48 protein-coding genes and 1 riboswitch (1 of these 49 running past the window's edge) are annotated in these 57,671 nt (G+C 66.4%); of the genes, 15 read left to right on the top strand and 33 right to left on the bottom strand.

The window, feature by feature from the left end; genetic code table 11:
* Nucleotides 1-332, bottom strand: the 5' end (the start) of a protein-coding gene (rsmI, locus tag AB0M74_RS15865; RefSeq protein WP_366526966.1) for a 16S rRNA (cytidine(1402)-2'-O)-methyltransferase. The gene continues 541 nt to the left of window position 1, outside the view; 332 of the gene's 873 nt are visible here — the first part of the coding sequence; it begins with the start codon at nt 330-332; the stop codon falls past the left edge of the window.
* Between the two features lie 234 nt (nt 333-566).
* On the opposite strand from rsmI, the gene AB0M74_RS15860 reads away from it, so the two are divergent.
* Nucleotides 567-2,168 (top strand): phospholipid carrier-dependent glycosyltransferase, encoded by a 1,602-nt coding sequence (locus tag AB0M74_RS15860; RefSeq protein WP_366526965.1) that lies wholly within the window; start codon nt 567-569, stop codon nt 2,166-2,168.
* Nucleotides 2,169-2,192: 24 nt separating this feature from the next.
* On the opposite strand, the gene AB0M74_RS15855 is transcribed toward AB0M74_RS15860, so the two are convergent.
* Both AB0M74_RS15855 and arcA read right to left on the bottom strand, forming a co-directional pair.
* On the bottom strand, nt 2,193-2,552 hold the full coding sequence (locus AB0M74_RS15855; protein WP_366527095.1) for a GntR family transcriptional regulator: 360 nt from the start codon (nt 2,550-2,552) through the stop codon (nt 2,193-2,195).
* Nucleotides 2,553-2,559: 7 nt separating this feature from the next.
* Nucleotides 2,560-3,858: an arginine deiminase gene (gene arcA, locus AB0M74_RS15850; RefSeq protein ID WP_366526964.1), complete on the bottom strand. Its 1,299-nt coding sequence runs from the start codon at nt 3,856-3,858 to the stop codon at nt 2,560-2,562.
* A 111-nt stretch (nt 3,859-3,969) separates the two neighbouring features.
* On the opposite strand from arcA, the gene soxR reads away from it, so the two are divergent.
* A complete protein-coding gene (gene soxR / locus AB0M74_RS15845) occupies nt 3,970-4,455 on the top strand; it encodes a redox-sensitive transcriptional activator SoxR (protein WP_328406160.1) in 486 nt (161 codons plus the stop codon).
* Here soxR and AB0M74_RS15840 read toward each other — a convergent pair.
* The 7 genes from AB0M74_RS15840 to AB0M74_RS15810 form a co-directional block, all read right to left on the bottom strand.
* Nucleotides 4,424-5,296 (bottom strand): SDR family oxidoreductase, encoded by an 873-nt coding sequence (locus tag AB0M74_RS15840; RefSeq protein ID WP_366527094.1) that lies wholly within the window; start codon nt 5,294-5,296, stop codon nt 4,424-4,426. The two genes, soxR and AB0M74_RS15840, sit on opposite strands and share 32 nt — an antisense overlap.
* Nucleotides 5,297-5,408: 112 nt before the next feature.
* Complete coding sequence (locus AB0M74_RS15835) at nt 5,409-6,536, bottom strand: glycosyltransferase (protein ID WP_366527093.1); 1,128 nt, start codon at nt 6,534-6,536, stop codon at nt 5,409-5,411.
* Between the two features lie 181 nt (nt 6,537-6,717).
* Nucleotides 6,718-8,535 (bottom strand): GGDEF domain-containing protein, encoded by a 1,818-nt coding sequence (locus AB0M74_RS15830; protein WP_366527092.1) that lies wholly within the window; start codon nt 8,533-8,535, stop codon nt 6,718-6,720.
* 67 nt (nt 8,536-8,602) lie between these two features.
* The gene (locus AB0M74_RS15825) at nt 8,603-10,753 is read right to left on the bottom strand and encodes an Rv1355c family protein (protein ID WP_366526963.1); all 2,151 of its coding nucleotides are present in this window, start codon (nt 10,751-10,753) and stop codon (nt 8,603-8,605) included.
* Nucleotides 10,750-11,517, bottom strand: a complete 768-nt coding sequence (locus tag AB0M74_RS15820; RefSeq protein WP_366526962.1) for a hypothetical protein — start codon at nt 11,515-11,517, stop codon at nt 10,750-10,752. The genes AB0M74_RS15825 and AB0M74_RS15820 overlap by 4 nt, the downstream gene beginning before the upstream one ends.
* A 255-nt stretch (nt 11,518-11,772) precedes the next feature.
* Nucleotides 11,773-12,219, bottom strand: a complete 447-nt coding sequence (locus AB0M74_RS15815; RefSeq protein WP_366526961.1) for a GyrI-like domain-containing protein — start codon at nt 12,217-12,219, stop codon at nt 11,773-11,775.
* Complete coding sequence (locus AB0M74_RS15810) at nt 12,216-12,659, bottom strand: GyrI-like domain-containing protein (RefSeq protein ID WP_366526960.1); 444 nt, start codon at nt 12,657-12,659, stop codon at nt 12,216-12,218. Before AB0M74_RS15810 ends, AB0M74_RS15815 begins: the two co-directional genes overlap by 4 nt.
* Nucleotides 12,660-12,866: 207 nt before the next feature.
* On the opposite strand from AB0M74_RS15810, the gene AB0M74_RS15805 reads away from it, so the two are divergent.
* Complete coding sequence (locus tag AB0M74_RS15805; protein ID WP_366526959.1) at nt 12,867-13,592, top strand: uracil-DNA glycosylase; 726 nt, start codon at nt 12,867-12,869, stop codon at nt 13,590-13,592.
* Between the two features lie 91 nt (nt 13,593-13,683).
* Here the strand turns inward: AB0M74_RS15805 and AB0M74_RS15800 are convergent, their stop codons facing one another.
* From AB0M74_RS15800 to AB0M74_RS15790, 3 genes are all read right to left on the bottom strand, one after another.
* Entirely contained in the window at nt 13,684-15,063 is a 1,380-nt protein-coding gene (locus tag AB0M74_RS15800; protein WP_366526958.1) for a lipase family protein, read from the bottom strand.
* A 198-nt stretch (nt 15,064-15,261) separates the two neighbouring features.
* Nucleotides 15,262-16,398 carry an alpha/beta fold hydrolase gene (locus AB0M74_RS15795; protein ID WP_366526957.1) on the bottom strand — a complete coding sequence of 379 codons (1,137 nt, stop codon included), beginning with the start codon at nt 16,396-16,398 and terminating at the stop codon, nt 15,262-15,264.
* 14 nt (nt 16,399-16,412) lie between these two features.
* Nucleotides 16,413-16,544: a hypothetical protein gene (locus AB0M74_RS15790; RefSeq protein ID WP_366526956.1), complete on the bottom strand. Its 132-nt coding sequence runs from the start codon at nt 16,542-16,544 to the stop codon at nt 16,413-16,415.
* 202 nt (nt 16,545-16,746) lie between these two features.
* On the opposite strand from AB0M74_RS15790, the gene AB0M74_RS15785 reads away from it, so the two are divergent.
* The gene (locus AB0M74_RS15785) at nt 16,747-18,009 is read left to right on the top strand and encodes a helix-turn-helix domain-containing protein (protein WP_366526955.1); all 1,263 of its coding nucleotides are present in this window, start codon (nt 16,747-16,749) and stop codon (nt 18,007-18,009) included.
* 37 nt (nt 18,010-18,046) lie between these two features.
* Here AB0M74_RS15785 and AB0M74_RS15780 read toward each other — a convergent pair whose 3' ends face one another.
* The 10 genes from AB0M74_RS15780 to AB0M74_RS15735 all read right to left on the bottom strand — a co-directional run bounded on the left by AB0M74_RS15780 (nt 18,047) and on the right by AB0M74_RS15735 (nt 33,261).
* The gene (locus AB0M74_RS15780) at nt 18,047-19,414 is read right to left on the bottom strand and encodes an L-serine ammonia-lyase (RefSeq protein WP_366526954.1); all 1,368 of its coding nucleotides are present in this window, start codon (nt 19,412-19,414) and stop codon (nt 18,047-18,049) included.
* Nucleotides 19,411-20,706: a serine hydroxymethyltransferase gene (gene glyA, locus AB0M74_RS15775; protein ID WP_366526953.1), complete on the bottom strand. Its 1,296-nt coding sequence runs from the start codon at nt 20,704-20,706 to the stop codon at nt 19,411-19,413. Before glyA ends, AB0M74_RS15780 begins: the two co-directional genes overlap by 4 nt.
* Before the next feature lie 35 nt (nt 20,707-20,741).
* Nucleotides 20,742-20,847: riboswitch (glycine riboswitch) on the bottom strand.
* Between the two features lie 275 nt (nt 20,848-21,122).
* Nucleotides 21,123-21,908 carry an IclR family transcriptional regulator gene (locus tag AB0M74_RS15770; RefSeq protein WP_366526952.1) on the bottom strand — a complete coding sequence of 262 codons (786 nt, stop codon included), beginning with the start codon at nt 21,906-21,908 and terminating at the stop codon, nt 21,123-21,125.
* Nucleotides 21,909-21,921: 13 nt separating this feature from the next.
* The gene (locus AB0M74_RS15765; protein WP_366526951.1) at nt 21,922-23,697 is read right to left on the bottom strand and encodes a putative nucleotidyltransferase substrate binding domain-containing protein; all 1,776 of its coding nucleotides are present in this window, start codon (nt 23,695-23,697) and stop codon (nt 21,922-21,924) included.
* Nucleotides 23,698-23,761: 64 nt separating this feature from the next.
* Nucleotides 23,762-25,318: a GMC oxidoreductase gene (locus AB0M74_RS15760; protein ID WP_366526950.1), complete on the bottom strand. Its 1,557-nt coding sequence runs from the start codon at nt 25,316-25,318 to the stop codon at nt 23,762-23,764.
* Nucleotides 25,311-26,849, bottom strand: coding sequence for an amino acid permease (locus AB0M74_RS15755; RefSeq protein ID WP_366526949.1), 1,539 nt, complete (start codon nt 26,847-26,849; stop codon nt 25,311-25,313). Before AB0M74_RS15755 ends, AB0M74_RS15760 begins: the two co-directional genes overlap by 8 nt.
* A gap of 62 nt (nt 26,850-26,911) precedes the next feature.
* A complete protein-coding gene (locus AB0M74_RS15750; RefSeq protein ID WP_366526948.1) occupies nt 26,912-28,393 on the bottom strand; it encodes an aldehyde dehydrogenase family protein in 1,482 nt (493 codons plus the stop codon).
* A 6-nt stretch (nt 28,394-28,399) separates the two neighbouring features.
* Nucleotides 28,400-29,536, bottom strand: coding sequence for an aromatic ring-hydroxylating dioxygenase subunit alpha (locus AB0M74_RS15745; RefSeq protein ID WP_366527091.1), 1,137 nt, complete (start codon nt 29,534-29,536; stop codon nt 28,400-28,402).
* Between the two features lie 65 nt (nt 29,537-29,601).
* The gene (gene solA, locus AB0M74_RS15740) at nt 29,602-30,777 is read right to left on the bottom strand and encodes an N-methyl-L-tryptophan oxidase (RefSeq protein WP_366527090.1); all 1,176 of its coding nucleotides are present in this window, start codon (nt 30,775-30,777) and stop codon (nt 29,602-29,604) included.
* A 30-nt stretch (nt 30,778-30,807) separates the two neighbouring features.
* Entirely contained in the window at nt 30,808-33,261 is a 2,454-nt protein-coding gene (locus tag AB0M74_RS15735; RefSeq protein WP_366526947.1) for an FAD-dependent oxidoreductase, read from the bottom strand.
* A 193-nt stretch (nt 33,262-33,454) separates the two neighbouring features.
* On the opposite strand from AB0M74_RS15735, the gene AB0M74_RS15730 reads away from it, so the two are divergent.
* From AB0M74_RS15730 to AB0M74_RS15695, 8 genes are all read left to right on the top strand, one after another.
* Nucleotides 33,455-33,805: a bifunctional 3-phenylpropionate/cinnamic acid dioxygenase ferredoxin subunit gene (locus AB0M74_RS15730; protein WP_364907225.1), complete on the top strand. Its 351-nt coding sequence runs from the start codon at nt 33,455-33,457 to the stop codon at nt 33,803-33,805.
* A 247-nt stretch (nt 33,806-34,052) separates the two neighbouring features.
* Complete coding sequence (locus AB0M74_RS15725; RefSeq protein WP_364907221.1) at nt 34,053-35,222, top strand: FAD-dependent oxidoreductase; 1,170 nt, start codon at nt 34,053-34,055, stop codon at nt 35,220-35,222.
* Between the two features lie 9 nt (nt 35,223-35,231).
* Nucleotides 35,232-36,317 carry an S-(hydroxymethyl)mycothiol dehydrogenase gene (locus AB0M74_RS15720; protein WP_364907218.1) on the top strand — a complete coding sequence of 362 codons (1,086 nt, stop codon included), beginning with the start codon at nt 35,232-35,234 and terminating at the stop codon, nt 36,315-36,317.
* A 55-nt stretch (nt 36,318-36,372) separates the two neighbouring features.
* Nucleotides 36,373-36,999, top strand: coding sequence for an MBL fold metallo-hydrolase (locus AB0M74_RS15715; RefSeq protein ID WP_364907215.1), 627 nt, complete (start codon nt 36,373-36,375; stop codon nt 36,997-36,999).
* A gap of 1,469 nt (nt 37,000-38,468) precedes the next feature.
* Nucleotides 38,469-39,182 (top strand): M24 family metallopeptidase, encoded by a 714-nt coding sequence (locus AB0M74_RS15710; protein WP_364907212.1) that lies wholly within the window; start codon nt 38,469-38,471, stop codon nt 39,180-39,182.
* A gap of 681 nt (nt 39,183-39,863) precedes the next feature.
* Nucleotides 39,864-40,160, top strand: a complete 297-nt coding sequence (locus tag AB0M74_RS15705; protein WP_364907209.1) for a hypothetical protein — start codon at nt 39,864-39,866, stop codon at nt 40,158-40,160.
* Nucleotides 40,161-40,405: 245 nt separating this feature from the next.
* Nucleotides 40,406-40,615: a TOBE domain-containing protein gene (locus AB0M74_RS15700; RefSeq protein WP_364907207.1), complete on the top strand. Its 210-nt coding sequence runs from the start codon at nt 40,406-40,408 to the stop codon at nt 40,613-40,615.
* 608 nt (nt 40,616-41,223) lie between these two features.
* On the top strand, nt 41,224-42,177 hold the full coding sequence (locus AB0M74_RS15695) for a hypothetical protein (protein WP_364907204.1): 954 nt from the start codon (nt 41,224-41,226) through the stop codon (nt 42,175-42,177).
* Nucleotides 42,178-42,814: 637 nt separating this feature from the next.
* Here AB0M74_RS15695 and hutG read toward each other — a convergent pair.
* Genes hutG through AB0M74_RS15675 form a run of 4 tightly spaced genes read right to left on the bottom strand, consistent with a single transcriptional unit; the run spans nt 42,815 to nt 48,127 of the window.
* The gene (gene hutG / locus AB0M74_RS15690; RefSeq protein ID WP_364907201.1) at nt 42,815-43,810 is read right to left on the bottom strand and encodes a formimidoylglutamase; all 996 of its coding nucleotides are present in this window, start codon (nt 43,808-43,810) and stop codon (nt 42,815-42,817) included.
* A complete protein-coding gene (gene hutI / locus AB0M74_RS15685) occupies nt 43,807-44,988 on the bottom strand; it encodes an imidazolonepropionase (protein ID WP_364907198.1) in 1,182 nt (393 codons plus the stop codon). The genes hutG and hutI overlap by 4 nt, the downstream gene beginning before the upstream one ends.
* Before the next feature lie 5 nt (nt 44,989-44,993).
* Nucleotides 44,994-46,694: a urocanate hydratase gene (hutU, locus tag AB0M74_RS15680; protein ID WP_364907195.1), complete on the bottom strand. Its 1,701-nt coding sequence runs from the start codon at nt 46,692-46,694 to the stop codon at nt 44,994-44,996.
* Entirely contained in the window at nt 46,691-48,127 is a 1,437-nt protein-coding gene (locus AB0M74_RS15675; protein WP_364907192.1) for a cytosine permease, read from the bottom strand. Before AB0M74_RS15675 ends, hutU begins: the two co-directional genes overlap by 4 nt.
* Before the next feature lie 188 nt (nt 48,128-48,315).
* Here AB0M74_RS15675 and hutC point away from each other — a divergent pair, with 188 nt between their 5' ends.
* The gene (gene hutC, locus AB0M74_RS15670; RefSeq protein ID WP_366527089.1) at nt 48,316-49,083 is read left to right on the top strand and encodes a histidine utilization repressor; all 768 of its coding nucleotides are present in this window, start codon (nt 48,316-48,318) and stop codon (nt 49,081-49,083) included.
* A gap of 171 nt (nt 49,084-49,254) precedes the next feature.
* On the opposite strand, the gene AB0M74_RS15665 is transcribed toward hutC, so the two are convergent.
* Nucleotides 49,255-49,950: an NAD(P)H-binding protein gene (locus AB0M74_RS15665; protein WP_364907189.1), complete on the bottom strand. Its 696-nt coding sequence runs from the start codon at nt 49,948-49,950 to the stop codon at nt 49,255-49,257.
* A gap of 228 nt (nt 49,951-50,178) precedes the next feature.
* Here AB0M74_RS15665 and AB0M74_RS15660 point away from each other — a divergent pair, with 228 nt between their 5' ends.
* The gene (locus AB0M74_RS15660) at nt 50,179-51,108 is read left to right on the top strand and encodes an RNA polymerase sigma-70 factor (RefSeq protein WP_364907187.1); all 930 of its coding nucleotides are present in this window, start codon (nt 50,179-50,181) and stop codon (nt 51,106-51,108) included.
* A 285-nt stretch (nt 51,109-51,393) separates the two neighbouring features.
* Here the strand turns inward: AB0M74_RS15660 and AB0M74_RS15655 are convergent, their stop codons facing one another.
* Nucleotides 51,394-52,452, bottom strand: a complete 1,059-nt coding sequence (locus tag AB0M74_RS15655; RefSeq protein WP_364907186.1) for a serine hydrolase domain-containing protein — start codon at nt 52,450-52,452, stop codon at nt 51,394-51,396.
* A 214-nt stretch (nt 52,453-52,666) separates the two neighbouring features.
* Between AB0M74_RS15655 and AB0M74_RS15650 the strand changes: the two genes are divergently transcribed.
* On the top strand, nt 52,667-53,599 hold the full coding sequence (locus AB0M74_RS15650; protein WP_364907183.1) for a helix-turn-helix domain-containing protein: 933 nt from the start codon (nt 52,667-52,669) through the stop codon (nt 53,597-53,599).
* A gap of 72 nt (nt 53,600-53,671) precedes the next feature.
* Here AB0M74_RS15650 and AB0M74_RS15645 read toward each other — a convergent pair whose 3' ends face one another.
* From AB0M74_RS15645 to AB0M74_RS15630, 4 genes are all read right to left on the bottom strand, one after another.
* Complete coding sequence (locus tag AB0M74_RS15645) at nt 53,672-56,446, bottom strand: Helicase associated domain protein (protein WP_364907180.1); 2,775 nt, start codon at nt 56,444-56,446, stop codon at nt 53,672-53,674.
* Nucleotides 56,447-56,538: 92 nt separating this feature from the next.
* Nucleotides 56,539-56,724, bottom strand: coding sequence for a hypothetical protein (locus tag AB0M74_RS15640; protein WP_364907177.1), 186 nt, complete (start codon nt 56,722-56,724; stop codon nt 56,539-56,541).
* Nucleotides 56,725-56,749: 25 nt separating this feature from the next.
* A complete protein-coding gene (locus tag AB0M74_RS15635; protein WP_364907174.1) occupies nt 56,750-57,088 on the bottom strand; it encodes a hypothetical protein in 339 nt (112 codons plus the stop codon).
* Entirely contained in the window at nt 57,085-57,423 is a 339-nt protein-coding gene (locus tag AB0M74_RS15630; RefSeq protein WP_364907171.1) for a hypothetical protein, read from the bottom strand. The genes AB0M74_RS15635 and AB0M74_RS15630 overlap by 4 nt, the downstream gene beginning before the upstream one ends.
* Nucleotides 57,424-57,671: the final 248 nt, after the last annotated feature.

Here is a 57,671-nt window from a genome sequence, read left to right as displayed (position 1 = left end):
GCCGCGACCAGGCGATAACCGGGGTCGCTGACCGACGGCATCCCCGCGTCGGTCACCAGCAGCACCGTCAGCCCGTCCTCGATATCGCCGAGCAATGCCGGAATCTTCGCGGACTCGACATGGTCGTCGAACCTGACCACCCGTCCGGTGATCTCCACTCCGAGCGCCTTCGCCAGCGCTCGTGTCCGCCGAGTGTCCTCGGCGGCGATGATATCGGCGGACCCCAGCGCATCGCGCAGTCGCTGCGACGCGTCACCGATGTCACCCATCGGCGTCGCACCGAGCACCAGCCTGCCCGTCGCGCTCGCACCGGTTGCCGCCTCGTCCGTCACCGCACTCCTACCTCGACCACACATCGGCCTCGTCCAGAAAATTGCCCCGGTAGCAGCGTATCGACCGGGCAGCGTCGATCCCGACCACGCCCGCCCAAGGCCCGCCATCCGCTGCCGATCCGGACCATCGGCCCCACCGAGGCGCCCCCGTCCGAAGTCGCACGCACTGTGATTCGCGCGGCGGCACGCTCACCGATGCGCATCCTCTCGGGGCGCACAGCATACGATCGGGGCGTGACCCAGGTGACCGACCAGCGCGCGACCGCACCAGGGGCCGTGCCCTCCTGGTCGAGCCCCGCGCCTCTACGGCCGTCGCCCGATTTCGGGCCACTCGACACCGTTCGCGGCTGGGCGGTCACCGTGTTCCTGACCGCGATCGCCGCGGTAACCCGGTTCACCAACCTGGATTACCCGACCGATGCGCACACTCCGGTCTTCGACGAGAAGCACTACGCCCCGCAGGGTTGGCAGATGCTCACCGGCGGCTGGGTCGAGGACAATCCCGGCTACGGGCTGGTGGTGCACCCGCCGGTCGGTAAACAGCTGATCGCGATCGGCGAGTGGATGTTCGGCTACAACGGCTGGGGCTGGCGCTTCACCGCCGCGCTGGCGGGCACCCTGTTGGTCCTGCTGGTCATCCGCATCACGCGGCGGATGACACGCTCCACGCTGGTCGGGGCGATCGCGGGCATCCTGCTGATCGCGGACGGGGTCATCTTCGTCTCCTCGCGCATCGGCATGCTCGACATCTTCATGGCGTTATTCATCACCGCCGCCTTCGGGTGTCTCATCGTCGATCGCGACGAAGTGAGAGCGCGGATCGCGCGCGTCGATGTCGAGGGCCGCATCGACGCGAGTCCATGGGGTCCGCGTCTCGGCGTGCGCTGGTGGCGATTCGGCGCGGGGGTGATGCTCGGGCTCGCCTGCGGGACCAAGTGGTCCGGCATCTATTTCGTGGTTGCCTTCGGCCTGCTCAGTGTCTGCTTCGACCTGACAGCGCGACGCGCATACGGAGTGCGCAGCCCCTGGTTCGGCACCGCACTGCGGGATGTCGGGCCCGCGTTGTACGCGCTGGTCGTCGTCCCACTCGGCCTCTATCTCGCCTCCTACTGGGCCTGGTTCGCCAGCGAGGACGGCGTGTACCGGTATGCGGTCGGCAATCAGGTCGGACGCGGCGGGGCCTTTTCGTGGCTGCCCGACGCCCTGCGCTCACTGTGGTTCTACAGCGGGGAGACCCTCCGTTTCCACGACGGCCTCACCAACTCGGCCGGTAACCATCACCCCTGGGAGTCCAAGCCGTGGACCTGGCCGATGGGGTTGCGGCCGATGCTCTACTACTACGCCGACAACGGCGTCACCGGCTGCGGCCAAACCCAGTGCGTGAAGGCCGTGATGCTGATCGGTACGCCCGCCATCTGGTGGATCGCGTTCCCGATGCTCGCCTGGGCGCTGTGGCGCACCGTTGTCCGCCGCGACTGGCGCTACGCCGCGGTGCTGGTCGGCTACGGCGCCGCCCTACTGCCCTGGTTCTTCACCCTCGATCGGCAGATGTACTACTTCTACGCCGTCGCCCTCGCACCGTTCCTGGTGATGGGCCTGGCGCTGGTGCTCGGCGACATCCTCGGTCCCGCACGCAGCAGTCCGATCCGCCGCAGTCCCGCGGGCACCTTCCTGCCTGCCGCACCCAACGAACGGCACAGTCTCGGCCTGTTGGCGGTCTGCATCTACCTCGGCTTGGTCATCGCCAACTTCGTCTGGCTGTGGCCGATCCTCACCGGCATGGCGATCACGCCCGGCAACTGGCACGCTCATCTGTGGCTGCCCAGCTGGCGTTAGGACTGCACTCGGCCTACCGCGGACCTAACTTTCCAGCGCAGAACTCACGTAGCGCAGGGCGGTTTCGTTGTCCAGACCGAGTCGGCGAATCGCGTTGACATAGTCGGTGGCGGCCCGGCCCGCCGCATCCTTGGTCGGATCACCGGAGGAGGCGATAAAAGAGCCTTGCCTGCCCCGGGTTTCGACGACACCATCGGCCTCGAGTTCGCGATAGGCGCGAGCGACGGTGTTCGGCGCGAGACCGAGATCCGCCGCCAGCGCACGGACCGTCGGGATCTTCGTACCCGCGGTCAGCTCGCCCGACTGCACTTGCGCGATGATGCCCATCCGGAGCTGCTCGTAGGGTGGCACGGGCGAATCGTGGGTGATGGTGATGCTGAACATGGCTCGCTTACACGTCATCTCGGGACAATGGACAGGACAGACAACGTGGGCCGCCGCGCCCGGAGCCCAGTTCGGAGCCGGGGATTCGGAGCACCTCGATGCCCGCGTCGGTCAGCCGGGAGTTGGTCATCTCGTTGCGTTCGTAGGCGACGACCACACCTGGCGCGAGTGCCAGGGTGTTGTTGCCGTCGTCCCACTGCTCACGCTCGGCGGTGACACCGTCGAGCCCGGTGTCGATGACCCGCATCTTGCCGATGCCCATCGCCTCGGCGGCCGCGGGCAGGAACGGGTCGGGACCGCGCATGCTCACCCCACCGCCGTCCCGGCCACCGTAGCCGTCTTCGCGGTGAATCGTGAATGCGCACAGCGAGTCCCGCACGGCGGGGTACATCACGATGGCGTCGGTGTCGACCATCGTGCACACCGTGTCCAGGTGCATGGTCGCGCGATTCTGGGCGATCGGCACCACCAGAACGGTGTGCGCGAGACCGTCATCGAACAGACTGCGCGCCAACGCCTCCGCCCCGGCGGGCGAGGTCCGCTCGCCGACGCCGACCGCGACGACACCGGGTCCGAGCAGCAGCACGTCGCCGCCCTCGATGGGCGCGGTATGCGATTCGTAGGCGCGGCGCACCCCGAGGAAACGGGGATGGAAGGCGTAGATGAGGTCGGTGAGCGAGGTCTCCCGCATCCGGGCGGGCAGGGCGAGCGCGGTGATGGCGACACGCGGCCCGACCCAGAACGAGGAGTCCCTGGTGAAGAGCAGATTCGGTAGCGGATCGATGACGAAATCGCCGCCGTGATGCATCCGGCGCACCAGCGAGGGCGTGTCGGGGCCGAACGGCAGTTCGTCGAAGGTCATGCCTGCCATCAGAATGTCGGCCAGTTCACGCGCCGGCACGCCGCGCAGGTAGGCGGCCAGCTCGTCGGCGAGCCCGTGCCCGAGCCTGCGCGCGTCCACAGCCCCCGAAATGCCCTGGATTCGAGCGGCGCCGCTGACGTCGAGGGTGTCCGCGAGCAGGTCGGCAAGCAGCAGCACCTCGACGCCGCGTTCGCGCAGCACGCCGGAGAACGTGTCGTGTTCCTGCTGGGCCCGTTCTACCCACGGGATGCCGTCGAAGAGCAGTTGGTCGTTGTTGCGCGGGGTCAGCCTGCGCAATTCGTCACCGGGCCGGTGCAGCAGCACCGAGCGCAGTGTCCCGACTTCGGACGTGACGGCGAGGCGTCTGCCGGGGTCGTAGGCGCCCCCGCGCCCGTTCCCGTCCGGCTCGTCCGTGTGCCCACCCTGCACAGCCTCTGCTCCCATGATCCGACCGTAGTTCGCCGAGAGCGCAAGAGCACGCAATTGGAGTGTGTCGGATTCCTGCCCCAGCACACCCTAACCTGAAGTATTGTTCAGGTGAATGGAGGAGTGTTGATGTCGACAACCGACTGGCGAGCAAAGGAACTGACCCCCGGGCAGCTGTCCGAGCGTAGCGGAGTAGCGGTGTCCGCGTTGCACTTCTATGAACGCGAGGGTCTCATCTCGAGCCGTCGTACCAGCGGAAATCAGCGCAGGTACGCGCGCGAGACGCTGCGTCGCGTCGCCTTCATCCGTATTTCGCAGCGTGTGGGCATCCCACTCAGCGACATCCGTGCGGCACTGGACAAACTGCCGGAAGGCCGTACCCCCACCCGACGCGACTGGGAGACCCTGTCCACCACCTGGCGGACCGACCTCGACGACCGCATCACCCAGCTGACCCGGCTGCGCGACAACCTCACCGGCTGCATCGGCTGCGGATGCCTGTCGCTCGGCAGCTGCAGGCTGGTCAACGAGCACGATCGGCTCGGCGAGCAGGGGCCCGGCGCCAGGGTGCTCGATGTGCAGCTCAACTGCCCGTCGAAGCCAGCAGCCTGCTGAAGCGAGCACTGACTCTGCGGATGACGAATTCGTAGGGGTAGGCGAATTTCCGCGACCACCAATACCCGAACCGGATATCGAACGAGGTGTAGACGAGGAACCTGTTACGTTCGATGCCGCGAAGGATCTGCGACGCAACATGTTCCGGCTCCACCGCATGCTTGGTGAACGCACCCGCCAGTCGGCGCACCCGCGGGTCGTCCTTGTCGATGCCGACCAGATCGAAGGACTGCACCAGCGGCGTGTTCACCGCGCCGGGCACCACCAGATGCACCGAAATGCCATGGTGCTCCAGATCGAATCGCAGTACCTCGGAGACGCCGCGGATGCCGAACTTGCCCGCGCTGTAGGCGGCGTGCCACGGCAGCGCGAGCAGACCCGCCGCCGAGGACACGTTCACCAGCGCCCCGCCCCGGCCCGCCCACACCATCGGCGGCACGAAGTTCTCGATCACGTGGATCGGGCCCATCAGGTTGACCTCCACCATTTTTCGCCAATGCCGGTGTTCGAGGTTCTCGACGGTGCCCCAGGTCGAGGTGCCCGCAATGTTCATCACGACGTCGAGGGTCCCGAACTCCGCGTGCACATCCTTCGCGAACGCGGTGACCGCGTCGTAGTCGGTGATGTCCAACGCCCGTGCGAGGAGCACGACGCCGCCTGCCGCCCCGATGGCCGACACCGTCTCGTCGAGTCCCTCGGCATTGATATCCGTCAGCACCACCTCGGCGCCGTCCGCCGCGGCAGCGAGCGCACTCGCCCTGCCTATCCCGCTCGCGGCGCCCGTCACCAACACCTTGGCGCCCCGCATCGTCGTGCGGCCTGCCCGTCCGCGACCAACCATTCGCACCGGTGAACCCCATCTCCCATAGCCCCGAATCAGTCCTCGCAGGGTACTGTGCGCCGCCGATCGGCTCCGCAGGATCATCGGTAATTCGCGTGGCAGGTAAAGGCAATCATCGGTCGAGGACCGCGAGCATGCCCGCGACGGCCCGCGGCCAGGTGAACTGTTCGGCCCGACTGCGCGCGGCTTTCCTGCGCCCCGCGGTCGGGAGTGCGAGCACATCGGTGACCGCGCGGGCGAAATCCGAGGGATGATCGGCGGCCACCGCACCACACTCCGCGGTGACGATATCGGCCAGCGCGGACGATCGGCTGGCGACGACCGGCGTCCCGGCCGCGAGCGCCTCCAGCGCGGCGAGGCCGAAGGTCTCGTGTGGACCGGGCGCCAGCGAAACGTCCGCGGTGGCCAGCAGTTTCGCCACCATCGACCGATCCGAGATGAACCCGGTGAAATGTACTGCGGGTAACCCGCCCGGCAGCGCAGGCAGCGCCTTGGCGCGGCGCTCCAACGCCTCGCGCCGCGGGCCCTCGCCCGCGACGACCAGCCGCGCCTCCAGACCCGCCTTACGCAGCGCGCCCACCGCCTCGATGCTGCGGTCGACCCGCTTCTCCACCGAGAGCCTGCCGCAGTGCACCAGCAGCGGATACCCCGGTACACCGAGATCGGCCCGCAGCGCGTGATCGCACCGACGCGGACTGAACAGCTCCAGATCGACACCGAGCGGTACCAGTTCGACATTCGACGCACCGACGCGCAGAAACTCCGCGCGCGCGAACTCCGTTGTGCACACGACGATGTCGTAGTCCGCGGCGGTCCGCCGGTTGGCCACGTCGGCACAGCGGCGGGCGGCGGGACCGGGCATGACCTGGCCGAGCAGCCGATCCAGCCGTTCGTGCGAGATCATCACGCTGGCCACCTCGCGCCGCCGCGCCCATCGACCGAATCCGCGCAGCGTCAGCCGATCGGACACCTCCAGCACGTCAGGACCCAAGCCCGCCAGCACGTCGGCCACCCGCCGCGGATCCGCTGCCCGGTAGCCGCCGGTCCATGGAATACCCAAGGCGGGCAGCGTGATTCGCACCGCACCCGTCGGCAGTAGTTCCTCCGCGCGGCGCGGCCCCGGCACGATCAGCACCACCTCGTGTCCCGCGGCCACATAGCCCTCACCGAGGTGATGCAGTGCGGTGCGCAGCCCACCGGACCGCGGGCCGTAGAAGTTCGCCAGCTGCACGATGCGCACTCCGCCGATCATGCAGCGGATCGGGACCGGTGCGCCCAACGGTGCGTGAACAGCCGTGGAAGAACCGCAGAACGACACAGCCGGACGGTTCTGTCGATGGCCGAGCAGGGCCGGGCAGCCGTATTGCGCCGCGCCGAACGAAGACGACGCAGCCGCCTGAACAGCGGATTCGCGCAGTAGATCAGTACCTGGCCGTGCCACGGCCCGCGCGCGGCAGATCGAGGTCCAAGGGGATGCGGCCCATCGCGAGATGTGGCTCGACCTCGTCTGCGGGCATCGGCCGGGCGATCAGAAAGCCTTGCGCCCGATAGCAACCCAAACCGACCAGGGTGCGCGCCGCCACCGGCGTCTCCACGCCCTCCCCGACGACGCCGAGGCCGAAGGATCCGGCCAGGCCGATGATGGACTTCACGATCGCGAGGTCGTCGGTGCTCGCGCCGAGGCGTTGCACGAAGCCGCGGTCGATCTTCACCGCGTCGACCGGCAGCGCCTTGAGGTGCGACAGCGAGCTGTAGCCGGTGCCGAAGTCGTCGATGGCGATCTGCACGCCCATTCGTTTGAGTCCACGCAGTGTGACCTGCGTGCGGGCCAGATCCTGCACCACAACATGTTCGGTGATCTCCAAGCACACCGAACTACCGTCGATGCCGAACAACCGCAGGATGTCCTCGATGCGCTCCACGAAATCGAGACTGACCAGCTGAACCGGCGATACATTGATCCGCATCACCACATTCGCGGCCAGGCCACGCCGCCGCCATTCCGCGAACTGGGCGCACGCCGACCTGATCACCCAGCGGCCGAGTTCACCCGCCAGATTGGTTGCCTCCGCGACACTGACGAACGCACCGGGCGGCAACAGGCCCCGCGTCGGGTGCAGCCACCGAACCAAAGCCTCCAACGCGACGATCCGCCCGGTGCGCAGGTCGACCTCGGGCTGATAGTGCAGCAGCAGCGACCCGTCGGACACCGCGCCGCGTAGGTTGAGTTCGACATCGTCCTGCAGTTCGAATTGAGCGCGCATGGCATCGGTGAACACCGCGACGCCATTGCCGCCACCCGATTTGGCCGACAGCAGCGCATGATCGGCCCGGCGCAGGACATCGGCGACCGTTGTCTCCCCCGGGATGCCCACCGCGACACCGACACTCGCACCACGGCTGACCGACTCGCCGCCGACGGTGACCCGCCGCCCGATGAGCTGTTGGATTCTGGTCGCCTCCAACTCGGCCGCCACCGCGTCCATCGGTTTGGCGGGCACGATCACGAACTCGTCGCCGCCGAGCCGCGCGATCATGTCGTTCGAGTCGAGGTTCTCACGCAGTCGCGAGGACAGCGTGCGGATGAAATTGTCGCCGGCCGTGTGGCCGAGGAAATCGTTGAGCGCCTTGAGTCGATCGAGGTCGAGGAAGAACGCGGCCACCGGGCCTGGACTGCCCGCGTGTAATCGCTCCTCCATGTGCTCGAGCAACGCACGACGATTGGCCAGTCCGGTGAGATCGTCGTGCAATGCGATGTAGCGCAGCCGCTCCTCGGCGACCACTCGCGCCTGCAACTGCGCGAACAGCGCGGCAATCGCCTTGAGCACGTTGAGTTCCCTGGTACTCCAGGTCCGATCACCCTGTTTGATGAAGCCGATCGCGCCGGTCGATTCACCGCGCGAAAGCAGCGGGACGGCGGCCATGGCGACCTCCGGGATCCCCGAGGAACGGCGGATCGTCTCCTGATAGTCGGCCGATTCCACGGTCGGCCGCACCACGATCGGCTCGGTCGCGTGCTCGAGCTCGCGGAACACCGAATCCGCGCTCTCGAAGAACACGACCTTCAGCGGATCGGGATCCGGGATATCACCGCGATGCGGCCACTCCGCGATGAGCACGGTGGCTCTGCGCTCTCGATCGGTGTGTCGCAAATAGCTGAAATCGACGTCGAAGTGCTCGACCAATCTGGCCAGCACCCGCTCACTCGCCGCCACCATCGTCGTGGCGTCGACGCCCATCAACTCGGAGGCGACCTGGGTCACCAATGAGTCGAGCGTTCGCCGAGGCACCTTGTCTCCGATCGTGCTAGCTGCGGTTGCCCGCGCCCGGCACTGGAAGGCGCCTGCTGCGGACCGAGGCTGGCGCCGCATAGCTCAGGCGAAGCACCAATGCCATGATCTCATGCCCAGGCACTCCCAGCAGGTCCAGGAAACGGCCCTGAAGTGACGCTAGTGTATCCGCGAAATCCGTGGAAATCGCGATCAGCTCGTCGGGGTGCCGTGCGTACAGGAACACCGGAGAGACCGGTTGCACCGCGAGTCCACGCCGTTGGGCCTCGAGCCAGACGCGCTGCATTCCCGCACCCGCGCGGGCATAGTCGGTCAGTCCGGGCCCCGAGGCCTCCTTCTGGGGGGTGAACGTCACCGCGACGACTGCCGAGCTCGACAGCACCCGATCGGCGGTGTGCTCGCCGAGCGCCGTGCCACCGGACCATTCGCGCAATCGGTCCATCACGTCCGCGCGGCGCCCGATCTCGAGCTTCGCGTACTCGTCGGCGGCCAACTCCATACCGCAGACGTCGATTCCGGTGCGCGAATCGTCGCCGGGCCACCGCAGCTCGGCGAACATCTCCTGATGCAGCCGCGGCGTCAGGTAGCGGATGCGATCGGATTCGCCGAGCAATTCGGCCGCCGTCGCGAGGTCTCCTCGATCGGTGATGCTGTGCAGCGTCGCGCCCTCGGTGGCGGCGGCCGTGGCGAGGCCGGAAAGCACACCGTCGGTCAACGGCGCACCTGTGCCGAGACGTCGGTTGGTCTCGCGGGCCAGCGCGGCCTGATAGTCGCGAGCCAGCAACGGATCGGTGTCCGTACCGAGACGCAGCACCGCGGTCAACGCCGTGGTTTCGCTCTCGAGAAGTTCGTGTTCGCCGAGCATGCCGTACACGGCAGCCGCGGCGCGCGCGTTGTGCAGCGCGGCCCCGATCGCCACCGCGCTGCCCCGATAGCCGATATCGAGGGCCGAGGAGCGCGTGCGGGCGAGATCTATCCGCAGGTCGGGCCCATCGATCCGCAGCGACCACGGCTGGGTGTTGCCACCGGATGGTGCGCGCTGGGCACATTCGAGCACGCTCAGCAGCGCGGTCCCCGCCGGTGCCGGTGTGCCCGCGACAGCTTCCGGCTCGCACACCAGTTCACCCACCGGCTCCGGTTCGGCCAGCTCGTCGAGACCACGCTCCAGATCGATGCGGGTACGCCCGGACGAAAGTTTCTGCCCGAGCCCGAGTCTGCGCACCGCCGCGGCCACGATGGCCGCGCCGAGCTGCACATCGCTGCCGAGCTGCGGCCACGTGGTGACCGATTCGTCGATTTCCACCAGACTCGCGGCCATCCGCGCCGAGAGCTCCTTCGGATCGAGGATCCGCATGACATGGGGCGCTTTGTCCCTGGTGGACAGTCCGCGTAGGTCGGCACCCTCGGTAGTGCCGAGCAGTCCGTGGAACGGCGGACGGCCCGGTTCCAGGTCGTAGCGTTCGACATCGAGCAGGCCACGATCGCTGGTATCCATCAGCAGCGGGATGCGATGTCTGCGCGCGCCCTCACGAACGGCGAATTTGATGTCGAGCGAATCGCATTCCTCGATCACGATCGACAGTCCGGTCAGGAATTCGTCGACGGAGTCTTCGTCGATGCCCGCGGTGCGCACCTCGACCGGCAGATAGGGGTCGAGCTCGGCGATCCGGCGTGCGGTCACGATCGACTTGTTCACCCCGATGTCGAAGATGCCGCCCGGCACCCGGTTCAGGTTGGACAGTTCGATGTCGTCGAAATCGGCAAGGCGCAGCAGACCACAGGCGCCCTCCATGGCCAGGGTGTAGGCGACCGCATGGCCGACGCTCTGCCCGACGACGCCGATTGTCAAGCCCGCCAGACGTTCCTGCTCGGCCCTGGTGAGCTTGTTGCGATTGCGGTCGAGCCGGATCGCCCGGTAGGTGCGCTCGCCGGGCAGTCCGACCAGGGTGCGCCGCCACGGGTAGTAGATCCACCGGTCCGGATCGGGCTCGTCGAGGGCGGGTCGTGACCGCACCTTGTCGAGCTCGCTATGCAGCACATCCCGCAGGTCGACGATGCGGACCTGTGGCGACTTTCGCAGCTGTAGGAGGATCGGGGCGTCGTGCGGGGCGTCTTCATCGAGAATCAACGGCCGGTAGTCCGCGACCGGGCCGGGGTCACCGTTCATACCTGCGCCCGTCCTCCGATCCATGGTTCGACCGCCCGGTGCCCACCGTGCGGCTGTGCGTGCCAGGCTTCGAGCGCGGCCCGCTCGAGCGCAATCAATGACGTCTGCAACTTTGTGGCAAATGACCGATATGTCTGGTTGTCCCACCACATCGGGACCGTGTGATAACGGTCGTCCGGATAGGGCACAGACGGTATCCGATCGGCAACTCGCCCACCACTGGAGCGATAAAGCTCCAGGCTGTGCGAAGCGGTGGTGACGAAACCGAAACGCGCATCCAGCAGCCAGGTCGCGTGCACAACACAACGGGAGAGCGCGGCGGTGAGCGCGGAACGGCGCGTCGCGTTCCGCGCCACCCATAGGGCTTTGACCTCGACGACACCCTCCGGTATCCGCTCGGCAATCATCGTGCGCAACGCCTCCGCGCCGGGCCGCCCGGCCCAGGCGCCGAGCGCGTGCACGTCCTCGACCGCCGCGTAGGGCCCTTGCGCCCGCAGGCCCGCGACAACCGCGCCGGAAGGATCCACGGCAGCGCAGAACAATGTTGTCGTACAGCCGTTTTCGACTTTGTCGTATTCCAGCGCGTGATCCACGTCGTAATGCCGGTAAACCCGCAGCGCACCGCGCAAGTATCGACGCCAGAGCTCGGGATGCGCCTCCGGAGTGGTGACATGGAAGACATATCCGGAATGCATATCCCGAAAGCGCAACACCTCGGCATCGCGTGTGCCCCCTGGGCCGACTGCGACCACCTCGACAGTCATGGTGTTCCCCACTCCGTAGCCACCGCGCCCACGCGCGGTCAATCGAGCCGGTCCAGCCCTCACACCCGACAGCCCGCCGATCGGGTGCGATTGCCTAGGGAAGTATCCGTCATCCGAAAGGAATTGACCAGACGACCGGTTAATCTTCCGAAAACTAATTTCAGCCTCGGAAATCACCGCAGGTCAGGCCACCCCTTTCAGAGGAGGAACGGAACGTGGAGACCAGTTGGTACCGATGTAGCTACTATTCAGCAACTAAACCAGGATCGAGATGAACAACTCCACAGACTCCGGTCCGTGCCAGATCTCGACCTCTTCGCGGTAGGCGCGAGTGATCTCCGCGGAGGCGGTCGCATCGTCGACCTGCGCCCACACGTCCTCGACCGGATCGTGATAGTCACCATTCGGCACGAAGCGCGCGTAGACGCCCTTGGGCACCTTGACCAGCACATCACCGACCGGAGCCGCGCCGGGTGCCGGATATTCGAAGCAGACGACAGCGTTGAAGTTCCCGGCCGGATCCGGCACGTACACGGTGTACATCGGGTGGTCGGACCGCCGCTGCTCGCCCGCGCGGTCACGCAGCCGGTCCTTGAGGAACTCGATCAGGTCGCTGTTGCTCACCTTGAAACTCGGCCGCACGCGCGGCACCACCAGGCCTGCGTAGATCGCCTCGCCTCGCACGACAATCGCATAGGTCATCGCGCGTCTACCGCCAGGTAGAGGTCGATCTTGTAAGCGTGCGGGTAACACTCGAAGTCCCCGGTATAGGTGCGTTTGATGTGGTTGTGCTCCTCGGCATAGGCGATCTGCGTCCACAGGTCGGTCATCACCTGCGGGAAGTTACCGACCGAGGAGAACCTGGCATAGGTGCCGCGCGGCAGCCGCGCGACCAAGTGGCCGCGGGTGACGTCGTCGAACGACGCGCATTCATAGCCGACGATCTGGGTGTTGTAGGTGCCGAGCTCACCGGTGTAATCGGTGTACGCACTGGCCAGCGGGCCACCGAGCTCCTGGTGTAGCACCGCGGCCCAGGCCGCCTCCAGGTCGTGATCACGCAGTTCCCCGAGCGCACGTTTCGGGCTGCGCACCGGCAACCCGGCAACCCACGTTTCGTCTCGCTCGACGATTTCAAACTGCATGGAAAGACTCTTTCGAGGTGAATCCGGGGGCGATGCCCGCATCCGGTCGGCCAGGAAGGCCATGCTATCAACCCGCCCCTCGTGGTCACGATCACATGTCCGGGTCGTTATCCGCAGCTCATGGTCGCACTGATCTGGACGCACGTCCTGGACGCAAACCCCTGGTTACCAGTGCTGACCTACCACACACTGTGATTGGGTTTCCCTGTGTGTCACACCATCGCCGAGTTGGACACCACTGTCGCGGACTGCCGCGCCTGCCCACGCCTTGTCGCCTGGCGCGAACGGGTGGCGAGGGAGAAACGCGCCGCCTTTCGCGAGGAAACCTATTGGGGCCGCCCCGTCCCCGGCTTCGGCCCGCCCGACGCACGGCTGCTGATCGTGGGCCTTGCCCCCGCGGCCCACGGCGGCAACCGGACCGGGCGCATGTTCACCGGCGACCGCAGCGGCGACGTCCTGTTCGCCGCCCTGCATGCGATCGGCCTGGCCAACCAGCCCACTTCCGTCCGGCGCGATGACGGCCTGCGGCTGACCGGAGTCCGCCTCACCGCGCCCGTGCACTGCGCACCGCCGGACAACAAGCCGACGCCGGACGAACGCGACCGGTGCAGTCACTGGTTGCGCACCGAATTGGCACTGCTCACGCCGACGGTCCGGGCGATCGTCGTACTCGGCGCGTTCGGCTGGCAGGCGCTGCTGCCCGTGCTCGCCGCGGCCGGGTGGATCGTTCCGCGGCCACGCCCCCACTTCGGCCACGGCGTCCAGATCACACTCACACCGTCCGACGACACTCGCGAACCGTTGCGGCTCTTCGGCTGTTACCACGTCAGCCAGCAGAACACCTTCACCGGACGACTCACTCCCGCCATGCTCGAAGCAGTCCTCGCCGATGCCGCAACCGCGGCGGGCCTGCCCATATCTGCCCGGCGTTGATCGCGCTTCCCCTACCGAGACGATGGCAGTGGTCCGAGCCTCGGCAGACCCCGACGGCCGACCGACACCACAGCACACAGCGGGAAGTCGCTCAGGACAACGGATCGCGCGATGTCAACCGACGCGGCGACCGGTGCACGCCGGCCCGATTCACTTGCCTGCGTTGCCGAATGGGCAAACCGAACAGCATGCGCGCCGACAGCAGCGCCAACCGCAGATGCCCGAACACGGCCCGTTTAGAGAACGCCACCGACCAGACCGTCTCGACAGCGTTCGGGGCGAGCTCGCGATCGTCGAACCGATCCGACAGCCAATCGATGATCACCGGCGCACCGATGAACTGCAACGGGAGGTGGGTACTGAGCCGGTCGCGGAGATATCGAACATGCGCGCCCGCGGCAACATATCGGTCGACGTGCGCATCGACGTCGGCGACCGCGATGACCTCGTCGTACACCCCTTGCAGTATCAGCAATGGCATTGCGGGCGCGCGATCACCGGGCCGAATGTCGGCCAGGATGCGTTGCAGCTCCGGTGCGTCGAGCAGACCGGCCAGACCACCGGTGCAGTGATCGTCGAGATTGCGGCGCGCGAAGCGGTACAGCAGCGGGAACGTTGTCGTCGACTCGGCGACCGCCATGAGTCGCAGATAGTCGGCATCCAGCCGGGAGCGCAGCAGCCGGTCCAACTCCGGGTAGGCCCGGCACAGTCCGGCAGTGAAGACCGCGGCGAAACCGGCGAAAAGTCCGCCGTTCATACGCACGAACGCCGCCGCGGGATCGCCGACCGGCGAACCGGCCACCGCGCCGACGACATCGAGCTCCGGTGCGTACTCGCCCGCCAGTTCCGCCGCCCACGCCGTGGCCAGGCCGCCACCCGAATAGCCCCACAGCGCAACCGGAGTCGCGGCGGCGAGGCCGAGCGGTTCGAAGGCGAGCGCGGCCCGAATCCCGTCCAGCGCCCGATACCCGGGCTCGCGGGCCGCACCGAACTGGCCACCGGTCCCCTCATGGTCGGGCACCGACACCGCCCAACCTCTGGCCAATGCGCCCGCGATGAGCGGAAGCTCGAGCTGTGGAATGGCACCGGCGGCGCGCGCACCGCGCCGGAGTGCGTACGACGGCAGACATTTCGAGGCGACCGCATCGATCGCGCACTGGAAGGAGACCAGCGGGCGCGCTTCGGCAGGATCCGCACCCCACGGCAGCAGTACCGTCGTCACCGCTACCTCGGGTGTGCCATCGAGGTCGCAGGTCCGATACAGCAGCTGCCACGCCGAAATCTTCTGCGCCACTTGGCCGAACAGCGCCAGTTCGACTTCGCGTACTCGGACGACGGCACCCGGCCGCAACTGCCCGATCACTGCCGGCGGCAGGTAGAACGGATCCTCCTCCGGCAACAGCGGAGACGTGGTGGACGGCGCGTACTCCGCACGGGTCGCGAACACGGTCGGATCGGCGGCGGCACTCATCAGGGTTGATCCTTTCGAACGGCACGGCACAACATGTGCCGCGACTGCCGGCGCAGGTCGCCGATGAACGAGAGCGCCGCGCCGTCGAAGCCGCCGGCTGCCCGCACTCGAGCCTACGAATGCCCGGGGAGGAAAAGAATTGTCAGCGGGCACAATTCGCGCACAGGGGTTTCTCCTGTCGGTGCAGTGACAGCCTCGTCAGAGACCGCCACCGCCGCCGAGCATCCAGGGGTTGAACGCGCACTCCAGATCGGGATGCGCGGCGGGATCGAGTGCGCGCAGCGCGATGGACACCGAGCGGGGCGAGTACATCATGGTGAGGTGGTCGGACAGATCCTGTTCACACCCGGCCTGCAGCGTGAGGTTGTCCACCGTCGCGTCGGGCCCGGCCCGCAGAAACGTCCAGTCGTAGGGATTGGTCACCTCGTCATAGCGAGAACCGACCACGGTGTAGTCGATGCCGGGAACGGTGTCGCCGTGGGCATTCAAGCGGGCGTAGAACGGTGAACCGAAAGCCTGCTGAATATTGGAATGCCCGACGATCGGTTCGTAGAAGCCGAGAATATTGACGCCGAGATTGTTGATCAGCCTGCCGAGCGTGGCGATGCCCATGAGCGAGGTGCCGTGGTGTGTGGCGCCGAAGGTGACGAGTTTGCCCACTTTGCCCTGACCGCCATCGAATTTCACATACTGATTCGCCACGGTCCCCCCTTGCGAATGCCCGATGATGTCGACCTGCGCCGCGCCGGTCGCCGCCAATACGCGATCGACGAAATCGCTCAGCTGTCGTGCCGAATCCTCCATCGGCCCAACCCCATAGCGGCCGGGCAGGATCGGGCCGAGCCCCCCGCCCTCCCAGAGAGTGGAACGCCCGAAATTGAAGGCGAACACACAGAATCCGGCACGGGCCAGGCGCGCAGACATATAGGAGAAGGTGTCGTAGGCGTTGAGCCACGTGCCGTGCAACAGCACCACCGGCCGGGGATGCTCGGCCGACGGGGCGCAGTTCCAGCGATTCGCCCCCGGCGGCGCGGAATCGGGATGCAGTAATCCATACCCGAATGCCGCCAGATACGCCGACATCTCCGGTCCCTCCCCGATGACATCGGTGGCCCGGCTCGTCGCCGATCCCGAACCGCTGCCGGTATCGACGATCGCCTGCGGCTGCCTGCCGTCCGCGGCCGGCATGAGCCCGGCGCTGATGACCTCCGCGAGGGTCTGTTCCGTCGGCGCGGTCTGCGGGTCCGCGGTGGCCCCGCCGCCGAGCGCCGTCGTCACGGCCACCGCGACGATCACTGCGGCGCCGAAGACGGCCCACCGCGCGTTTTGCTTCATTGCAAACATTCCGTTCACTTCCCATCCAGCATCTCCGCGTTCGGGCCGGAGCCCGCCACTGCATGGCGACGGACCGCGAGGCAACCATCGACGAGCGCGAAGACCTCACCGAACGGCGGTTCGAGCAACGGATCCCCCATGGCCACTTGCTGTTTCCTTCGCCACATTCCCGCTTCGATGTGACTGAGGCCATATTTCGTTCCGCTGTCCAAATCTATGGCCGGCACACCCTCAGCGTCACTGCGCTGCCGAGAGAAGAAACCCCACGAAACTTGTTGTGTGTGACAAAATTCCCGTCGATAGGACCGAAGACTTGCTGCGGTTACTGTCGTTGGAAACAATCGGCTCATGTCCGTCGCTCTCTCACCGGCACACAGCGAAACCTCATTGGTCCTCCGGTTGCTGACCAGGTGGCCCCAGATCTCCGAGCGCATGCTCGCCGCCGGGCTGGGTGCGACCCCGCCTGCCGCCGATCTGCCCCCTGGGCATTTCACCGCCGAGGTGCTGCCCGCCATCTATGCCTGCGGCCGCGCGGTCCTACAGGCCATCGGCGAACAGCGCACCTTCAGCAGGGCCGAGGTCGCGACCTTCGTCGCACCGGTGGCCGAGCGGCATGCGGAGGACCGGTTCCCGCTCGCGGTGCTGATCGAGGCCATCCACGGGTCGGCACAATCTGTGCTCGCGGAGGCCGCGGCACTGGCGACACCCGAGGAGACCGAGGATCTGGTGGTGGTCGGCAGCCGCCTGCTCGAGTTGCTGATGCACATCAACATCACCGTGGTCGAGACCTACTCCGAGGTCGAGCAGTCGATCTACAACGCCGAGCGCGAGGCTCGTCGCGAATTGTGTTCGGCGCTGCTGCGTGGGTTGCCCGCCGAAGAGCTTGCGGCACGCGCAGATACCGCGCTCACCGACCGCTACACCGTGCTGGCGATTCATATCCACCAGGACCATCGGCTACCGCAGGACAGTCGCTCGAGCACCGTCGCGAATCTGCTCACCCGACGCCGGATCCGCGTCCTGCAACGCGCTTTGGACGGCCTCACCGGCACCACCGCGCTCGCCACCTTCGACGGCTCCAACGGCATCGCGCTGCTACCGAACGTCACCGAGTCCGCCGAGCTCGATCACGAGCAATACCACCAGCTCGCCGTCGGATTGGCGGCACAGTTCGGCACCGAAGTCACCGTGGCCGAATGCCCTTCGGTCGCACGCAAATCCGTCCCACAGTCCGCGCACGAGGCCACCGAGATCGCGGAACTCGCCCGCCTGCTCGGCAGGCCGACAGGCGTCTATCGGCTCGACGATCTACTGCTCGAATTCCAGCTCACCAGACCGGGACCGGCCCGCGCCAGGCTGGCCGAGCGCATTGCCCCGATCCTGCGGAGCCCGCATCTGCTGGAGGCGCTGGACGCGCATCTGCGCCACGGCTCCGAACGCAAGGTCGCCGCGGCCGAAATCCACGTGCACCCCAACACTTTCACCTACCGACTGCGACGGATCGCCGAGCTCACCGGTCTGGACCCCACCGATCCGAACGACTCCCGCGTGCTCGCGGCGGCGCAGACGATTCACCGTCTGTTCCCGGCCACCGATGCGGGCAGCCACTGAGACGGTGTCCGCGCTCAGCCGACGAGCAACCGGTGGCTCAACAGTCGACGACCGCGACCGCGAGGCCGCCGAGCGAAGTCTCCTTGTATTTGTCCAGCATGTCCGCGCCCGTCGCGCGCATCGTCTGGATGACCTTGTCGAGCGACACGTGGTGCACGCCGTCGCCGCGAATCGCCATGCGGGCCGCGGTGATCGCTTTGACCGCCGCGACACCGTTGCGTTCGATGCACGGAATCTGCACGAGACCCCCGATCGGATCGCAGGTGAGACCGAGGTTGTGTTCGATGCCGATCTCGGCGGCATTCTCGATCTGTTCGGGTGTACCGCCGAGCACGGCCGTGAGTCCGGCCGCCGCCATCGCGCAGGCCGCGCCGACCTCGCCCTGACACCCGACTTCCGCACCGGAGATCGAGGCGTTCTCCTTGATGAGCTGCCCGATCGCACCCGCGGTCAAGAGGAAATCGATGACGCTGTCGTCATTCGGGCCCGTGACGAACTGCTGAACATAGTGCAGCACAGCGGGAATGATGCCCGCGGCGCCGTTCGTCGGCGCGGTGACGACCCGGCCGCCCGCAGCGTTCTCCTCGTTGACGGCCATGGCGAACAGGGTGACCCACTCCATCGCTCGCAGCGGGTCGGTGTCGTCGGCTTCGACGGTCAATCGTTCGCGCAGCGCTGCCGCACGCCGTCGAACGGCGAGTGCGCCCGGCAGCACACCCGCCGTCGACGCCCCCCGCTGGACGCAGTCCTGCATGACCTTCCAGATCTCGAGCAGGTCGGTCCGGATCCGATCCGGACTGCGCCAGGTCATTTCGTTGGCCAGCATCAGCTCACTGATGGACAGCCCGGTAGCGGTGGTGTGGGCAAGCAGCTCCGCGGCCGAGGCGAACGGGTGCCCGACGGTGGTTCCCGTCTCGGCAGGCCGGTCGATCTCGGTTTCGTCCAGCACGAACCCGCCACCGACGGAGTAGAAGCGACGCTCGACGAGCACCCGCCCTTCGGCATCGGCGGCGCGGAACATCATGCCGTTGCTGTGGAAGGCCGGCCTGATTCGCCAGAGCAGCTCGATGTCCTCCTCCACGGCGAACCCGATCGGATGCACCCCACCGAGCCGCAGCGTGCCCGCGTCCCGCACCTCGGAGGTGGTGGCGGCCACCACCTCCGGATCGACGGTCTCCGGCCGTTCCCCGGACAGTCCGGCGACAACCGCCTCGATGCTGCCGTGCCCGCGCCCGGTCGCGCCGAGCGATCCGTAGAGCTCCACCCGCACAGCGGTCGTATCGTGCAGTCGGCCCTCGGTTTTGAGCTGTTCGATGAAACGGGCGGCCGCGCGCATCGGTCCCACGGTGTGCGAGCTCGACGGCCCGATGCCGACCCGGAACAGGTCGAAAATGCTGACCGTCATGCCTGCCCACGCAGACCGGGATACAGCGGGAACCGGCCGACCAGCGCATCGACTCGCGCGCGCAACTCCTCGACCGGCTGCGCCGAGCACAGCGCCGCGGCGATGATATCGGCGACCTCGGCGAATGCCGCGGTGTCGAAACCGCGGGCCGCCAACGCCGGTGTGCCGATCCGCAGACCGGAGCTCACCATCGGCGGGCGCGGGTCGAACGGAACCGCGTTGCGGTTCACCGTGATTCCGATCTCGGCGAGCCGATCCTCGGCCTGCTGGCCGTCGAGCTCGGAGTCGCGCAGGTCCACGAGCACCAGATGCACATCGGTACCGCCGCTGACCACGCTGATCCCCGCCGCGTGGCAATCCGCGGCGAGTAGCCGCTCGGCCAGCAACCGGGCACCCGCGAGCGTGCGTTCCTGGCGATCACCGAACGCCGGTTCACCCGCCATCTTGAAGGCGACGGCCTTGGCCGCGATCACATGCTCGAGCGGCCCGCCCTGCTGTCCGGGGAAGACCGCCGAGGCCAGCTTCTTTCCCAATTCCTCGACAGCGAGAATGAATCCGCCGCGTGGTCCGCCGAGGGTTTTGTGGGTGGTGGAGGTGACGACGTGCGCATGCGGCACGGGCGAGGGATGCAGCCCCGCCGCGACCAGACCGGCGAAGTGCGCCATGTCGACCATCAGGTATGCGCCGACTTCGTCGGCGATGCGCCGGAATTCGGCGAAGTCCAGATGCCGCGGGTAGGCGGACCAGCCCGCCACGATCAGTTTCGGCCGATGCTCGTGGGCGAGCCGTCGTACCTCGTCCATATCGACGAGATGGTCCTCGGCCCGAACATGATAGGCCGCAACGTCATAGAGCCGTCCGGAGAAATTGATCTTCATCCCATGGGTGAGGTGTCCACCGTGGTCCAGCGCGAGCCCGAGGATGCCGTCGCCGGGTCGCAGCAGCGCATGCATCACCGCGGCGTTGGCCTGTGCCCCCGAATGCGGCTGGACGTTGACGTATTCGGCGCCGAACAAGGCGCGCAACCGGTCGATCGCGAGTGATTCGATCTCATCGATGTGCTCGCATCCGCCGTAATAGCGGCGGCCGGGATAACCCTCGGCGTATTTGTTGGTGAGCACCGAACCCTGCGCCTGCATCACTGCCAGCGGCGCGTGGTTTTCGGAGGCGATCATTTCCAGACCGCGTTGCTGCCGGTCCATTTCCCGGTCGATCAAATTCGCGACGAGAGGATCGAATTCGCGCAGCGATGCGTCGAGTTCGGATCGGACGGCGGAGACAGGTTCGGCCATGAGGAGCCTTTCGTCGGCGCATGCGCGTAGGTGGCTCCTCCCGCTCTGTCCAATGGCCTGAGAGTTTCACGCACGGTGTGGGGACACTGCGCGTTTGCCCCGTCGGCGAGTGCGTGCGCACTGCTTTCCAGAGTTGCCTGTGCGCAGCGGTACTGGGCCTGAGAGATTCCCGGGAGGATTTGCTCCTTCGGCTCCCCACGACAGGCGTGGAGATCTCCCGCTACGCGTCGAACGGCGGTATTCGGTTGCAGATAGAGCAACAAGTTGCGTAACACGCAACTGGTGCTCTATACGCAACTAAGTATTGAGCCGCCCCAAGCCCTTGTCAACAGCAAGAGGCCGATACTTGCCGCGCCTTTCTCGGGTCCACAGGCGTTGCGACGCAGGTGCGAACCGGTGAGGGGCCGCGGCGGTGGTCAGACGAGGTGGCCGAGGCGGCGGCTGATGTCCGCGGCACTCGCGATGGTCAGTTCCGCGGCGTGCGCGAAGCGGTCCGGAGCGAGGCGGTAGGCGGGGCCCGAAACGCTCAGTGCCGCAACGATGGCACCGTTGCTGTCGTAGACGGGCGCGGCGACGGCATTCAGCCCGATCTCCAGTTCCTCGCGCACGCTCGCCCAGCCGTTCTTCCTGACCTCGACGAGCTCAGCGGCGAGGTCGGCGAACTTGGTGAGGGTGTTGCCGGTGAACGCCTCGAGCTTGGCGCCGACCCGTGTGCGCATCTCGCTCGGCTCGAGACCGGCCAGCAGCACCTTGCCGCTCGAGGTGGCATGCGCCGGACAGCTCTGCCCCACCCAGGACCGCAGCGCGATCGAACCCGGCCCCATCGCCTCGACGATATTGATGATCCGATTACCGTCCAGGACAGCGAGATTGGTCGTCTCGCCCGAGGCGATCGCCAGCTCGTTGCACGCGCCCTGGCTCTGCCCGACCAGGTCGACCTGTGCGCTGGTGGATCCGGCGAGCCGGACGATGGAGAAGCCGAGCCGATACTTGCCACGCTCCGAGAGCTGCTCGACGTATCCGCGCGATTCCAGCACGGCGACCAGCCGCGACACAGTAGATTTGTGCACGCCGAGCTCGGCGGCGATCTCCGTGACACCGGCCTGCCCCAGCTTGGCGATGATCTCCATGACAAGCAGCGCTCGGTCGACGGACTGCACCGCAGCCGTCCGCCCGTTGTCCTCGCCGTCTCGAGTTGCCATCTCGAACGCCATTCTAAGTGGTCGCCGCTCCCAAGCTGCCGACACGTCGCTGCACCACCGCGATTTCCCGCAAGGCATCGTTGAGCAGGCTGCGGTTGAGTGGCGAAAGTTCCGACATCGTGATGATGTCGCCGGGACTGCGCCCGGCGGAAAGCTGCTCGATCTGATGCACCATCCGCATGCGCTGCAGCATGACGAAAACCTCCGCGAGGACGGTGGCATCGCGCTCACGCAGCGCCCCGGCGCTCGCGGCGGCCGCGAGCCGCACCGGAGTCGAGGCCGTGGTCATACCCGCGACCAGGCCGCCCCATCGGGCGAGGTTGACGATCGGAGCCAGCGCGTGGCTCTTCAAATCGAATGTCCCGCCGCGCCGCGAGAGCACATCACGCAGCGAGCGCGTCCGCACGCGCCCCGACAAAGCGTCCAGCAGCTGCAAACGCAGGGCATTCGGGTGCTCGGCGCGCATGCTCCCGAACGCCGCGGGCACGGTGTGCAAGGCTTGGTCGCCCCATACCACGCGCCCGTCGATCAGCAGCGAGGACAGGATCAGGCCCCGATCCTGCAGCGGATCATCGAGCCAGCCCGCGGCCGCCGTCGCCCACTGCGAGCGGGAACGGGAGAACTTCGGCTTTCCGGCGATCGCGCCATTGCTGTCCGCGGGCAAGCCACAGGCATCGAGGATGGTGTGCACTCGCGCGGCGACCGCGCGCAGTTGCTCACTGGCCGGGGATAATTCGTCCGCCCAGGACAACGCGCTGTCCACATCGGACGACGGCATCGCCTCACGCCGGGCGATGCTGCCGAGGGTGAGCCAGGCGAATCCGTCGCTGGGCGCGTTGTCGATCTCGGCGAGCGCCAGTTCGAGCGCCTTGCGGACCACCGAGTCGATGACGACCGACAGGATGCCGCTGGTCGCCGAAGCCTTGGTGCCGTTGCGGAACAGGTCGACGACGGTTCCGGTGATCGCACGGGCCGCGCGCTGCAACTGCGGCGCGTCCGCGGCCGCGGCGATCGAGCGGCGCAGCACGAAGCTCTGTCTGGCCGAGGCCGCGAGCAGGTCGGCGTCCTCGAGCACGCCGAGCACCGCACCGCGCTGCGACAGCACCGGCATGTGCCGCAGACCGCATTCGAGCATCTCCATCAGCACGTTCTCCGCGGACAGGTCAGCGGTCACCCGGCGGGCCGGAGCGCTCATCACCCTGGAGATCGGCACCTCGACCGGTAGCCCGGCCGCGACCACCCTGGTGCGCAGATCACGATCGGTGAAGATGCCGAACTCGCCCTGCGGCAATCGGATCAGCACATAGGAGACCCGCTGTTCGGTCATCCGCACCACGGCGTCGCGCACACTCGTCTCCGGCGTGACGAACACCGCGGCACCGGAAACGAGTTCGCCGACGGGTCGACTGCCGAGCACGGGCGCCATCGGAGTTCGATTGCCGGACATCGTCTTCCACGCCGAGGACGCGAGGAAGGCCAGGCCATCGGGCTGCGCGAACTGATCCCGCACCAGGGCGCCTGGCAGCCGGATCAGCACGCTCGGTTCGGACGCCCGCGCGACGAAGTCGGCGCTGCCGCCGGTGAGCAGCGGGACATAGCCGAAGATGCCGCCGGGTTCGACGGCATCGATCGGTGCGCCATCGCCGCTGCCCTGCAGGGTGACGCGGCCGGTCCATGTCATCCAGATATCGTCGGGCACCTGGGCCGAGTAGTCCATGATCACCGCGCCCGCGGCGAACCGGTGCAGCGAAGAAGCCGCCGCGAGCTGGTCCAGCTCGGGCGGCGTCATCGATTGAAACGGCGCGTGATCGGCGAGAAATGCCGCTAGCTCACCCTCCTTCGGCACCTCGCACTCAGGTTTTCCGTAAGAGGTCCGCGCATTTCTCTGCCATGGTCATGACAGTAATGTTGGGGTTCACCGCGGGCAATTTCGGCATCGCGGAGGCGTCGACGACCCGCAATCGGGACACGCCTTTCACCCGCAGTTCCGGATCGAGCACCGCCATCGGATCGTCGGCCGCCCCCATCCGCGCGGTGGCCGCCGGGTGGTAGACGGTGTTGTGCGTGGCGCGGATGTAGTCGAGCAGCTCGTCGTCGGTCGTGGCGTCCGGACCCGGTGCGAGTTCCCTGGCGATCCAGTTCCGCAGCGGTGTCTGCTCGGCGATCTTGCGGGCCAGCCGGACTCCGGCGAGCATGGTGCGTTCGTCGTGTCCTTCCGGATCGGTGAAGTACCTCGGGTCGACCTTGGGGCGGTCCCGGAAGTCACGGCTGCGCAGCCGGACCGTGCCGCGGGAACGGCCCTGCGTGACATTGGGCGTCAAGCAGAAACCGTTGTCGGTGGTCGGGTACCCGCGGCGCAGCGTGTTCATGTCGAACGGCACGCTGCCGTAATGCATCATCACGTCCGGCAGTCGCAACGTCTCGTCGGTGGTGGCGAACAGTCCGATCTCCCACCACTGCGTCGAGGTGGTGACCATCGGCCGCGCGGCCTCCCAGAACACCAGGCCCTCGACGTGGTCGTCCAGGTTCGAACCGACGCCGGGAGCATCGACCAGCACCGGAACACCGACTTCGCGCAGATGCTCCGCGGGCCCGATCCCGGACAGCATCAACAACTTCGGCGTATCGATGGCTCCGGCGGTGACAATCACCTCGCGCCGAGCCGACACCGTGTCGTACCCGGTGAGATCCGGCCGCTGATAGCGCACGCCGGTCGCGTTGCGGGCATCGTCGAACAGGATCTCGCTGACCCAACACCCCGTGCGCACAAAGAGATTGGGTCGCGAGTCGAGCACCGGGTGCAGGTAGGCGTGCGAAGAAGACATCCTGATGTTGTCCTCGTCGGAATTGATCTGGAACCAGCCCGCGCCGTTGCGCACCGTGGTGCCACGGTTGAATTCGACCGTCGGTAAGCCGACCAGCGCGGCGGCTTCGAGCACCGCCGCACCGCATGGGTCGACGGGCGGGACATCGCGCAACCGGACCGGACCGGACCGGCCGTGCTGCTCGCCCGGCGCGTCGTTGTTCTCCACCCGCGCGACATAGGGCAGCACTTCGGCCGCGCTCCAGCCCTTCGCGCCCATCGCGGCCCATTCGTCCAGACCCTCGGCGGGCGGCCAGAACGCGATACACGAGTTGTGCGAGGAACATCCGCCGAGAACCTTCGCCCTGGCGTGGCGCAGAAAGCTGTTGCCACGCTCCTGCGGTTCAACCGGATAGTCCCAGTCGTACCCGGAATCGAGTAGATACATCCACTCCGAGAGCTCGAGGATATTGCGGTCACCGACGTCGGAGGGTCCTGCCTCCAGCAGGCACACCGACACGTCCGGGTCCTCACTGAGCCGGGCGGCCAGTACACATCCCGCGGTGCCGCCGCCCGCGATCACATAGTCGAATACCTGGTCAGACATCGGAATCCGCCTTCGCGGCCACTGCCGCGTGGGAGGCAAGGGTCCCGATGCTCTTGCGGCCCCGTGCGAGGTACCAGAGCAACCCGGCGCCGAGGATCGCACCGATGTAGACGAACGCGCCCCAGGTGTTGTACCAGGGTGTGCCGTACACCGCCTCGCGCGGCCAAGCCAGGTTCACCGCCATTCCGATGCCCCACACGACGGCGAGGATATTGACGATCAGGCCCCATCGGCCCATCGAAAAGTAGCCGCCGGCCTGCAGATCCTTCGGCGGCCACTGCCCCTGCAGGCGCTTCTTCAGCATCGGCCCCGTCACCATCAGGTAGGCCAGGTAGATCATGATGATGGCGATCGAGGTCAGCACCGTGAAAATTTTCGGCTGGCCGATATTGATCACCAGGATCAGCGCGGCGAGCACACCGATCAGCACGGCGGGCACCACCGGGGTCTGCGTCTTCGGGTGGACGCGGGCGAGCTTCTCACCGAAGGGCAGTGCGTTGTCGCGGGCCATCGCGAAGGTCAACCGGATAGCGGCGGTGTGCACGGCCAACGAACACACGGTCACCGCGACCACGATGCAACACAGGAAGATGGTGCCGAGGGGGCCCCACATCACCTGTTCGACGATGTACTGCAGGCCGCCGCTGGAGCTGCCGATCTGTGGGTCGTCGAGATCGGGGGCCGCCATCACCGCGAACACCAGGATCGCGCCGCCGATCACGAACGAGGCGAGCACCGCGCGCAGGATGGCCTTCGGCGCCGTCCGCCGCGGCTCCACCGTCTCCTCACCGAGCGAGCTCGCGGTATCGAAGCCGTACATCACATAGCCGGAGGCGAGCGAGGCAACCAGGAACGCACCGAGGTACCCGCCCGACTCCCCGGCGCCGTAGCCGTGCGTGGAGAAGAACACCTGCGGGCCACGAGTCCAGTTGGCCGCCAAGATGATAGCGATCAGCACGGCCGCGATGAGTTCGATGAACACGCCCGCGCTGTTGATCATGGACATGAGCCGGACGCCGAGCGCGTTGACGGCGGTGGTGAACACGATCATGATCGTGCCGAGCACCACGGCATTGGTGGCGTAGTCGTACTGACCGCTGCCGTCACCGATCAGCTGGAAGCCGCTCCATAGTCGTGGCAGGTTCAGCTGGAGGGCGAGCACCACCGCGGACAGTGTCACGATCGACGCGGTCAGCATCAGCCAGCCCGAGGACCACCCGACGATTCTGCTGCCGAGCGCCTTGGACCAGTTGTACACCGAGCCCGCGACCGGATACTTCGCGGCCAGCTCCATGAAACACAGGGCGACAGCGAGCTGACCGACGAAAACCAAAGGCCACGACCATAGATAGGCCGGACCCGCAGTGCCGAAGCCGAAATAGAACAGCTGGAATGTACCGGTGAGAATCGAAATATAGCTGACGCCTGCCGCGAAGCTGGCGAATTTTCCGATACTCCGGTCGAGGGATTCCTTGTAGCCGAAATCCTCCATCCCATTGTCATCGGACACACTGTGTTCCTTGACTACCATTGCTACCGTGCCTTTCGCGGTGCTGGCCGGTACGGGCTGTCCGGCCGAGATCGAAACTTGGATCAGACGCCCTTGAACCACTCCGCCGGCTTCGGTGCCGTGTTGTGCCAGATGTGTTTGATTTCCTGATATTCGGCCAATCCGGTCGGGCCGAGTTCACGTCCGTTGCCGGACTTCTTGAACCCGCCCCATTCCGCGGCCGCCGTGTAATAGCCGAAGTCGTTGAGCCAGACCGTGCCGTGTCGCAGCGCGCGCACCATGCGTTCGCCGCGCGCCGGGTCGGCGGTGCGCACGCCCCCGGCGAGGCCGTACTCGGTGTCGTTACCGAGCCGAATCGCCTCGGCCTCGGTGCTGAAACGCTCGACGGTGAGGATCGGGCCGAAGGTCTCCTCCTGGACGATCCGCATCGATCGGTCACAGTTGTCGAAGATCGTCGGCAGAAAGAAACTGCCCGCGGCCAGCGCCGGGTCGCTGGGCCGGACACCGCCGGTCACCAGTTTCGCGCCCTCGGAAATACCCAGCTCGACGTAGGCCTCCACCTTCGCTCGATGCTGTTCGGAGACCAGTGGGCCGGTCTCGCTGGTCGGATCGAGCCCATTGCCGACCCGAATCCGCTCGGCCCTGCCGGCCAACTCGGCGACGAAGTCCTCGGCGATGGACTCCTCGACGATGAGCCGTGTGCCCGCCGAGCAGACCTGGCCGGAATGCAGGAACACCCCGGTCAGCACCTGGTCGACCGAGCTCTCCCAGTCGGCGTCGGCGAACACGATGTGCGGGTTCTTGCCGCCCAGTTCCACCGCGACCTTCGTGACGTGTTGCGCGGCGACCTCGGAGATCATCCGTCCGGTGGCGAGGCCACCGGTGAAGGAGATGAAATCGACGTCGGCATTGTCGGTCAGTGCCGCGCCGAGCACCGCGCCGCTGCCCTGCACCAGGTTCAGCACCCCCGGCGGGACGCCGGCTTCGTCGGCCAGGCGGGCGAAGGCAATGGTGCTGAGCGGTGTCACCTCGCTGGGTTTGGCGACCATTGTGCAGCCTGCTGCCAGCGCGGGCGCGACCTTCCACGACATTTGCAGCAGCGGATAGTTCCACGGCGCGATCAGCACACACACGCCGATCGGCTCGCGAACCACGCGGCTGATCACCGTCGGATCACCGACGTCGATCAGCCGGTCGGCCTGAACCGCGACCAGTCCCGCGTAATAGCGGAACACCGAGATCACATCGTCGATGTCGATTCGGCTTTCCACCAGCGTCTTGCCGGTGTCGACGGTCTCGAGGCGGGCGAGCTGCTCCTTATCGCGTGCGAGCAGATCCGCGATCCGCAGCAGCAGCGCCGCGCGTTCGGTGACCGGAGTGGCAGCCCAGGCCCCGTCATCGAAGGCGGCGCGCGCGGCCGCCACCGCTGCGCGCGCGTCCTCGGGGGTGGCCTCGTCCACCTCGGCCACGACCGAGCCGTCGGCCGGGTTGAGGATCAGCCTCGTGCCGCCATCGGCGGCACGCGTCCACACGCCGTCGATGAGCAGGTCCGGTTCACCGTTCATGTCATGTCACCTCATATCGCCGATGCGGGCGAGCAGCCACTCGTGGAATTCCGCGATGTGGTGCTCGGCGGGAACGAGCACTCCGCCGTCCCGGTAGGCACGTGAGGACATCGTGGGCTGGGTTCGCTCACATGCCGCGAAATCCTGTTCATTGACGCGATGGAAAAGCTCGACCGAGCGCGACACATCGCGACCTGTGGCTACGACGTCACCGGTGTATAGCCAGTCGCATTCGACGACTGTCCGGTCCGCGGCCAGCGGGTACATCCTATGGAAGATGATGTGATCAGGGACCAGGTTGACGAAGACCGTCGGACGAATCGTGATCGCGTAATACCTGCGGTCCTGCTCAGCGGTGACCCCGGGCAAACGGTCGAACCCGGCCGAACCGTCGACGGTGAACCCGGCGATCTCCGGACCGAACTCGGCGCCGTGGCCGACGAAGACTTGGGCGGCCAGGCCGTCGGCGAACTCGGGAAGCACCTCGGTGAGCTCGGGGTGGATGGTCGCGCAGTGGTAGCACTCCATGAAGTTCTCGACGATGAGCTTCCAATTCGCGGCGACGTCGTAGACCACGCGGCGACCGACCTGCAGGGTGTCGATGTCGTAGGCGTCGATCGCGGTCGCGGTGCCGAGCCGTTCGGTGACCGCACCGATCACGTCGGTCTCGAACGAGGGCGGTTCGTCGGCCAAACAGACCCAGGCATAACCGAGCCATTCCCGCAGCGCGACCGGCACCAGGCCGTAGGCGACCCGGTCGATATCTTCGCCTGCGGTGTCCTTGAGCGCGGCCATATTGGGCGCGGCGACCAGCTTGCCGTCCAGCCCGTAGGTCCAGGCGTGGTACGGACAGCGCAGGTTGCGACGCACCTGCCCCTCGTCTTCGGTGCACAGCATCGCGCCGCGGTGGCGGCAGATGTTCAGGAAGGCGCGCAACGCCCCGTCGCGGCCGCGCACGATCAGTACGCTCTCCCTGCCGACCTGGACCTTCTTGAATTGGCCGAGATCGGCGAGATCCGCGGATCGGACCGCGCAGAACCACATCTGTTCGAAGAGGCGTTCCTGCTCGGCCGCGAAGATCGATTCCTCGACGTACCACTTGCCACCGAGGGTCGGGATCAGCGCCGGGGTCTGCACCGGCATATCCGCGGTTGGCCCACCCGTCACCCGACCGCCACCCCCCATGGAATCGCTGCGCGATGCTGTTGTCATGCGGTCACCAACCTTTGCGGGTCGAAGAGTGTGATCGGGTGCGCGGTTTTCGCGTCGATGGCCAGGTCGGCGAGGATCTCCCCGACGACAGGGACGAACTTGAAGCCGTGGCCGGAGAAACCGCAGGCGACGGTGACGCGCGCGGTGTCGGGATGGCGGGCGATCACGAAGTGTTGGTCGGGGGTGTTGGAGTACATGCAGGTCGCGCTGTGCACGCAGGGACCGTCCAGTGCGGGGATCAGTTCGGCGACCCGGTCGCGCATCTCCGCGATCTCGTGCGGGTGCACGACGCGGTCGATGGTCTCAGGGGTGCACTCGATGCCTTTACGGAAGAACGCTGTCTTCACCCCACCCGCGGGTCCGTCGATGGCGGGGAACCCGTAGATCTGCTGACCGGAACTGTTCTCGTTGATATAGATCGGCTGGTCTTCGAAGGCCGCTGTCCCGCCGATCGGGTCGAGCCAATACAGCACTTGCCGTTCGATGGTGATCGGGATGCCGAACTGCGCGAGTAGTTCCGGAGCCCAGGCACCGGGACAGATGACGAGCTGTTCGGCGCGGTAGGTGGCCCGCGCGGTCGTCACGGTGACACCGGAGCCGGTCTCCGCCCAGCCGAGCACCTCTTCACCGAACGAGAGCGTCGCTCCCGCGCGCAGCGCGAGATCGATGTGCGCCTGCACTGTCAGCTCTGGACGCGCGAATCCGGCCTTGTCCTCGTAGACCGCGATATCGCCGGAGTCCGGGGTGAAGTTCGGGTATCTGCGCCGGATCTCGGCGGCGTCGAGCACTTCGTGCGGCAGCGACCATTCGCGGCTCGCGCGCAGGCTGCCCGCGACCGTCAGGCAGTCGGGTGGGCCGAGGAAAAGGCCGCCGGTCAGGCGGAAGACCTCGCGCTCGCTGTCGGCGGCGAGTTGCTCCCACAGTTCGTAGGAACGCAGCAGCAGCGGCACATAGGCGGGGTCCTCGAAGTAGGACTGCCGGATGATCCGGGAACCGCCGTGGCTGGAGCCCTTGTTGTGCGCGGGCGTGAACTTCTCCAGCCCGAGCACCCGCTGCCCGCGGGCGGCGAGGTGATAGGCGGCGGCGCTGCCCATACCGCCTAGTCCGATGACGATGACGTCGTAACCGTCTGCCGTAGGAGACCCACCCGTCAACCGACCGCCACCCCCCATCGAATCGCTACGCGATGTAGTGCTCATTCGCTACCTCCTGATCCGGGACATTTCGGGGTCGACCACCGGCTCCGGGTGTACGACGGCGGTGTAGCGGGTGCCGAGATACTCGACCTCGACCACGGTGCCGTGGCCGAGGGCCGCGGGCAGCCACGCGTAGGCGATGCTGCGGCCGATCGTGGCGGAATAGGCCGCGCTGGTGACGTAGCCCGCGCATGCGCCGCGCACATAGACCGGCTCTTTGCCGAGCACGACCATCGACGGACTGTCGAATACGATGCTGCGCAGGATCTTCGCCGGTGGGTCCGCCTTCTCGAGGGCGGCTTTACCGACGAAATCGGGCTTGTTCATGCGCACCGCGAAATCGACGCCCGCGGCGGCGGGCAGATGTTCGGTGGTCATATCGGTTCCCCAACCGCGGTAACCCTTTTCGATGCGTAGGCTGTTGAACGCGATGCGGCCCGCCGCGATCACGCCGTGCGCCTGCCCGGCCGACCACAGCAGATCCCACAGGGCACTGCCGTATTCGGCGGTCGTGTAGATCTCCCAGCCGAGCTCGCCGACGTAGGAGACGCGCATCATCGTGACGGGTATGGCGCCGAGATAGGTCTGCAGTGCGCGGAAGTATTTGAAGGACTCGTGGGAGAGATCGTCGGAGCACAAGGGCTGCACCAGATCTCGCGCTGCCGGACCCCACAATCCGATACAACAGGTGCCGCCGGTGATGTCACGCAGCGTCACCGACCCATCAGCGGGCAGATTGCGCGTGAACCAGTCGAAATCGAGCGGTCCGTTCGCGCCGACCTGGAATCGCTGCGGTGCGAGCCTGGCCACCGTGAGGTCGCTGCGGATGCCGCCGTTCTCGTCGAGCAGCAACGTGTAGGTGACCGAGCCGACGCTCTTGTCCAGATTGTTCGTCGAGAGCCGTTGCAACAGTTCCAGCGCACCCGGGCCCGCGATCTCGTAGCGGGTCAGCGGCGTCATGTCGTACATCGCCACCGCCTGCCTGGTCCAGTGGGCTTCCGCGATGGAGATCGGCGACCAGAAATTGCTCGACCAGTCGTCACGCTCGGGAAAGGCCACGCCGTCGTCGAGAAGGCGCTGTGCCAGTTCGGCATTGGCCTCGTACCAGGCGGGCCGCTCCCAGCTGCCGCCCTCGAAGAAATAGGCGCCGAGTTCCTGTTGCCGGGCATAAAACGGGCTGGTCCGCAGTCCGCGCAGCGCGGTTCGATGCTGGTGCGGATGGATGATGTCGTACACCTCGACGAACGCCTGTGAGCTCGTCTCCATGATGAAATGGTCGCTGCGGGCCACGTCCTCGAAGCGGTACAGGTCGCACTCGTGCACGTCGGTCTGCGGTGCGCCGTCGATGATCCACTCGGCCGTCGCTTTGGCCACGCCCGCGGAGTGGGTGACCCACACAGCCTCGGCGACCCAGAAGCCGGCCAGCTCCCGATGCTCGCCCATGATCGAGAAGCCGTCGGGGGTGAAGGAGAAGATCCCGTTGAAACCCTCCTCCACCTTCGAATCACCCAGCGCGGGAAGCAGTTCCATGGATTCGTGCCACGCGGGCGCGAAGTCCTCGTCGGTGAACGACAGCATGGAGGGCATCGTCGTGCCCGCCGTCACGGCAGCCAGCGTGGACATGTCCACCGGCATCGGCTTGTGCCCGTAGTAGCCGATGCCGATCCGGTCCAGGTGCTCACGGAAGTAGAGGTCCTGGTCCTGATGCCGCAAGATCGGCAGACTCGCCTCACCACGTTCGGTGTTACGGCCGTCGAGTGCGCCGATCCGACCGGTCTTGGCGTATTGGTGGGCCATCGGAACCAGCGGCACGACGAGGCCGACCTGTTTGGCCACTTCGGCGCCCCAGAATCCGGCCGCGCAGATGACGATGTCGGCTTCGATGACACCTTCGGCAGTTTCCACCCCTGCCACCCGACCCCCGCGTGCCACGATGCCGAGCACTTCCTGGTGCGGACGGAACACCGCGCCGCGGGCTGTCGCCAGGCGCGCCTGCGCCTCCGCGGCACGCAGCGCTTTCGCCAAACCATCCGTCGGAGTGTGGAATCCGCCGACAATTCGGTCGACATCGAGCAGTGGGTGCAGCGCGACGCACTCGGCGGGGTCGAGTAGGCGACCTTCGATTCCCCAGGACTGCGCCCAGCCTGCTTTACGGTGCAGGTCCTGCCAGCGTTGCGGGGTAGTGGCCACTTCGAGTCCGCCGACCGGGTTGAATGCCCAGCCGTCCGGATGTTCGAGTGCCAGAAACTTTTCGGTCGTATAGCGCGCGAACTCCGTCATTGTTTTGGACGAGTTCGTCTGGAACACCAATCCCGGCGCGTGCGAGGTGGAGCCGCCGGTAACGAACAGCGGACCTTTCTCCAGCACCGTGACATCGGTCCAACCGCGTGAGGTTATTTCATCGGCGAGCGATGTCCCGACGATTCCGGCTCCGATGATGACAACTTTCGGGTGAGCCAAGGCATGCCTCCGATGTTGCTTACTACGCAACGCAATCGCATTACGCAACAAATGGTCAACCCGATTCGACCCCGTGTCAACAGCTGGAAAGCAATTCTTCGAACATTCGCCTACCTGTTGACGATGACGGCAAACCGGCCCACACTGTTGCGTACTGCGATCACTGTTGCGCTATCAGCAACTTGGAGGGCTCATGGAATCGACTGTGCAGCGACCGGCGACATCCACGACGGATCTGTTCGTCGCGCATCTGACAGACCTGCCGCTCGGCGAAGTCGCAACGGTGCAACCGGACGGCGGCACCCCGATCGCCGTATTCCACACGGAGGACGGCTTTTTCGCGATCGATGACACCTGCACCCATCAGGACGCCTCACTGGCGGACGGCTGGGTGGAGAACTGCACGGTCGAATGCCCGCTGCACGAATCCTGCTTCGACCTCCGGACCGGCGCGGTATCCGGGCCACCGGCGAAGACCCCCGTCCGCACCTATACGGTGCGCGTGGTCGACGGCGATGTCATGGTCGCGGCGGTGCCGTCATGAGCGAGCGGACCATGTCAGTGGGTGCGACGCACGATTGGGCCGGGCGTCAGCGACGAGGGGTCGTTGACGAGCGGAGCCGGCGAAGCATGGCGTACGCAGTCGAGCGTCAGCGAGGACAGCGGAGGCCACAGCGGGCTATGCGCACAGAGTTGAGCGTCCAACGAGGAGCGGTCGTGCACGACTGGAACCGGCAACCCGAGTTACAGCCGACAGCGCACACCGGGTCGGGCGTCAACGGGGAGGACTCGTGAGCAGCGCGGGCTCGGTGCTCGTCGTCGGCGCGTCGCTGGCGGGGTTCTCCCTGGTGAACGCCCTGCGCGAACACGGCCACGATGGCCGCATCACGGTCGTCGGCGACGAACCACATCTGCCTTACGATCGGCCGCCGCTGTCCAAGGAGTTCCTCCGCGAGGATGTCGACCTCGCGTTGGGTGAGCAATCCTCGACCGGCGCGCGCTGGCTGCTCGGGCGACGCGCGGTCGGGCTCGGCATGACTGCGGCCGGACCCGGCGTCACCCTCGACGATGGCACCCGGCTCGACGCGGACGCACTCGTACTCGCCACCGGCGCACGCGCCCGAACCCTCCCCGGCGTCGGAGCGCTGCGGGGCGTGCACACCTTGCGCACCGTCGACGATGCGCACGCGATCCGCCGTTCGTTGCGCGTGGCGCGCACGTTGACTGTTGTCGGTGCCGGTCTGATCGGCTCCGAAATTGCTTCCACCGCAGCCGCTATGGGCATTGCGGTCACCATTGTCGAGTTGTGCGTGGATCCGCTCACCGCGGTATTCGGTCCACATATCGGGCCGTTGTGCGCGTCCCTGCACGATGCGAACGGTGTCCGATTACTGACCGGTGTCGCTGTCGATCGATTCCTCGGCGACGAGCACGTGAATGCGGTGCAATTGACCGATGGAACCGTACTGTCGGCCGATGCCGTGGTGATCGGAATCGGCGCCGTGCCCAATACCGAATGGGCCGCGGACTCGGAGGTGCACATCGACAATGGTTTCGTCACCGATTCGCACTGCCGAACTTCGATGCCCGGCGTGTACGCCATCGGCGACTGCGCCAGGAGCTACGACGAAACATCCGGCGCTCATCACCGTTCCGAGCACTGGACCAATGCCACGGTTCAGGCGCGTATTGCGGCGGCGGCGATTCTCGGCGCACCGCAGCGCCCTCCCGCCGCGCCGTATTTCTGGTCGCGGCAGTATGGACGAATGCTGCAGTTCGCGGGTGCTTGCCGACCGACCGACGAGGTCCGCTTCGTCGACGGCGACCCCTCGACCCGGTCGCTGACCGCTCTCTACGAGCGCGATGGCGCGCCGGTGGCGGTGTTCGCCGTCGATAACCCTCGCCTGTTCACCAGATACCGCAAGCAGATCGAGCGGTTCACCCCGATCCCAACTCCGTAGGAGGTTTTCGTGTCCGAAACCGTGCGTGGCGTCATCGCCCGTAGCAAGGGTGCGCCCGTCGAAATCGTCGATGTCGTGATCCCCGACCCGGGGCCGCACGATGTCGTCGTGCGCATCCAGTCCTGCGGGGTGTGCCACACCGACCTGCACTACCGCGAAGGCGGCATCAACGACGAATACCCGTTCCTGCTGGGACACGAGGCCGCGGGCATCGTCGAAACCGTCGGCGACGCTGTCACCCACGTCGCCGCGGGCGATTTTGTCATTCTCAACTGGCGTGCGGTCTGCGGCGAGTGTCGCGCGTGCAAGCGCGGTCGTCCCTGGTATTGCTTCGCCAGCCACAATGCGAGCAAGAAGATGACCCTCGCCGACGGCACCGAACTCTCCCCCGCCCTGGGCATCGGCGCTTTCGCCGACAAGACCCTCGTCCACGAGGGCCAGTGCACCAAGGTCGATCCGAACGCCGATCCCGCCGTCGCGGGCCTGCTCGGCTGCGGTGTGATGGCGGGTATCGGCGCCGCCATGAACACCGGCAATGTCTCCCGCGGTGACACCGTCGCGGTCATCGGCTGCGGCGGCGTCGGCGATGCCGCGATCGCCGGTGCTCGGCTGGCGGGCGCGAAGACGATCATCGCGATCGACCGTGATCCACGAAAGCTCGCATGGGCCACCGACTTCGGCGCCACCCACACCATCGACGCCGGCAGCGACGACGTGGTGGCGAAGATTCAGGAACTCACCGACGGGTTCGGCGCGGATGTCGTCATCGACGCGGTCGGCAGGCCCGAAACCTGGAAGCAGGCCTTCTACGGCCGCGACCTGGCGGGCACGGTGGTGCTGGTCGGCGTCCCGACTCCCGACATGACCCTCGACATGCCGCTGATCGATCTGTTCTCCCGAGGCGGTGCGTTGAAGTCCTCCTGGTACGGCGACTGCCTGCCCGAACGCGACTTCCCGGTGCTCATCGACCTCTACCACCAGGGCAGGCTGCCGCTGGAGCGGTTCGTGACCGAACGCATCGCGCTCGACGAGGTGGAGAAAGCCTTCGATGCCATGCACGCCGGTGAGGTACTGCGCTCGGTGGTCGTGCTGTGAGCGAGCTGATCGGGTGCCGGTGCGTGCCGGGTCCGACCGTCAGCGAGGTGCAGGCATGAGCGTCCGCATCGATCGAGTTGTCACCTCGGGCACCTTCGCGTTGGACGGCGGCAGCTGGGACGTCGACAACAATGTCTGGCTGATCGGCAACGATGACGAGGTAGTCGTCATCGACGCCGCGCACAATGCCGACGCCATCATCGACGCGGTAGGCGACCGCAACGTCGTCGCGGTGCTGTGCACACACGGCCACAACGACCACGTCACCGTCGCACCGGAACTCAGCAAGCGGCTCGACGCCCCGGTTCTGCTGCACCCCGGCGACGACCCGCTCTGGCGCATGACCCATCCGGACGTGAACTACCGTTCGCTTGCCGACCTGCCCCGAATCACCGTGGCAGGCACCGATATCGACATCCTGCACACACCAGGCCACTCCCCCGGCTCGGTATCCCTGCACCTCCCCGAGGCAGCCGCCCTCTTCACCGGCGACACCCTGTTCTCCGGCGGCCCCGGCGCGACCGGCCGATCGTTCTCCGACTTCGACACCATCATCCATTCGATCCGCAACCGCCTCCTGACCCTCCCCGAAGAAACCGTCGTCCACACCGGTCACGGCGACACCACCACCATCGGCGCCGAAAAACCCGCCCTCGCCGACTGGATCGCCAGAGGCCACTGACCGGGTCCGACGAGTGGCACATGGCCTCGGCGAAATGCCGAGCACACCTCGCAGCTATGTGCCACTCGGCGAGGACTGCCAGTCCCACTCGGCGACCGGGGGATGGCCCGAGGGAGTCGGGCGGGCCAGTTGTCGCGTCGAGTGATGTATCCGGGTCCGGCTGTTCGAGAAAGATTGCCTACCAAGGGTTCACCGGGCAGTGCTGGGCACGTCGGGTGCCGTACCCGACTTACCTCCCGCAGTCAGATGCGCGATGTCGAGTTCCAGCCCGGTCAACCGGCTGTGGTCCCGTCTCGAGAACCAGCATCGAGAACCACAGAGTGCACCGGGTACAACTAGCCAAAAGCCCTGCCCACCAATGATTCACCGAGCAGCGCTGGGCACGCCCGGTGCCATACCCGTGCCCGCCCACAGTCATAGACACGAAGTCGAATTCCAGCCCGATCAACCAGCTGTCGTCCGACGTCGAACACCAACATCGAGAACCACAGAGTGCACCGGGTACGACTAGCCAAAAGCCCTGCCCACCAATGATTCACCGAGCAGCGCTGGGCGCGCCCGGTGCCATACCCGTGACCGCCCACAGTCATAGACACGAAGTCGAGCTCCAGCCGGTCAACCCAGCGGTCCTCCCGCCTCGAAAACCAGCATCAAAAGAGAAAATTGGACGAGCGTAGTCAAATGGTTGCTCTGCCCTCGTAACCAACCACCTTTTCACTAGCCTCGATGCCCCCCCCCCCCGGGCCCAAAACAACGCAACCCCAGCCAGCCAGCCAGGCTGGAACCTGCCATCGCGCACCTGACAGCAGGGGAAAGTCGGGTACGGCACCCGACGTGCCCCGCACTGCCCCGATAAACAACGTGACCGCCTGCGCGGCACCCAACCCATCCACCATCTCGAGCCGCGGCACAACCCACGGGAATGCGCAGCCCGCAGCCGATCCGCCCCATCCACCATCCCGACCCACGGCACACCCACGAGAATGCGCACCCCGCAGCCGATCCGCCCCATCCACCATCCCGACCCACAGCACACCCACGAGAATGCGCACCCCGCAGCCGATCCGCCCCATCCACCATCCCGACCTATCGCGCTGATACACCTTCCCACGCGCGACTACACCGCCGTCGAAGCCACAGATACCCCACTCACCCCGATATCCCTCCACCCGCACCCGACGACGTCACCAACCGCCGCTTCGCACCACCATCCCGGCACAGCTCCAGGCCGCCGTCAAAAGCCACCGAACCCACCCCTACCCTGCATGATCCGGTCTGTCCTGCCGATGCCCGGGACGGCCAGCCGAGTTCGATCCGGTCGGTTCCAATCCGCCGTGCCCGTCGTTCGCTCCCCTGAAGGTGCGCTACAAGGGACGACTCGCGGATGGCTTACACCCCGTGGCGACCATGCCATCCTTCCCAGGACAGCAGACCCTTTCCCGCTTGCGCGCTGATTTAGGGTCGAATTCATGGAAACATTGGACATCGGGGAGTCGGAACGCATTGCGGCGCTGTTGGACGCCGAAGCCAAAGCGACGGCCCTGTTCGACGAGGTCGTCGCTCGCGGCATCATCACGCCCGGCGCCACCGAGTCCGAAGTCAGCGATGGCGTGCGTGACCTGGCCAACGAGATGTTCGGCACTCGCCGGTTCTGGCACAAGCGCATCGTGCGATCGGGGATCAACACCCTCGAGCCCTATGCTTCGAAACCGCCGAATCTCGTCATCGAGTCCGATGACATCTGCTTCCTGGACTTCGGGCCGATCTTCGCCGAGTGGGAAGCCGACTTCGGCCGCACCTTTGTCCTCGGCGACGATCCAGCCAAGTTGGCGCTTCGTGACGCATTGGAACCGCTGTGGCTGCAAGGACGCGACTACTTCGACGCCACCCCCGACATCACCGGCGAACAGCTCTACGCCTGGGTCGTCGATCGTGCCACTGAACAGGGCTGGGAATTCTCCGCCCCCATCGCGGGCCACCTCGTCGGCGAGTTCCCGCACAAGCAGATCTCCGGCACCGACATCACCACCTACGTCGCCCCTGACTCCACGGCCCCGATGCGACGCCTCGATCCCACCGGCCGCGCGTGCCACTGGATCCTGGAAATCCACCTCATCGACCGGGAACGCAATATCGGCGGATTCTTCGAGCAGCTACTGGACGTGCGCCCGCTCGATCAGTAACTCGTTGGACGTGTGTTCTCCCAACATCTCTCGGGCCCTTCACGAGTACCCCGGATGCCCGCAGTTTCGGGCGGACCGGTGAGGTGCCGATTCGACAGCCGCCGCCAGGATTACAACGGCCGAGCCTCGCGGCACGGCACCGGGGCAACAGTCCGGCCGCATCCCGCGCGAGGCCGGTAGAACACCGAGCGGGGTTGCCGTGTAGGTGATTTCATATCGCATCGACCGATGAGGGTGGCGGCCGTTTCGGCTCGTGCCGCGTCGGTCAAGAGGAATGCCAGGCAAGGCTGGCCGACTCCAGCGGGTCCGGCACGATCTGCCTCAGCGGTGACCGCGACAAACCTGCGCCTCACGCGATTCATCGTTGCGACCGTGACGACTGTAATGACCCGGGCCGGCTTCGACGATCCTGTTATGTGTTCTTGTCCGCTATCGAGATGTGAGGGATCGTCAGTGAGAGTTGCTATTTCAGCAGTTGTTCTGACCGCGGCAGTGTTGGGTGCCAGTGCCTGCCAGGACGATGCGGCGGTGACCGGGTCCGTCTCGACGAGCAGTTCGACAGCCGCGTCCACCACGACCCCTGCTTCGGACCCGTCGACGAGGACCAGTGCTCCGGCCACGTCAGAGGAAACGACCAGCGCTCCGGCCACGGCACTGGAAACGACGACGCGGTCCGCACCGGTGACAAACCCGGCTGCCACGGCGTGCGAGCACGTCACTCGGCAACAGCTGCAGCAGGTGCTGGAAGCCGACCATGGCTCGTCGGCTCCGGTCGTGCTCGGGGAACCACAGTGCAAGGAATCCTGGGCTATGGCGTGGTCGGAACACACCGATGTCGCGCCACAGCCCACCGGATACCTGTTCGCGGTGAGTTCGCAGGGCTTCTGGCACTACATAACGCAGGGCAGCGCGATCGACTGCACCGCGAACGGCGTGCCGGCCGACATCGCCACGATGTTGCGCGGCTGCCGGACGTAACGCCGAATGCGCTCCGGGCCCGCACTGAACATCACTGAACCCCAGAGAAGACCTCCGCGATCCGAAGCCGGAATCCGGTCCGCGTGACACCGTTTGCCGCAAGTGGATGGTTGCGCGGCCCTGTGGTGCAAGCCCTTCATCGGTGGGCAGAGGCTGGCCCGGCTGACTTCGGGAAAGTAGGCCGGCCGATCGACACCGGCCGGACTTCCCACTCGGTCGCCTGCGTGCTGCGTAAGCTCACCTCCATGCGACTGAGCACGCGCAACCAGCTCGATGGCACCGTTCTCTCGGTCACCCGGGGCGAAGCGATGGCCGTCGTGCGGATCCGGCTGACCGGCGGAGACGAGATCACCTCCTCGATCACCAGGGATGCCGCCGACGACCTCGGACTCGCCGATGGCAAACCGGTCAAGGTCCTCATCAAGTCCACCGAAGTCTCGCTGGGCGTCGAGTAGGCCGAGGCGAGTTCTCCCGCCGAAGCTATGCGGCCTCGGCGGTGATTCCCCGTTGGTTCCGGTCGCGAATCTGGGGCAGCATCCGACCTCACAACACCACGCTGTCGGAGACATGGTGCGAAGGGTCGCCGGCCTCGACACTGGTCCGGCACCTGGGACGAACGCCGCCGCAGCTCCGAGCCAGGGGTATGCCCGACGACCGGTGTGTCAACGAGACCGCACGCACGCAGGCCGACTCCGTCACCGGCCACGATCCACGGCAACCCATGCCACGGAACTCGAGTTCTCTTGCGCTGAGGATGTTATCGATGGGGAACACCCCGTACGTGGTCGAGTATGAGTACAACCCACTCCATCGGCTGCCCGGGGTACGTGCGGCCGTGGAGCGTGAGCGGAGTTGATCTGAGCCGACTTTGGTGACAGCGCCCGATCGAGGGACGTCCACCGGTCCGTGGGACACCACCGACGAGTGGCGTCGAGCGGCTGTCTTGATCCACTCGCCCATCCGGATATAACGAGTAGTCGGTTACGAGTGCCGAACGCGCCAATGCTGAGGGATCATGAGCATTCGGAGCGGGGGACGACTCCGCGTGCGCAAGGAGGTAGCCGTGAACGCACTGGTTATCGTCCTGGTATGCCTCGGCTACCTCCTCATCATCATGATCACCAACCGCGGCTTGATAGCCGGGCCGCGCAAACGCTTGCTGCTGACTCAGGTGGATCTGGCGCGGGAGCGCACAACCATGATCGGGGCGCGAACCAGCCGCGATGAGGCGACAGAAATCGCACGCGCGACGATCGAGGCGTCCCTCGACAAGCTGAGTGGCCCGACACCGGCGCAGCGACGATCGCCCGTCGGCTGGATGCGTAGGCGGCTCGCGTGGCTCTTCGACGCACCGCTCACCCAGCTCGCGGCCGACCTACAACATTTGAATGCGCTGAACCGGCGGTTCGTGCAACTCGTTCCGGAACCCGACCTCATGACATACGGCGCACAGATCATCGCCCGGTTGCAGGCACTCGACGACAAAGAGGCCGGGCGGTTAGGGCGGCAGCTACACGACGCGCCGACGCCGAACAGCAAGCGGATCGTCATCGAGCGCGCCCATGAGCTCGTGCACGAACGCGAAGATGCCGGCCTCGTCACCGAATTCGACCATCAACGCGTATCGCTGTGGCTAGCCCTCGTCGGCCTCGACGGTGCCATCTCCATCGGGATAGTTCTCGGACATGAGGTGACCATGCTGATGGGTGCGCTCGGCGGGTTCCTCGCCCCCACGGTCAGCTCGCTCACCAATCGAAATACGTCGTCCTCGTGGGGAGTTCGGGTGCTGAGTCCGGTCGGCGGCGCGCTGACCGCGGTGGGCGGCCTACTGTTGGTCGCCTTGTTGTCCGATGCGCGGGTCAATCTGCTCGGGGCGATTTTCCGTGACGTATGGGATAAGCCGACAACGTCGGTCGCCCTCGCGCTCGCATTACTCTTCGGTTTCTCGGGCAGACTCTTCTCCAGCATGGCGATTCGCGCGTCGTCACAACTGGGCGCCAAGACCGACGACGGTTAGCAAGACTCTCGAGAACCGGCGTCGTCAGCCGGGAACCGACCACCGCGGCCAGTCGCAGGCACGCTGTCGAGACCGGCACCGCCAGATCATTCGCGTCTGCGCGGTCGCACGACCATAGGACATTCTCGACGCCGGCTCGGCCGTTGACGGACAGGTAGGCGCGACCGATCATCACCGCGCGCGCCGAGCGCGGGGCCGCGCAGGGGGTCGCGGCGGCCGGCCGTGTCCTCTGCTGGCAGTGACATCGCGGCTTCGCGGCCCGAACAGGCGTCCCCGGAGACACGATGCGATGCCGGAACGGCGGCAGTACGTCAGACCAACGGGCGAAGGCCACTTGCACGGCCCGTACTCGGCAATCCCACTGTCCTCCAGACCATCCGGTCGCCGACCTTGCCCCACACCGCGGCAAGCCTGATCGAGTGGGGTCGTCGCGACCCCTCGTTCGTGACGTCCCACTCGACCGACCCGAGCCGGTGGCCTTCCATTTCGTCGAACGCCTGACCGATATCGGCGTCGGTGTTCGATAACCCGGCCCCGAAGGCCGATCGCCCGACAACGGCCGGATGTGCTACCTGCTACGCGTCGTGGCATGCCCCGGTAGTCACCCCGCCCACAGTCGGCCGCAGCCGACTGCTCCTCATGGAAGCTGCTGTAGCCGAACGTGTCTGGTGACGATGCGATGAATCAGTCGCGCCGCTGTGCGCGCGGTGCGATTGTCGATATCGAATGCCGGGTTGAGTTCGGCCACGTCGCACACCGCGAGCTTGCCACTCGCGGTGAGCAGGTCCGCGACGAGTTGGATCGTCTCCAACGGCACGCCGAACGCGGCGGGGGCGCTGACACCGGGCGCTACTGCGGCAGGTAATACATCGAGGTCGATGGTGAGGTAAACGAGATCGACTCTGCCGAGGAAGTCCTGCACGAAATCCTGTACAGCGGTGAGGTTCCCGGCACCGCATTCATCGTCGAACAGGTAACGGACGCCGAGCCGATCGGCGGTGTCGAACAGTGCCGCGGTGTTACTCGGCTGGCTGATACCGACCACCGCGTATTCGACGGAGGTGCCCGCCGTGCTCGCCGCATCGAAGATCTGCCGGAACGGGGTGCCCGAGCTGGGGATCTCATCGGATCGAAGGTCGAAATGGGCATCGAGATTGAGGATTCCGATGCGCGGGTGCGTTGTCAGCAGTGCCGAATCGGCCAAACCTCGATAAGTGCCCAAGGCCACCTCGTGGCCGCCGCCGAGAACCACCGGGAAGTGCCCGGCGTCGAGGGCGGCGCGCACCATCGAACCCAGTTCCCGCTGGCCCGCGTCCAAGTCGTCCTCGACCGGCACGGTGCCCGCATCGAACGCGCGAATCGGGGCGGCGAGCGCCATCGACGCCAATGCCTGCCGCAGCGCACGTGGTCCCGCGGCAGCGCCGCGACGACCCTTGTTCCGATGCACGCCCTCATCGCTGGCGAAGCCGATGAATACGCAAGAGGCCAGCTTGGACTGCGCGGCATACGATTGCACCACATGATGCCAGCGCAGATGCTCCACACCACTGCCGTCGTCACGCCCGGCCCACGGCTCGAAAGCAGTCGCCACCAGATTGGGTAGCACCACGGTCTCCTTATCGGTAAAGCTCATCGATCAGCGGTATAGCCCGAAACACCGGCCCGCCAAACCTGTTGGATCAGTGGCACTCCCGGCCGATAGGCAAGGTGCAGATAGGACGGCGCGGCCAAGGCGATGGCATCCGCCGATGCACCCGGCCGCAGCACGCCGATGTCCGTGCGTCGCAGCGCCCGTGCTCCGCCCGCGGTCGCGGCCCATACCGCTTCCTCGGGTGTCATGTGCAGCTCCCGTACCGCGATGGCGATGCAGAACGGCAGGCTGGTGGTGTACGAAGTGCCCGGATTGCAATCGGCTCCGAGCGCCACGGTGACTCCGGCGTCGATGAGCGCCCGTGCGTCCGGGTACTTATTGCGAGTCGAAAAGTCCGCGCCGGGCAGCAGAGTCGCCACCGTCGAGCTCTGGGCCAGCGCATCGATGTCCGCTGCGGTGACATAGGTGACGTGATCGACGGACGCGGCGCCCACCTCCACCGCGAGCGCGACGCCGGGACCGGTCTGCAATTGGTTGCCGTGCACGCGCGGCACGAGGCCCTTCGCCATCCCCGCGGTGAGCACCTCGTAGGCCTGATCGCGATCGAATGCGCCCCGGTCACAGAACACATCGATCCACTTGGCGTGCGGCGCACACACATCGATCATCTCGTCGCAGACCATGCGCACGTAGTCGTCGGCGCGGCCCGCGTACTCCGGCGGTGGCACATGCGCGGCGAGCAGGGTGACTTCGTCGGTGAACTCGGCCGCGATCTTGGCGCTGCGTAGTTCGCTCGCCACCGACTGCCCGTAGCCCGTCTTGATCTCGACGGTCGTGCTACCCCCGCGCAGCGATTCGTTCATCAACCGGCGAGTGTTGGCGCGCAACTCGTCGTCGGTGGCGGCCCTGGTCGCCGCGATCGTATTGCGGATGCCGCCCGCCGCATAGGGAGTTCCCGACATCCGTGCACCGAACTCCTCGGCACGATCACCGGCGAAGACCAGGTGCGAATGGCTCTCGACGAAGCCGGGCAATACCGCGCGGCCATCGAGATCGTGTCCATGGTCGGCGCTCGGCGCGGCGCTGGAGGAACCCACCCACGCGACGACGCCTTCGTCGAAAACGATGGCGGCATCACCGATTACACCGAGTGGGCCGGCACCGAGTTCGGGATCGTTCGTGACGAGGGTCCCGATGCCGGTGAGGACTGTGGATCCCATGGCGCTCACGCCTCGGCCATCGGCACGCGCACGCCGCGCTCCCTGGCGACCGTGTTGGCATGCTCATAACCCGCGTCGGCATGCCGGATCACGCCCATACCGGGATCATTGGTAAGCACCCTTGTCAGCTTTTCGGCGGCGAGGTCGGTGCCGTCCGCGATGCACACCTGTCCGGCGTGAATCGAACGACCCATGCCGACACCACCGCCATGGTGGATCGAGACCCAGGACGCACCGGATGCGGTGTTCACCAGGGCATTCAGCAAAGGCCAGTCGGCGATGGCGTCGGAACCATCTGCCATCGACTCGGTTTCGCGATACGGCGAGGCCACCGACCCCGAATCCAGGTGGTCGCGCCCGATAGCGATCGGCGCGGACAGCTCACCGGAGGCCACCATCTCGTTGAACTTCAACCCGGCCAGGTGGCGTTCGCCGTAGCCGAGCCAGCAGATGCGAGCGGGCAGACCTTCGAAAGCAACCTTCTCCCCCGCCATTTCGATCCAACGGCGCAGGTGCTCGTTGTCCGGGAACAGTTCCACGATGGCCTTGTCGGTGGCGGCGATGTCCTTCGGATCGCCCGACAGTGCCGCCCACCGGAATGGGCCGAGGCCCTCTTCGAAGAGTGGACGGATGTAGGCGGGCACAAAACCGGGGAAGTCGAAAGCCCGGTCGTATCCGGCCTTTCGGGCTTCGTCACGGATCGAATTGCCGTAGTCGAAGACCTCCGCACCGCGATCGAGGAAGCCGACCATCGCCCGTACCTGGGCGGCCATCGCCGCGCGGGCGTCGTCGGTGAACTTGGCGGGATCCTTCTCCGCCATCGCCTTCATATCGGCAACGTCCATGCCGATCGGCAGGTACGCCAGCGGATCGTGCGCGGAGGTCTGATCGGTCACGATATCGATGGGCGCCGCCATCTCGAGCAGCTGCGGAAACAACTCCGCCGCATTGCCTTCGAGGCCGATGGACAGCGGTCGCTTCGCGTCGCGCGCCTCGATGGCCAGACGCAACGCGTCCGCGAGGTCGACGGCCTTGGTGTCGAGATACTTGTGGGCGATCCTGCGGTCGATGCGGGTCACATCGCAATCGATGCAGATCGCGACGCCACCGTTCATCGTGACGGCGAGCGGCTGCGCGCCACCCATGCCACCGAGTCCCGCGGTCAAGGTGATCGTGCCCGCCAGTGTGCCGTCGCTGTTGGGCAAACGACCCGATGCCGCCAGCTTCCGTGCGACCGCGCCGAAGGTTTCGTAGGTGCCCTGCAGGATGCCCTGGGTGCCGATGTAGATCCAGGAGCCCGCGGTCATCTGGCCGTACATGGTCAGGCCGAGTTCCTCCAGACGGCGGAATTCTTCCCAGTTCGCCCAGTCACCGACCAGATTCGAGTTCGCGATGAGCACCCGGGGGGCCCATTCGTTGGTCCGGAAGACACCGACCGGCTTGCCCGACTGCACCAGCATGGTCTCGTCGGACTTCAGGGTCTTCAGCGTGCGGACCATCGCGTCGAAGGCCTCCCAGGTCCGCGCGGCCTTGCCCGTTCCGCCATAGACGACCAGCTCGTCCGGGTGCTCGGCCACGTCGGGATCCAGGTTGTTCATCAGCATGCGCAGCGCGCCTTCTTGCTGCCAGCCGAGCGTGGTGAGTTCGCTGCCGCGCGGTGCGGACACGCGGCGGGCGCCGGAGGTAGCCGTGGGGTGTGCGGTCATCGAGTGCTCCTTGTGGTCGCTGGATCGGCGGGATAGATCATCGAGGCGGGCGGATTGCTGGTGCGCCGCGCGAGCGGGTAGTACAGGGCTGCGGTGACGACAATGCCGACGATCCAGGAAATGTCCGCGCCGCCGAGCTGTTCGGTGATCGGTCCGGTGTAGAGCTTTTGGGCGAGGAACGGGATCTGGGCCAGCACGCCGATCACGTAGCACGCGAGGGCGGTGGTGTTCCAGCGGCCGTAGCGCGCGTCGGGATCGTAGAGCGCGGGAATGTCCACCTTCTCTTTCGAGATCAGGTAGTAGTCGGTGAGGTTGATGGCGCTCCACGGCGTGAAGACCATGAGCAGCACCAGCACGAAATTCTTGAAGTTGTTGAGGAAGTCGGCACTCGCACCGACCGCGACGACGACCGACACCGCGGTGAAGCCCACGATGTACGCGGTGCGAGCGGCACTGGAAATCTTGGACTGGCGGTTGAACGCGGTCACCGTGGTCAGGATCGACATAAAGCCGCCGTAGGCGTTGAGGCAGTTGACCGTCAGCTTGCCGACCAGCACCACCAGATAGATCAGCGTCGCGACGACAGCAGGCCCGGCGAGTTTGCCGACGAACCCGACCTGGTCGCCGAGGAACGCCTTGCCCGCGACCGCCGCGACGAGTGCGCCGAAGGTCATCGCCCATTGCGATCCGATGACGCTGCCCGCGAAGGTCGACCAAAACGTCGCGCGGGCGCTGGTGGTGCGCGGCAGGTAGCGGGAGTAATCCGCCACATAGGGCCCGAAGGTCAGCTGCCAGCCCGCGCCCAGGGAGATCGCGAGCAGGAAGGTGGCGATATCGAAGCCCTTGACACCCACCACGGCCGACACGTCGTATTCGGTGAACAACCGGATCGCCAGGTAGGTGAATCCGATGATGCCCATGACTGTGGCGATGCGCCCGACGACGTGGATGAGCTTGTATCCCGTCACCGCCACGAACGCGGTGAGCGCGCCGAAAATGACGATGCCGACAGTCGGGCTGTCGATGTGCAGGATCTTGTTGACCGCCTGGCCGGCGAGCACGCTGCCGGTGGCGGCGAAACCGAGATACATCAGCACCACCAACAGCAGCGGAAGCACCGCGCCGAACACGCCGAACTGCGCGCGGCTGGAAATCATCTGCGGGAGTCCGAGCCTCGGGCCCTGTGCGGAATGCAGCGCCATCACCGCGCCACCGAGGACATTGCCGATCAGCAGGCCGAGGATCGCCCAGATCGCATCCGCACCGAAGACAACGGCCAACGCGCCGTCGACGATCGCGGTGATCTGCATGTTGGCACCGAACCAGAGGGTGAACTGGCTGAACGGGGAGCCATACCGTTCATCGTCGGGGATGACGTCGATGGTGCGACGCTCCGGCGCGAGGACGACTTCGGATGGTTCGTCGATAGTCATAGGCCTGATCTCTCTTCCCGCGAGTCCGGCTGGTGCGACGTGCTGCGGCTGCGCCACCATCTCGTACGCACTGTGCGCTGGCTCACGTTTTCCCGTGAACAGGATGTATAGTCCTGTATAGACAACCCCGTGTCAAGCGCTGCCGGACAAGCGCCGACCACATGGGATGATCAGCGTGCAGTCAACGGATAGGGGTTCGAATCGTGGCGATCGTCGACGCGGAGCTTGCTGCGTTGTACAACGACGCGGGAACCGAATCGGCTCCTGCCTACGAGCGCGTGAAGAATCTCGTTGTCGCACAGATCAACTCGGGCCACTGGTCCGAAGGCGACCAGCTGCCCTCGGAGAACCAGCTCGTCGCCGCACTGGGTCTGTCACGCATGACCATCAACCGCGCACTGCGCGAACTCACCGCCGACGGACTCATCGTGCGCATGATGGGCGTCGGCACCTTCGTCGCCCCACCGAAGACCGCATCCCCCCTCTTCGAGGTGAAGAACATCGCCGACGAGATCCAGCGGCGCGGCCACCGGCACCGTACCGAAGTGATCTACGTGCGTGAGGAACACGCCGACACAGCCAACCCGGTGATCCAGGATCTGATGCGCGGCAAGGTCTTCCACTCGCTGATGGTGCATTTCGAAGACGACACACCGATTCAGGTCGAGGACAGATACGTCAATCCGAGCGAGGCCCCCGGCTACCTCGACCAGGATTTCACGCGGAAAACGCCGAACAACTATCTGAGCGAAGTCGCGCCGCTGGAACGCGGGGAGCACATCGTGGAAGCGGTCCTCGGTAGCGCGGACGAATGCCGCCTGCTCCGTATCAAGCGGTCCGAACCTTGCCTGTTGATTCGTCGGCGGACGTGGTCGGCGCGGGGATTGGTCAGCGCGGCGCGGCTGGTTCACCCGGGATCGCGAAACCGCTTGGAAGGCACCTTCACCGGTCAATGAGCCGCAAGTAGCGCGGCATCGGACAACCCGAGCCCGACCCTATTCGGCGCTTGGGGAGACGGCCCGAAGCCGGGATCAAGCTCCCGCAGTCGCCACTCGTCCTGGCCGGCTGCTTCCATGGCCGGTGGCAGGCGTTACCCACTGCGGTAACGCCTCGGCGGACGAAACGGCTCAGCGCTTGGCGAGCGCTTCGCGACGGATCCACTGGAGCAGGGCGGGGTTATCGACGGTGGTGATGACGCCGACCGTGGCGCAGAGATAGCGATCGTCGTCCAGCAGGGCCAGCATGCTCGCGGCCAGGTCCGCCCGGGCGGTGAACCTGCCATCGGCGTGGCCCTCGACGACGCTGTAGTCGGTGACCGACGACAGGTGATAGAGCCCGCTCGGGCGCACGATCGTCCAGTCCAGTGCACTGGACTGGACCAACGCTTCCATCCGCCGCATGTCGTCGTACAGCGTCTTGCCCAGCACTCGCGTCACGTACGGCAATAACACTCGGTTGAACAGAAACCCGCCATCGGAATACGGGTGCGGGTCGACCCCACTCGAGCTGACGACGGCGAGCCGACGCACCCGATGCCGCCCCATCGCGGCCACAATATTGGCCGCACCACGCGAATAGGTGCCGATCGGTTCCTTCCCCGCGGGCACCCCGAGCACTGATAGCACCGCATCCCGCTCCGCCACGGCGGCGTCGACGGCCATCGGATCGAGGACGTCGGCACCGACTATCTCGAGCCGATCATGGTGCAGCGGAAACGAGTCCGGCTGCCGGGTGACTGCGGCGACATGATGTCCGGCGGCGAGCGCCTGGCCGGTGAGCAGGCGGCCGGTGGCGCCATTGGCTCCGAAGACTGCGATACGCATGATGAGTGTCCTTCCCTGGTTGGGACCCTCTACGAGGGTGTTGTCGATCAGCGATGCGCCGCGCAGGCGGTGGAGAACGCGTAACTCGACGAACACAAGACGCCAGTGACATCGCCCCCGTGACAGGCGGGCCACGTGACGAGCGCCACCGATCGCAGGTGTCACAAACCGAGGCGGCCGGGCGTCTGGTGTGTGGCACAGTCGAACGCAAACAGGCAGGAGTCGGCTATGAGTGAGCGAACAAAGGACACGGACCGGCCACTACCGCACGACGACCGCTCGGATCCGGCCACCGAGGCGTTCGTGGCCCACCGCAACCTGCTGTTCACTGTCGCCTACGAATTGCTCGGCTCGGCCGCCGACGCCGAAGACGTCCTACAGGAGACCTGGCTACGGTGGGCAGGCGTCGACCTCGACATCGTGCGGGATCAGCGCGCCTACCTGGTCCGGATCACCACCCGCCAGTCGCTGAGTCGACTGCGTACGCTCGGCCGTCGTAAGGAGTCCTACGTCGGACCCTGGCTGCCCGAGCCACTGCTCACCACCCCCGACGTAGCCGAGGACATCGAGCTGGCCGACAGCGTCTCGATGGCGATGCTGCTCGTGCTCGAAACACTCGCACCGACCGAGCGAGCGATATTCGTGCTCCGCGAAGTGTTCGTTCTGGAATACGACGAGATCGCCGAGGCCGTCGACAAGTCCCCCGCCGCGGTCCGCCAGATCGCCCACCGAGCTCGGGCACACGTCGCCGCGCGTCGACCGCGCGGAATCGTTTCCGCGGCCGAGACTCGAGACGCACTCGAAGCGTTTCAACGAGCGGTCGAAACCGGCGATCTACAGCGCCTCCTCGAGATCCTCGCGCCCGATGTCGTCGCCCTGAACGACGGTGGCGGAATCAAGCAGGCACTACCGCGTCCCCTCGTCGGGGCCGACCGAGTGGCTCGACTGTTCGCCATGTACTGGACCACGATCGGCGGCGAGGCGACACTTCAACCGACACACGTCAATGGCTACCCGGCGCTGATCATCCGGCTCAACGGGGAGCTCGACAGCGTGATGGCGGTGCGCATCGACGCCGGACTCATCAGCGGGATCTACTCCGTGCGCAATCCCCGGAAGCTGTCGCATATGCAACGCGAAACCCTGCTGCACCGTTGAGTTCTACGCGATGATCGGGCCGTGAGGTAGTTCGTCAGTGTCTCGGACGAGCAGTGCGGGAACGCCACGATGTGGGCGTTGAGGTTGGAATCAATCTTGGCGACGGCGGTTCTGGCGCGGGTATGCAGGTCGCGGGCGGCGTGTGGGATGTCCAGGAGAACTCGTTGGCGTTCCGCTTCAGGCCGTGTTGGCCGTGGGGCCGCCGGATATCCGAAGATGCCCGACAAGCCGCCGGGCGTCCGACCAGTAACGGCCCGCACTGTCGAGTAGGCCCGCGCCCACGGGTCAGTCGAATTCGGCCTGGAGCAGATCGGTGAACACGCCGATCGGATCGTGCCAGTCGCCGTGAGCCCAGTCGCCGTTGACATTGGCGACGAGGATGTGGCGGCCGTCGCGGGTGCCGTATGTGTATGTCCACGAACCGAACAGCGCGCCGCCCATACCCCACAGCGTGACGCCGGAGGGCAGGGTCACCGAGGAGACGCCGAGGCCGTAGCCGGTGTGCGTGATCCAATTCTTGGTGGGGCCGGCTCGGAACATCTCGGCCTGTTCGGCGGGGCGGAGCAGCTGGCCGCCGAGCAAGGCTGCGAAGAAGCGGTGCAGGTCACCGAGGGTGGAGATCATGCCGCCTGCGGCGCCGAACATGGAGACGTCCAGCTCGGTCGCGTCGTGGATCGCGGCGCCGGGGCTCGAGTCGAACAGCTTCGTGTAGTGGCGGGAGTGGGGTCCCTCGATCGCGGTGTCGCTGCCGCGGGGCAGGGAGGTTGCGGTGAGGTCGAGCGGCTCGATGATGTGGCGGCGGAGCTCGTCGCCTAGGGATCCGCCTGTCGCCGCCTCGATGAGCATTCCGGCGAGGATGTAGTTGGTGTTGCTGTAACCCCAGTCCGTGCCGGCCGCGAAGGTGGGCGGGTGCGCGACGGCGATATCGACGAGCACCGTCGGGGAGTGGGTTTCACAGCGGTTCAACGCTTCTCGGTCATCGGTGTAGTTGAACAGGCCACTGGTGTGGTTCAGCAACTGCCGCACGGTGATCATGTCACCGTCATTGCCGTTGCCGCGCAACGCATTCGGCAGCCTACGATGCACCGCATCGTCGAGGCTCAGAAGGCCCTCACCCGCGAGTCGTAGCAGCACGGTGGCCACGAAGGTCTTGGTGATGCTGCCGATACGAAACCGGTGCTGCGGCAAGCGCGGTCGTTCGGTGGCGGTGTCGGCGAAACCCGCCGTGGCGAACCATTGCCGTTCACCGTCGCGCACCTCGACAACGATCCCGGGCACGCCACCTTCGGTCACTGCCCGATCGAGCACATCGTGGATCACGTTGGGAACCGTCGTTTTCGTCATATTCATTCCTTTTCGTTCGCTTTCGCACCGGCACGAAAGCTACGTCGCGTTTCGCAGGTCATCAATCATGTGCGAGTGGATTTACGCCATTTCGCCTGCGATCATTCGCAAATCATTGCAATAGCGGTGCCGAGAAACGCAACGATCGTTGCAATGACTGGGAGGGTTAACGCAGACTGGACCCGACCCCGATCCGGAAGGAGACGACGCACCCATGCCCGGAGGCAGGCTGACCGAGGAGGACCGCAGGCATATCGCCTCCGGACTCGCTGCCGGGCTCGATTACGCCCAGATCGCCCGGCGAGTGGGCAGACCCACGTCGACCGTCACCCGCGAAGTGGCGCGCAACGGTGGACCGGGCGGCTACCGGGCCGACCTCGCGCAACGAGCCACTCGACAGCGCGCCCGACGACGCATAGCAACTACGCCGCAGCGACTTTCGGAGGCCACCTTCGGGCGTGACGACGGGGCAGTGCGCGAATTCGCCGAACAGTTCGCGGCATTGATGGTCGATTCCGGCCTACCCCGGATGGCGGGCCGCGTTCTGGCGTCGCTGTTCACCACCGATTCGGGCAGCGCGACGGCGGCCGAACTCGCCCGGCGGTTGCGGGTGAGTCCCGCGTCGATTTCCAAGGCCGTCGCCTACCTCGACGGGCTCGAGGTGATCCGCCGTACCCGGGAAGGGCGGCGTGAACGCTACGCCGTTGACGACAACGTGTGGTTCGAGGCCTGGTCCGACAGCGCCCGCACGACCAACCGGTGGGCCGAAGCCGCCGAACGCGGAGCCGAAATCTTCGGCGCGACAACCCCGGTCGGTACGCGACTCGAGCACATGGGCCTGTTCTTCGGTCGACTCGGACGCGATATCGGGGGCGGTCCTGTGGATACCGCGGCGGGCGAGCACGCGCTCACCGTCATCGCCGCGCTCGTGCACGCGGCCACGCCGCTCACCCCGGAGCAGCTTGCCGCCGCGCTGGATTGGCCCCTCGACCGGGTGACTTCGGCGCTGCACGACGCCGACCGCCACCCTGACCTCGCGGACCCGGTCGCAGTCCGGGGCGATGCGGCCGGGGCCTACTACGTGGTCGCACGGTCCGATCGCCTCACCACCGCCCAGCGGCGACGGCTTGCTCGGAACGCGTCGTAGACGGCGGTGACGAACGGGGTCGGGACCTGCCCGGAATCGACAGAGGCGTCCACCGCGCGCCGCCGCGCGCGATCAGCCCCTACCGCTAGCACGCCAGTCGATGCCGAGTTCGCTCAGTGCCTCCTGTCTGGGCGCGGACAGTCGACCCGTTCGATAGTCGTTGCGGCGTGATCGGATCCACGTGCCGAGCCGGAAACCGTCTCCGGTGACATGGCAGGCGGGAACATCGAGGTGCCCGTGCCGCTCACGGTAGGCAATCAGGGCGGCGATCGCGTTGTCCCACAGAATGTCTCGCCGACCGCGCCAGTCGATGCCGAGCGCTTCGAGCGCACTGACGTGGGCGGCGGGCAGCGCGCCGGAACGATGGTCGCGTCGGCACTGCGCAAGCCAGGCGCCGAGACGGAATCCGTCAGCGGCGCGGTAGGTGTTGTCGACGTCTGCGTGGCCGTGCTCGCTCCGGTACGCCGAGAGGTGTTGCATTCCGATCCGCCACCGGGATTGCTTGTGCGCGGACCCGCCGGTGCGCTGTGGTCCCAGATCGACGCCGAGGCGATGCAGGTCGTCGATCTGGGCGTCGGTCAAGTCACCCGATCGGTAGCTGATTCGGCATCCGCTCAGCCACGCGCCGAGCCGGAATCCCGCTGGTGTCACATATCTTTGGGCAGGGTTGGCATGCCCGTGTCTGCGGCGGAAGGCGGCCAAATCAGCGACGTGCCGGTTCCACAGACGTCGGCTCCATCGCTGTTCGGCGAGGTCGATGCCCGCGGCCACCAATACGGTGGCCTGTTCACTCGACAACGTCCCGGCGCGGAACATTTCGCGCCGCCGCGACAGCCACTTGCCGAGCTGGAAGCCGTCCGAGGCGATATAGGTGGCCGGGACATCCGTGTGACCATGACGCGCCCGATAGGCATCGATCGCGGCCAACGCTGCCTCCCATCGGTTCGCGCGGCGGCTGATGGTCGGATTCCAGTCGATATCAAGAGATTCCAGGGCTGTGGCGTGCTCCTCCGGCAAGGTACCAGCGTGGTATTGCTCGCGGCGCTTACGCAGCCATTGCCCCAGCTCGAAGCCATCGGCACTCACATATGAGGCCGCGACATCGCCGTGCCCGTGTGCGGTATGGAAGGCGCGCAGCGCCGCGATCGCCGCCTCCCATTTGGCAGCAAACGAATCCCATTCCACGCCAATGGCTTCCAGCTTCGCCACCCGATCGGCGCGCAGTGTCGCGGCTTTGTATTCGCGTCGGCACCGCCCCAACCAGCGGCCCAACCGGTAGCCGTCGGGAGTGCGGTAGTCGTAGGCGACATCGGCGTGTCCGAACTCGGCGTGAAAGGACACCAGGGCACCGTAGTTCTCCCACCACGGTGAGGTCGTCGTCGCTACGGTGCGCAGCAGGATCGCTCGATGGAACGCATCGCTCACTCGCGCGGGCACACCGTCGATGTGTAGGAGGTTCGGCAGGTAGCCGGTCTCCCGGGATTCGGGCAGGCTCGGCCGCGACCGCTGACGCCGCTGGTCGAGGTAGTCGGCGATCCGTTCATCGTGCGCACGCAACGCCCGCACCACCCGCCAAACGGTGTCGAAGTCCGAACCATCGAGCGCCGCTTGTGGATTCTCGTCGGCGGCGAGGAAGATCGGCACGATGATCGTGGCGATCTTGTGCGCTGCGCCGCCGCGTCGCAAAGCCCGGCCGACAGCCTGCACCACGTCGGTCGCGGAATCGCGTGGGTCGGCGAACATCACGGCGTCCAAGGCGGGTACGTCCACGCCCTCGGCGAGAACACGGGCGTTGGAGACCACCACTGTGGAGTCCTCTGGGTGTTGTAGTGCGGCCAGCGCGGCACGGCGGTGCTGCGGCGGCATGTCCCCGCTGACCCAGCGGGCCCGCACCTCCCATGACGGCCGATCATGCGCGGGCAGCAGGTCGATAGCGGCTGCCAACCCGGTGGCGAACCGCGTCGCCGCCATGACCCGTCCGTGATAGGTGATCACACGCCGTAAACCATAGTCGCGCACCGCTTTCGCCAACGCGACCTGCATGCCCAGCATCCGCGCCGAGACCGCGCGCCCCTGGACGCTCACCATTCGGCGCGCGGCGGTCAGTTTCGCCACCTCGGCATCGGTAACCGTCACCACTGCCACGCGATAGTCGGCCAACAGCCCCGACTCGATCGCGGCAGCGAAGGGCAGCTGGTACACCTGCCGTCCGAACACCGTGGGGTCGTCCATACTCACGCTGTCGGTGCCACCGATCGTCATAATCCGTGGCGTCGCGGTCAGATACAGCCGACGCGTCGCCGGTACCAGCCGATCCTCGTGTATCTGCGCCCACCGACCGCGCGCTCCGGCAGTGCGATGGGCCTCATCCACAACGATCAAACCCCAACTCCCCACACCGTTCCGAGCGTGCGCGGCGATGATCACCGGCAGGCTCGCGAAGGTGGCGAACACGGTGACGCGCGCGGCGAGCTCGACGAGGCGGGCGATCTCGACGGGGTCGGTGGTGACCGGGGCGTGCAAACCGGTCATCTCCGCGCGCAGTTCGGCCGCTGCGTCCGTGGCCTGTTTATCACCGCACACCGCCACGATGACACCGGCCGCCGAACCGAGATGGCTCGCGTAGGAATGCGCGGTCTGCGACAGCAACTCCAGAGTGGGCACCACGATGAGCACCGGACCATCGGGAACCAGGCGGACCGAGCACTCCGCACCGATCAGCGTCTTGCCGGTCCCGCACGCGGCCACGGCCGTCGCCCGGCCGTGGCCGCGCAGCTCCACGCAGATCTTCTCGACGGCATCGACTTGGTGCGGCCACAAACCGCCTGTCCCCTCCGTACTCCGCACCGAACCTCCCCGTCTCGAATGTCATTGGTAGCGGCGATGTTCGATCCGACGAGTACGGCTGATCGGGACCATCTCCTGGCACCTCACGGCCGCTACGACTTCAACCAGGCGTCGATCTGATCCAGGCTGCCGCTGTAGACGCGCTCGCCGTCGTCGGCGGCCAACAGTGCCCAGCCGTCCGGCGGATGCTCGGCATGGACGAGGAGGTACCCGGCACGCTCGGCCCGATCCTCGAGAGAACGCACTCGCGCCACGAACGAATCCGGTTGCTGTGTCACGGGCGTGACTTCCTTTCGTTCTCGTTCACCATGGCTTCCCCCACAGTCGATGTCGGCGTGACGAATCAGGATGGATACGTCCGGCCGCAACCAGTGCGTCGAACGCGGCATGCTTGCGGTCGCAGTCGTGATCACGGTGCAGCTGCATCGCCGAGTGGGCGTCGGCGAGGGTGAACGGCAGGTCGGGTGGACCGCAGGTCCATGCCTTCGGCCATTCGACCGGCCGGATGGAGCAGCGGCCTCGGGCAGACCGGTGGCGGTGTGGCTTGTCGATCGGCCACACGCACGCCACCCCGACCATCGCGCACGCGCCGCTCCCGACGACCGCGAGGACGCTGTGCACCACCTGCCAAGCGCCGTTCACCGCTCGTGGCCATTGCCCGGATGGCTCGGCCTTAGCGCTAAATGCTCGAGCCCGTCGAGCACCTGTTGGAAGGTGCGAAGTTCGGGTGCGCCATCGGACAGGCGGTGTTCGGCGGCGTCGGTCGGAAAGTCGATGCCGCGCAAGTGGGCGCGTTCGCGTGGGCTGAACTCCTGCGGCGCGATCCGGCCGTGGTGCACGAGGGTGTAGTAGGCGACCCACTTCCACGCGCATCGGTCGATCCGGCAGGCACGGTGCCGCCGCATCTGCCGATGCGCCAGCTCGATTTCGGCGGACCCACAGATGTTCGGCGGGGTGACGATGACGTCTTCGCTCATCACGCGGCTCCCATGTCGACACCGCGCACGGGCCGGGCAGAACGAGCCCACTTGCCCTGTGGGCAAACGGTTTCCAAGTCGAAACCTTCATCGCAGATCAGCGCGGGCAAGCAGTCCACGTGCCCGAGGTCGAAGACAATGATCACCTCGATGGGGACTGCCCCCGGTTCGGTTGACTCCTGACCTGTGAGGATTTCCTTGCAGTGGAAGGATCATCGATATGCCCAAGGCCTATCCCGAGGAGTTCC

Origin of the sequence: Nocardia sp. NPDC051463, from assembly GCF_040681975.1 — a bacterium.
GTDB lineage: Bacteria > Actinomycetota > Actinomycetes > Mycobacteriales > Mycobacteriaceae > Nocardia.
The sequence above is the reverse complement of the archived record's forward strand: the minus strand, read 5'-3'. Positions and strand labels throughout refer to the sequence as shown.

What these genes read in the sequence shown, in the direction of transcription:
- AB0M74_RS15855 (WP_366527095.1), bottom strand. Translation starts at nt 2,552, where the DNA reads ATGTTCAGCATCACCATCACCCACGATTCGCCCGTGCCACCCTACGAG.
- arcA (WP_366526964.1), bottom strand. Translation starts at nt 3,858, where the DNA reads ATGGGAGCAGAGGCTGTGCAGGGTGGGCACACGGACGAGCCGGACGGG.
- soxR (WP_328406160.1), top strand. Translation starts at nt 3,970, where the DNA reads ATGTCGACAACCGACTGGCGAGCAAAGGAACTGACCCCCGGGCAGCTG.
- AB0M74_RS15840 (WP_366527094.1), bottom strand. Translation starts at nt 5,296, where the DNA reads ATGGTTGGTCGCGGACGGGCAGGCCGCACGACGATGCGGGGCGCCAAG.
- AB0M74_RS15830 (WP_366527092.1), bottom strand. Translation starts at nt 8,535, where the DNA reads ATGGGCGTCGACGCCACGACGATGGTGGCGGCGAGTGAGCGGGTGCTG.
- AB0M74_RS15825 (WP_366526963.1), bottom strand. Translation starts at nt 10,753, where the DNA reads ATGAACGGTGACCCCGGCCCGGTCGCGGACTACCGGCCGTTGATTCTC.
- AB0M74_RS15820 (WP_366526962.1), bottom strand. Translation starts at nt 11,517, where the DNA reads ATGACTGTCGAGGTGGTCGCAGTCGGCCCAGGGGGCACACGCGATGCC.
- AB0M74_RS15815 (WP_366526961.1), bottom strand. Translation starts at nt 12,219, where the DNA reads ATGACCTATGCGATTGTCGTGCGAGGCGAGGCGATCTACGCAGGCCTG.
- AB0M74_RS15810 (WP_366526960.1), bottom strand. Translation starts at nt 12,659, where the DNA reads ATGCAGTTTGAAATCGTCGAGCGAGACGAAACGTGGGTTGCCGGGTTG.
- AB0M74_RS15800 (WP_366526958.1), bottom strand. Translation starts at nt 15,063, where the DNA reads ATGAGTGCCGCCGCCGATCCGACCGTGTTCGCGACCCGTGCGGAGTAC.
- AB0M74_RS15795 (WP_366526957.1), bottom strand. Translation starts at nt 16,398, where the DNA reads ATGAAGCAAAACGCGCGGTGGGCCGTCTTCGGCGCCGCAGTGATCGTC.
- AB0M74_RS15785 (WP_366526955.1), top strand. Translation starts at nt 16,747, where the DNA reads ATGTCCGTCGCTCTCTCACCGGCACACAGCGAAACCTCATTGGTCCTC.
- AB0M74_RS15780 (WP_366526954.1), bottom strand. Translation starts at nt 19,414, where the DNA reads ATGACGGTCAGCATTTTCGACCTGTTCCGGGTCGGCATCGGGCCGTCG.
- glyA (WP_366526953.1), bottom strand. Translation starts at nt 20,706, where the DNA reads ATGGCCGAACCTGTCTCCGCCGTCCGATCCGAACTCGACGCATCGCTG.
- AB0M74_RS15770 (WP_366526952.1), bottom strand. Translation starts at nt 21,908, where the DNA reads ATGGCAACTCGAGACGGCGAGGACAACGGGCGGACGGCTGCGGTGCAG.
- AB0M74_RS15765 (WP_366526951.1), bottom strand. Translation starts at nt 23,697, where the DNA reads ATGACGCCGCCCGAGCTGGACCAGCTCGCGGCGGCTTCTTCGCTGCAC.
- AB0M74_RS15760 (WP_366526950.1), bottom strand. Translation starts at nt 25,318, where the DNA reads ATGTCTGACCAGGTATTCGACTATGTGATCGCGGGCGGCGGCACCGCG.
- AB0M74_RS15755 (WP_366526949.1), bottom strand. Translation starts at nt 26,849, where the DNA reads ATGGTAGTCAAGGAACACAGTGTGTCCGATGACAATGGGATGGAGGAT.
- AB0M74_RS15750 (WP_366526948.1), bottom strand. Translation starts at nt 28,393, where the DNA reads ATGAACGGTGAACCGGACCTGCTCATCGACGGCGTGTGGACGCGTGCC.
- AB0M74_RS15745 (WP_366527091.1), bottom strand. Translation starts at nt 29,536, where the DNA reads ATGCCGGTGCAGACCCCGGCGCTGATCCCGACCCTCGGTGGCAAGTGG.
- solA (WP_366527090.1), bottom strand. Translation starts at nt 30,777, where the DNA reads ATGGGGGGTGGCGGTCGGTTGACGGGTGGGTCTCCTACGGCAGACGGT.
- AB0M74_RS15730 (WP_364907225.1), top strand. Translation starts at nt 33,455, where the DNA reads ATGGAATCGACTGTGCAGCGACCGGCGACATCCACGACGGATCTGTTC.
- AB0M74_RS15715 (WP_364907215.1), top strand. Translation starts at nt 36,373, where the DNA reads ATGAGCGTCCGCATCGATCGAGTTGTCACCTCGGGCACCTTCGCGTTG.
- AB0M74_RS15710 (WP_364907212.1), top strand. Translation starts at nt 38,469, where the DNA reads ATGGAAACATTGGACATCGGGGAGTCGGAACGCATTGCGGCGCTGTTG.
- AB0M74_RS15700 (WP_364907207.1), top strand. Translation starts at nt 40,406, where the DNA reads ATGCGACTGAGCACGCGCAACCAGCTCGATGGCACCGTTCTCTCGGTC.
- hutG (WP_364907201.1), bottom strand. Translation starts at nt 43,810, where the DNA reads ATGAGCTTTACCGATAAGGAGACCGTGGTGCTACCCAATCTGGTGGCG.
- hutI (WP_364907198.1), bottom strand. Translation starts at nt 44,988, where the DNA reads ATGGGATCCACAGTCCTCACCGGCATCGGGACCCTCGTCACGAACGAT.
- hutU (WP_364907195.1), bottom strand. Translation starts at nt 46,694, where the DNA reads ATGACCGCACACCCCACGGCTACCTCCGGCGCCCGCCGCGTGTCCGCA.
- AB0M74_RS15675 (WP_364907192.1), bottom strand. Translation starts at nt 48,127, where the DNA reads ATGACTATCGACGAACCATCCGAAGTCGTCCTCGCGCCGGAGCGTCGC.
- AB0M74_RS15665 (WP_364907189.1), bottom strand. Translation starts at nt 49,950, where the DNA reads ATGCGTATCGCAGTCTTCGGAGCCAATGGCGCCACCGGCCGCCTGCTC.
- AB0M74_RS15660 (WP_364907187.1), top strand. Translation starts at nt 50,179, where the DNA reads ATGAGTGAGCGAACAAAGGACACGGACCGGCCACTACCGCACGACGAC.
- AB0M74_RS15655 (WP_364907186.1), bottom strand. Translation starts at nt 52,452, where the DNA reads ATGACGAAAACGACGGTTCCCAACGTGATCCACGATGTGCTCGATCGG.
- AB0M74_RS15650 (WP_364907183.1), top strand. Translation starts at nt 52,667, where the DNA reads ATGCCCGGAGGCAGGCTGACCGAGGAGGACCGCAGGCATATCGCCTCC.
- AB0M74_RS15630 (WP_364907171.1), bottom strand. Translation starts at nt 57,423, where the DNA reads ATGAGCGAAGACGTCATCGTCACCCCGCCGAACATCTGTGGGTCCGCC.